Source organism: Massilia soli, assembly GCF_016809835.1.
GTDB lineage: Bacteria > Pseudomonadota > Gammaproteobacteria > Burkholderiales > Burkholderiaceae_D > Telluria_A > Telluria_A soli.
In genome coordinates this window covers 1-56,473 of sequence record NZ_JAFBIL020000008.1, presented here as the reverse complement: position 1 = coordinate 56,473, position 56,473 = coordinate 1, and the positions used below count along the sequence as shown (strand labels likewise).

General features: G+C 62.3%; 52 protein-coding genes and 2 pseudogenes (1 of these 54 cut by a window edge). 39 read left to right on the top strand and 15 right to left on the bottom strand.

Translation table 11 applies throughout. The features are described 5' to 3' along the window. The 6 genes in view from smc to I4X03_RS19075 are tightly spaced (at most 50 nt apart) and all read left to right on the top strand, a layout consistent with a single transcriptional unit that may run on beyond the window. Positions 1-3,177, top strand: partial view of a chromosome segregation protein SMC gene (gene smc / locus I4X03_RS19100; RefSeq protein WP_223469843.1) — the 3' portion only. 351 nt of this gene lie to the left of the window's left edge; 3,177 of the gene's 3,528 nt are visible here — the last part of the coding sequence; its start codon lies beyond the left edge, outside the window; the stop codon is at positions 3,175-3,177. Beyond that, positions 3,174-4,292 (top strand): cell division protein ZipA C-terminal FtsZ-binding domain-containing protein, encoded by a 1,119-nt coding sequence (locus I4X03_RS19095; protein ID WP_223469842.1) that lies wholly within the window; start codon positions 3,174-3,176, stop codon positions 4,290-4,292. The genes smc and I4X03_RS19095 overlap by 4 nt, the downstream gene beginning before the upstream one ends. A gap of 50 nt (positions 4,293-4,342) precedes the next feature. Further along, positions 4,343-6,364, top strand: a complete 2,022-nt coding sequence (gene ligA / locus I4X03_RS19090; protein ID WP_223470071.1) for an NAD-dependent DNA ligase LigA — start codon at positions 4,343-4,345, stop codon at positions 6,362-6,364. A 20-nt stretch (positions 6,365-6,384) separates the two neighbouring features. Next, the gene (galU, locus tag I4X03_RS19085) at positions 6,385-7,278 is read left to right on the top strand and encodes a UTP--glucose-1-phosphate uridylyltransferase GalU (RefSeq protein WP_223469841.1); all 894 of its coding nucleotides are present in this window, start codon (positions 6,385-6,387) and stop codon (positions 7,276-7,278) included. Beyond that, positions 7,275-7,811, top strand: a complete 537-nt coding sequence (gene def / locus I4X03_RS19080) for a peptide deformylase (RefSeq protein WP_223469840.1) — start codon at positions 7,275-7,277, stop codon at positions 7,809-7,811. Before galU ends, def begins: the two co-directional genes overlap by 4 nt. 8 nt (positions 7,812-7,819) lie before the next feature. After that, positions 7,820-8,302 carry a hypothetical protein gene (locus I4X03_RS19075; RefSeq protein WP_223469839.1) on the top strand — a complete coding sequence of 161 codons (483 nt, stop codon included), beginning with the start codon at positions 7,820-7,822 and terminating at the stop codon, positions 8,300-8,302. Between the two features lie 84 nt (positions 8,303-8,386). On the opposite strand, the gene I4X03_RS19070 is transcribed toward I4X03_RS19075, so the two are convergent. Next, positions 8,387-9,082 carry a dienelactone hydrolase family protein gene (locus tag I4X03_RS19070; protein ID WP_223469838.1) on the bottom strand — a complete coding sequence of 232 codons (696 nt, stop codon included), beginning with the start codon at positions 9,080-9,082 and terminating at the stop codon, positions 8,387-8,389. A gap of 170 nt (positions 9,083-9,252) precedes the next feature. Between I4X03_RS19070 and I4X03_RS19065 the strand changes: the two genes are divergently transcribed. Further along, the gene (locus tag I4X03_RS19065) at positions 9,253-9,702 is read left to right on the top strand and encodes an STY0301 family protein (protein ID WP_223469837.1); all 450 of its coding nucleotides are present in this window, start codon (positions 9,253-9,255) and stop codon (positions 9,700-9,702) included. A gap of 7 nt (positions 9,703-9,709) precedes the next feature. Here I4X03_RS19065 and I4X03_RS19060 read toward each other — a convergent pair whose 3' ends face one another. Genes I4X03_RS19060 through map form a run of 4 tightly spaced genes read right to left on the bottom strand, consistent with a single transcriptional unit; the run spans position 9,710 to position 15,535 of the window. After that, positions 9,710-11,323 carry a M28 family peptidase gene (locus tag I4X03_RS19060; RefSeq protein WP_223469836.1) on the bottom strand — a complete coding sequence of 538 codons (1,614 nt, stop codon included), beginning with the start codon at positions 11,321-11,323 and terminating at the stop codon, positions 9,710-9,712. 24 nt (positions 11,324-11,347) lie between these two features. Beyond that, complete coding sequence (locus tag I4X03_RS19055) at positions 11,348-12,094, bottom strand: pseudouridine synthase (RefSeq protein ID WP_131421353.1); 747 nt, start codon at positions 12,092-12,094, stop codon at positions 11,348-11,350. A gap of 26 nt (positions 12,095-12,120) precedes the next feature. Then, positions 12,121-14,703: a [protein-PII] uridylyltransferase gene (locus I4X03_RS19050; protein ID WP_223469835.1), complete on the bottom strand. Its 2,583-nt coding sequence runs from the start codon at positions 14,701-14,703 to the stop codon at positions 12,121-12,123. Between the two features lie 4 nt (positions 14,704-14,707). After that, positions 14,708-15,535, bottom strand: a complete 828-nt coding sequence (map, locus tag I4X03_RS19045) for a type I methionyl aminopeptidase (protein WP_223469834.1) — start codon at positions 15,533-15,535, stop codon at positions 14,708-14,710. A 339-nt stretch (positions 15,536-15,874) separates the two neighbouring features. On the opposite strand from map, the gene rpsB reads away from it, so the two are divergent. The 17 genes from rpsB (at position 15,875) to I4X03_RS18960 (ending at position 32,492) form a co-directional block, all read left to right on the top strand. Continuing rightward, on the top strand, positions 15,875-16,621 hold the full coding sequence (gene rpsB / locus I4X03_RS19040; RefSeq protein WP_223469833.1) for a 30S ribosomal protein S2: 747 nt from the start codon (positions 15,875-15,877) through the stop codon (positions 16,619-16,621). A 98-nt stretch (positions 16,622-16,719) separates the two neighbouring features. Then, positions 16,720-17,628, top strand: a complete 909-nt coding sequence (gene tsf, locus I4X03_RS19035) for a translation elongation factor Ts (protein WP_223469832.1) — start codon at positions 16,720-16,722, stop codon at positions 17,626-17,628. Positions 17,629-17,764: 136 nt separating this feature from the next. Next, positions 17,765-18,481 (top strand): UMP kinase, encoded by a 717-nt coding sequence (gene pyrH / locus I4X03_RS19030; RefSeq protein ID WP_223469831.1) that lies wholly within the window; start codon positions 17,765-17,767, stop codon positions 18,479-18,481. Between the two features lie 39 nt (positions 18,482-18,520). Then, positions 18,521-19,081 (top strand): ribosome recycling factor, encoded by a 561-nt coding sequence (gene frr, locus I4X03_RS19025; RefSeq protein ID WP_223469830.1) that lies wholly within the window; start codon positions 18,521-18,523, stop codon positions 19,079-19,081. Between the two features lie 122 nt (positions 19,082-19,203). After that, entirely contained in the window at positions 19,204-19,956 is a 753-nt protein-coding gene (gene uppS, locus I4X03_RS19020) for a polyprenyl diphosphate synthase (protein ID WP_223469829.1), read from the top strand. Further along, positions 19,956-20,786: a phosphatidate cytidylyltransferase gene (locus I4X03_RS19015; protein ID WP_223469828.1), complete on the top strand. Its 831-nt coding sequence runs from the start codon at positions 19,956-19,958 to the stop codon at positions 20,784-20,786. The genes uppS and I4X03_RS19015 overlap by 1 nt, the downstream gene beginning before the upstream one ends. Positions 20,787-20,797: 11 nt before the next feature. Next, on the top strand, positions 20,798-21,979 hold the full coding sequence (gene ispC, locus I4X03_RS19010; RefSeq protein WP_223469827.1) for a 1-deoxy-D-xylulose-5-phosphate reductoisomerase: 1,182 nt from the start codon (positions 20,798-20,800) through the stop codon (positions 21,977-21,979). Beyond that, positions 21,976-23,316, top strand: coding sequence for an RIP metalloprotease RseP (gene rseP / locus I4X03_RS19005; protein WP_223469826.1), 1,341 nt, complete (start codon positions 21,976-21,978; stop codon positions 23,314-23,316). The genes ispC and rseP overlap by 4 nt, the downstream gene beginning before the upstream one ends. 62 nt (positions 23,317-23,378) lie before the next feature. After that, positions 23,379-25,715: an outer membrane protein assembly factor BamA gene (bamA, locus tag I4X03_RS19000; protein WP_223469825.1), complete on the top strand. Its 2,337-nt coding sequence runs from the start codon at positions 23,379-23,381 to the stop codon at positions 25,713-25,715. A gap of 54 nt (positions 25,716-25,769) precedes the next feature. Then, positions 25,770-26,288, top strand: coding sequence for an OmpH/Skp family outer membrane protein (locus I4X03_RS18995; protein WP_223469824.1), 519 nt, complete (start codon positions 25,770-25,772; stop codon positions 26,286-26,288). Positions 26,289-26,307: 19 nt separating this feature from the next. After that, a complete protein-coding gene (gene lpxD / locus I4X03_RS18990) occupies positions 26,308-27,357 on the top strand; it encodes a UDP-3-O-(3-hydroxymyristoyl)glucosamine N-acyltransferase (RefSeq protein ID WP_223469823.1) in 1,050 nt (349 codons plus the stop codon). Further along, on the top strand, positions 27,354-27,842 hold the full coding sequence (fabZ, locus tag I4X03_RS18985) for a 3-hydroxyacyl-ACP dehydratase FabZ (protein WP_223469822.1): 489 nt from the start codon (positions 27,354-27,356) through the stop codon (positions 27,840-27,842). The genes lpxD and fabZ overlap by 4 nt, the downstream gene beginning before the upstream one ends. Continuing rightward, positions 27,842-28,630 carry an acyl-ACP--UDP-N-acetylglucosamine O-acyltransferase gene (gene lpxA / locus I4X03_RS18980; RefSeq protein ID WP_223469821.1) on the top strand — a complete coding sequence of 263 codons (789 nt, stop codon included), beginning with the start codon at positions 27,842-27,844 and terminating at the stop codon, positions 28,628-28,630. The genes fabZ and lpxA overlap by 1 nt, the downstream gene beginning before the upstream one ends. After that, positions 28,614-29,780 carry a lipid-A-disaccharide synthase gene (gene lpxB, locus I4X03_RS18975; protein WP_223469820.1) on the top strand — a complete coding sequence of 389 codons (1,167 nt, stop codon included), beginning with the start codon at positions 28,614-28,616 and terminating at the stop codon, positions 29,778-29,780. The genes lpxA and lpxB overlap by 17 nt, the downstream gene beginning before the upstream one ends. Continuing rightward, a complete protein-coding gene (rnhB, locus tag I4X03_RS18970; RefSeq protein ID WP_223469819.1) occupies positions 29,777-30,451 on the top strand; it encodes a ribonuclease HII in 675 nt (224 codons plus the stop codon). The genes lpxB and rnhB overlap by 4 nt, the downstream gene beginning before the upstream one ends. A 3-nt stretch (positions 30,452-30,454) precedes the next feature. Next, on the top strand, positions 30,455-31,240 hold the full coding sequence (locus tag I4X03_RS18965; protein ID WP_223469818.1) for a TrmH family RNA methyltransferase: 786 nt from the start codon (positions 30,455-30,457) through the stop codon (positions 31,238-31,240). Between the two features lie 55 nt (positions 31,241-31,295). Then, positions 31,296-32,492, top strand: a complete 1,197-nt coding sequence (locus tag I4X03_RS18960) for an EAL domain-containing response regulator (protein WP_223469817.1) — start codon at positions 31,296-31,298, stop codon at positions 32,490-32,492. Between the two features lie 88 nt (positions 32,493-32,580). On the opposite strand, the pseudogene I4X03_RS18955 reads toward I4X03_RS18960, so the two are convergent. The 3 genes and pseudogenes from I4X03_RS18955 to ppsR form a co-directional block, all read right to left on the bottom strand. Next, positions 32,581-32,754, bottom strand: a pseudogene (locus I4X03_RS18955) (kinase/pyrophosphorylase); the annotation flags it as partial. Between the two features lie 252 nt (positions 32,755-33,006). Further along, a pseudogene (locus I4X03_RS18950) lies at positions 33,007-33,126 on the bottom strand (kinase/pyrophosphorylase); the annotation flags it as partial. A gap of 198 nt (positions 33,127-33,324) precedes the next feature. Next, positions 33,325-34,173, bottom strand: coding sequence for a posphoenolpyruvate synthetase regulatory kinase/phosphorylase PpsR (gene ppsR / locus I4X03_RS18945; RefSeq protein WP_223469816.1), 849 nt, complete (start codon positions 34,171-34,173; stop codon positions 33,325-33,327). A 192-nt stretch (positions 34,174-34,365) separates the two neighbouring features. On the opposite strand from ppsR, the gene ppsA reads away from it, so the two are divergent. Then, a complete protein-coding gene (ppsA, locus tag I4X03_RS18940) occupies positions 34,366-36,804 on the top strand; it encodes a phosphoenolpyruvate synthase (RefSeq protein ID WP_223469815.1) in 2,439 nt (812 codons plus the stop codon). Between the two features lie 57 nt (positions 36,805-36,861). Here ppsA and I4X03_RS18935 read toward each other — a convergent pair whose 3' ends face one another. Further along, complete coding sequence (locus tag I4X03_RS18935) at positions 36,862-37,881, bottom strand: alpha/beta hydrolase family protein (protein WP_223469814.1); 1,020 nt, start codon at positions 37,879-37,881, stop codon at positions 36,862-36,864. 200 nt (positions 37,882-38,081) lie between these two features. Between I4X03_RS18935 and I4X03_RS18930 the strand changes: the two genes are divergently transcribed. The 4 genes from I4X03_RS18930 to I4X03_RS18915 are packed head-to-tail and all read left to right on the top strand — an operon-like array spanning position 38,082 to position 40,634. Beyond that, positions 38,082-38,504 (top strand): NfeD family protein, encoded by a 423-nt coding sequence (locus tag I4X03_RS18930; protein ID WP_223469813.1) that lies wholly within the window; start codon positions 38,082-38,084, stop codon positions 38,502-38,504. 21 nt (positions 38,505-38,525) lie between these two features. Then, a complete protein-coding gene (locus I4X03_RS18925) occupies positions 38,526-39,443 on the top strand; it encodes an SPFH domain-containing protein (RefSeq protein ID WP_223469812.1) in 918 nt (305 codons plus the stop codon). Positions 39,444-39,445: 2 nt separating this feature from the next. Beyond that, entirely contained in the window at positions 39,446-39,808 is a 363-nt protein-coding gene (locus I4X03_RS18920; protein ID WP_223469811.1) for a hypothetical protein, read from the top strand. Between the two features lie 19 nt (positions 39,809-39,827). Then, entirely contained in the window at positions 39,828-40,634 is an 807-nt protein-coding gene (locus tag I4X03_RS18915; RefSeq protein WP_223469810.1) for an SDR family oxidoreductase, read from the top strand. A gap of 717 nt (positions 40,635-41,351) precedes the next feature. Here I4X03_RS18915 and I4X03_RS18910 read toward each other — a convergent pair. Next, entirely contained in the window at positions 41,352-43,532 is a 2,181-nt protein-coding gene (locus I4X03_RS18910) for a TonB-dependent receptor (RefSeq protein WP_223469809.1), read from the bottom strand. 112 nt (positions 43,533-43,644) lie between these two features. Between I4X03_RS18910 and I4X03_RS18905 the strand changes: the two genes are divergently transcribed. The 3 genes from I4X03_RS18905 to lepB all read left to right on the top strand — a co-directional run bounded on the left by I4X03_RS18905 (position 43,645) and on the right by lepB (position 45,716). After that, a complete protein-coding gene (locus tag I4X03_RS18905; protein ID WP_223469808.1) occupies positions 43,645-44,805 on the top strand; it encodes a PepSY-associated TM helix domain-containing protein in 1,161 nt (386 codons plus the stop codon). Continuing rightward, the gene (locus I4X03_RS18900; protein WP_223469807.1) at positions 44,802-44,969 is read left to right on the top strand and encodes a hypothetical protein; all 168 of its coding nucleotides are present in this window, start codon (positions 44,802-44,804) and stop codon (positions 44,967-44,969) included. The genes I4X03_RS18905 and I4X03_RS18900 overlap by 4 nt, the downstream gene beginning before the upstream one ends. A gap of 75 nt (positions 44,970-45,044) precedes the next feature. After that, positions 45,045-45,716, top strand: coding sequence for a signal peptidase I (gene lepB, locus I4X03_RS18895; protein WP_223469806.1), 672 nt, complete (start codon positions 45,045-45,047; stop codon positions 45,714-45,716). On the opposite strand, the gene I4X03_RS18890 is transcribed toward lepB, so the two are convergent. Then, the gene (locus I4X03_RS18890; protein ID WP_223469805.1) at positions 45,717-46,829 is read right to left on the bottom strand and encodes a TIGR03118 family protein; all 1,113 of its coding nucleotides are present in this window, start codon (positions 46,827-46,829) and stop codon (positions 45,717-45,719) included. A gap of 204 nt (positions 46,830-47,033) precedes the next feature. Here I4X03_RS18890 and I4X03_RS18885 point away from each other — a divergent pair, with 204 nt between their 5' ends. Continuing rightward, positions 47,034-48,221, top strand: a complete 1,188-nt coding sequence (locus I4X03_RS18885) for a multidrug effflux MFS transporter (RefSeq protein WP_223469804.1) — start codon at positions 47,034-47,036, stop codon at positions 48,219-48,221. A 71-nt stretch (positions 48,222-48,292) separates the two neighbouring features. Here the strand turns inward: I4X03_RS18885 and smpB are convergent, their stop codons facing one another. After that, positions 48,293-48,742, bottom strand: coding sequence for an SsrA-binding protein SmpB (smpB, locus tag I4X03_RS18880; protein ID WP_223469803.1), 450 nt, complete (start codon positions 48,740-48,742; stop codon positions 48,293-48,295). 73 nt (positions 48,743-48,815) lie between these two features. Between smpB and I4X03_RS18875 the strand changes: the two genes are divergently transcribed. Further along, positions 48,816-49,247, top strand: a complete 432-nt coding sequence (locus tag I4X03_RS18875) for a type II toxin-antitoxin system RatA family toxin (protein ID WP_223469802.1) — start codon at positions 48,816-48,818, stop codon at positions 49,245-49,247. Further along, complete coding sequence (locus tag I4X03_RS18870; protein ID WP_223469801.1) at positions 49,240-49,533, top strand: RnfH family protein; 294 nt, start codon at positions 49,240-49,242, stop codon at positions 49,531-49,533. Before I4X03_RS18875 ends, I4X03_RS18870 begins: the two co-directional genes overlap by 8 nt. 116 nt (positions 49,534-49,649) lie before the next feature. Here I4X03_RS18870 and I4X03_RS18865 read toward each other — a convergent pair whose 3' ends face one another. Continuing rightward, entirely contained in the window at positions 49,650-50,165 is a 516-nt protein-coding gene (locus I4X03_RS18865; protein WP_223469800.1) for a DUF4124 domain-containing protein, read from the bottom strand. A 154-nt stretch (positions 50,166-50,319) separates the two neighbouring features. Here I4X03_RS18865 and guaB point away from each other — a divergent pair, with 154 nt between their 5' ends. From guaB to I4X03_RS18850, 3 genes are all read left to right on the top strand, one after another. Continuing rightward, positions 50,320-51,780: an IMP dehydrogenase gene (gene guaB / locus I4X03_RS18860; RefSeq protein ID WP_223469799.1), complete on the top strand. Its 1,461-nt coding sequence runs from the start codon at positions 50,320-50,322 to the stop codon at positions 51,778-51,780. 93 nt (positions 51,781-51,873) lie between these two features. Next, positions 51,874-53,484, top strand: coding sequence for a glutamine-hydrolyzing GMP synthase (guaA, locus tag I4X03_RS18855; protein WP_223469798.1), 1,611 nt, complete (start codon positions 51,874-51,876; stop codon positions 53,482-53,484). A gap of 293 nt (positions 53,485-53,777) precedes the next feature. Further along, positions 53,778-54,980, top strand: a complete 1,203-nt coding sequence (locus tag I4X03_RS18850; RefSeq protein ID WP_223469797.1) for a tyrosine-type recombinase/integrase — start codon at positions 53,778-53,780, stop codon at positions 54,978-54,980. A gap of 11 nt (positions 54,981-54,991) precedes the next feature. Here the strand turns inward: I4X03_RS18850 and I4X03_RS18845 are convergent, their stop codons facing one another. Both I4X03_RS18845 and I4X03_RS18840 read right to left on the bottom strand, forming a co-directional pair. Beyond that, positions 54,992-55,249, bottom strand: a complete 258-nt coding sequence (locus I4X03_RS18845; RefSeq protein WP_223469796.1) for a helix-turn-helix transcriptional regulator — start codon at positions 55,247-55,249, stop codon at positions 54,992-54,994. A 194-nt stretch (positions 55,250-55,443) separates the two neighbouring features. Next, complete coding sequence (locus tag I4X03_RS18840; protein WP_223469795.1) at positions 55,444-55,677, bottom strand: helix-turn-helix domain-containing protein; 234 nt, start codon at positions 55,675-55,677, stop codon at positions 55,444-55,446. Positions 55,678-56,122: 445 nt separating this feature from the next. Between I4X03_RS18840 and I4X03_RS18835 the strand changes: the two genes are divergently transcribed. Continuing rightward, positions 56,123-56,395 (top strand): DUF5710 domain-containing protein, encoded by a 273-nt coding sequence (locus I4X03_RS18835; protein WP_370660532.1) that lies wholly within the window; start codon positions 56,123-56,125, stop codon positions 56,393-56,395. Positions 56,396-56,473: the final 78 nt, after the last annotated feature.

Genomic DNA, 56,473 nt, shown 5'->3' with positions numbered 1-56,473 from the left:
AACAGCCAGCCGGTACGCCGGCGCGACATCCAGGACATTTTCCTCGGCACCGGCCTCGGTCCGCGCGCCTACGCCATCATCGGCCAGGGCATGATCTCGCGAATCATCGAGTCGCGCCCTGAAGAACTGCGCGTGTTCCTGGAAGAGGCGGCGGGTGTATCGAAGTACAAGGAGCGCCGCCGCGAAACCGAAAACCGCCTGAACGACACGCGCGAGAACCTGCTGCGCGTCGAAGACATCCTGCGCGAGCTGAACGCCAACCTCGAGAAGCTCGAAGCGCAGGCGGTCGTCGCCAACAAGTTCCACTCGCTGCAGGCCGACCAGGAAGAAAAGCAAAAGCTGCTTTGGCTGCTGCGTAAGAACGAAGCGAAGGCCGAGCAGACCAGGTACTTCCGCGAGATGGAGCAGGCCCAGACCGACCTCGAAGAACAGACCGCCAAGCTGCGCCACGTTGAACTGGACCTCGAACGCATGCGCCAGGCCCACTTCGCCGTCGGCGACCGCCTGCACACGGCGCAGGGCCACCTGTACCAGACCAATTCGGAAATCGGCAGCCTTGAAGCGCAGATCAAGTTCGTCATCGAATCGCGTTCGCGCCTGCAGAACCAGATCGGCACCCTGACCGCGCAGCGCAACCAGTGGCAAACGCAGGCGCAGGAGTACCAGGAGCAGATCGAAGAAGCCGAGTACCTGCTTGAAGAGCTGGGTGGGCGTGTCGAGCAGTCGCAGATGTCGGCCGAAGCGCAGAGCGAACGCATTCCATCGCTGGAAACGGCATGGCGCGAAGCGCAGGAAAAGACCACGCAGTCGCGTCAGAAGATCATGCAGGCGCAGCAGCAGATCGAGCTGTCCTCGGCGCACCAGCGCAACGCATCGAACATCCTGCAAGGCCTGGCCACGCGGCGCGAGCGCCTGCAGCTGGAAAAGAACGGCTTGAACCTGCCCGACAGCAGCCACCTCGCCAACCTCAAGATGCAGCTCGAGGAAAAGCAGCAGGCGCTGGAAGAGCAGACCATGATGCTCGAAGAGGCGTCCGAACAGCAGCAGCGCGTGGAAGAAGAGCGCTCCGCCGCACAGTCGCAGGTGAATGCGGAAAGCGCCGCCAACGCGCAGCTTGAAGCGCGCCTGTCTGCGCTGAAGCAGCTGCAGGAACGCGTGCAAACCCAGGGCAAGGTACAACCCTGGCTGCAGAAGCATGAGCTCGACGGCTTGCCGCGCTTGTGGCAGAAGCTGCACATCGAGCAGGGCTGGGAAACCGCCATGGAAGCGGTGCTGCGCGAGCGCACCGGCGCGCTGGAGATGTCGAACATCGACTGGGCCAAGGCCTTCTTCAGCGATGCCCCGCCGGCCAAGCTGGCGTTGTACGCTCCGACCTTGCAGAACACGGAGGCGCCGCTGGAAGTCAATGGGCTCAAGCCCTTCGCCAACCTGCTCAAGCTGAACGAAACGGGCCTGCGCGGCCTGCTGCACGACTGGCTGCACAATGTGTTCGCCGCCGATGACACGGCAACCGCATTCGCAGAACGGGGCAAGCTGCCAACGGGCGGATCATTCATCACGCGCCAGGGCCACGTTGTCACCCAGTCGAGCGTGCGCTTTTACGCCGCCGATTCGGAGCAGGACGGCATGCTCGGGCGCCAGCAGGAAATCGAAAACATCACCCGCCAGCTGCGCGCACAAGCACTGCTGGCCGACGAAGCGCGCGCCCGCTCGGTGCGCGCCGACGCTGCCGCAACCGACCTGTCGCGCCGCCTGCAGGACGCGCGCCAGCGCATCGCAGGTTTGACGCAGCACGTGCACGGCCTGCAGATCGACGTCGTCAAGCAGTCCGAAGTCGAAGCGCGCTTCAACCAGCGCAGCACCCAGATCGCCACCGACCTGGCCGAGATCGCAGCGCAGGAAGCCGAGCAGCAGCAGATCCAGGCCGAGGCTGAAGAGAAGTTTGAACAGCTCGACATGGAGCTGGCCGAACTGCAAGGCGCGCATGAAGACGGGCAGACCGTGTTCCTCGAAAAAGAGCAGGCGCTGGCCGACGCGCGCCAACAGCTGCGCGAGATGGAACGCGCGGCGCAGGAAGCGCAGTTCGCCGAGAAATCACAGCGCAGCAAGATCGAGGAACTGCGCCGCAATATCGCCACCGCCACGCAGCAGGCTTCGCAGGTCGGCGAGAGCATTGAGCTCGGACAGCAGGAACTCGAATCGCTGGAAGCCGGCGCCGCCAACGACGGCCTGCAGGACCTGCTTGAACGGCGCACCGGCCAGGAACGCGCGCTGTCCGATGCGCGCCATGAGCTTGACCAGATCACGCAGCAGCTGCGCAGCGCCGAGGAATCGCGCATGCAGGCCGAACGTAGCCTTCAGCCGCAGCGCGACAAGATCACCGAGATGCAGCTCAAGGAGCAGGCCGCGCGCCTGAACCAGGAGCAGTTCAACGACGCGCTGAAAGCCGTGGAGGCCGACGAGGCGGCGCTGAACGAGAAGCTCCACCCGGACATGAAGGCTTCGTACCTGCAGGGCGAGGTCACGCGCCTGACCAACGCCATCACGGCGCTCGGCGCGGTCAACCTGGCCGCGCTCGACGAGCTGGCGCAGGCTTCCGAGCGCAAGAACTTCCTCGACTCGCAGAATGCCGACCTGACCGAGGCGATCAACACGCTGCAAGACGCCATCCAGAAAATCGACAAGGAGACGCGTGACCTGCTGCAGGACACCTTCGACCGCGTCAATCATCACTTCTCGGAGCTGTTCCCGATCCTGTTTGGCGGCGGTAACGCCAGGCTGGTCATGACCGGCGACGAAATCCTCGACTCCGGCGTGCAAGTCATGGCGCAGCCGCCGGGTAAAAAGAACGCGACCATCCACCTGCTGTCGGGCGGCGAAAAGGCCCTGACCGCGACAGCGCTGGTGTTTTCCATGTTCCGGCTCAACCCCGCGCCATTCTGCCTGCTCGACGAAGTGGACGCGCCGCTCGACGATGCCAACACCGAGCGCTTCTGCCGGATGGTCAAGCGGATGTCCGAACATACTCAATTCCTTTTCATCTCGCATAATAAAATTGCGATGGAAATGGCCAATCAACTGATCGGTGTGACGATGCAGGAACAAGGTGTATCGCGCATTGTGGCGGTGGACATGGAGTCCGCCGCAAATTTTGCTACTGAGGCCCAAGCAGCATGACAGATCTTCAAGTAAGCCTTCTTGCAGCCGGCGGCGTGTTTATCGCCGGCGTATATACCTATAACAAATGGCAGGAATACAAAGCCAAGAAAACCGTGGAGCGGGCCTTCGCCACCGACCATGACGATGTGCTGATGCGCGCTGGCGAGTCGCGCCAGGAGCCGTCGTTCGACCTTGGCCTGAACCCGATCCCCGGCGCCGCTCCAGGCGCCGGAACTGGCTTCGACGGCGAGCCTTCGGGCGCCGCGGCCACCGACGACTTCGCACCGATCGCCGCGGCCCCGGTCGGCCCGGACGGGCTCACGCCCGCCGCCGAACTGGCCAACACGCTGGTCGACCCGCTGATCGACTGCCTGATCCCGCTGGCGCTGGAAATCGCGGTCCGCGGCGACAAGATCCTGCCAGCGTTGCAGACGCTGCGCCACGTCGGCAACAAACCGGTCCACTTCATCGGCCTGCACGTCAACGGCGACTGGGAGCCGATCACCCACGGCGGCGTCTACACCAAGCTGCAGGCAGGCGTGCAGATGGCCAGCCGCACCACCGCGCTGAACGAACTTGAATACTCCGAACTGGTGACGCGCCTGCGCGCGCTGGCCGACGACATCGGCGCAGAACCGGAAATTCCGGACATGATCGAAGTGATGGGCGAATCGCGCACCTTGCATCGCTTCGTCGCCGCGCACGACGCCCAGCTGGGCGTGAACCTGATGTCGAACGGCGCGGCCTGGTCGATGACCACCCTGATCGGCGCATTGGAAAAGCAGGGCTTCGACGTGCGTCCGGATGGCCGCTTCGCGATGCCGGACGGCGAGGGCGGCATCCTGTTCACGCTGTCGACCAATGTCACGCTGGGCGCCGATACCACGTCGCGCCTGACGCTGCTGCTGGACGTGCCGTGCGTGGCGCCGGCGCGCGACGGCTTCGGCGCCATGGTCACCTGCGCCAAGCAGCTGGTCGAGCGCCTTGACTGCACCATCGTCGACGACTTCGACCAGCCGCTGACCGACGCCGCCCTTGGCGAGATCAACGGCCAGGTGCTGGAGTTCTACCAGGAGATGGAAGCGGCCGACATTCCTGCCGGCTCGACACGCGCGATGCGCCTGTTCAGCTAAGTTCGGGGAGTATCGTGACCACCGCAGCAAACAGCGCACACCTGGACCGGATGCAGTGGCTGACTACTGAGCTGAATCGCCACATCTTCGCCTACCACGTACAAGACGCGCCGACGATTCCCGACGCGGAGTACGACAAGCTTTTCCACGAACTGCAGCAGCTGGAAGCCGCGCATCCGGAAGCGGTATCGGTCGATTCGCCGACCTATCGGGTGGGTGCGGCGCCAATCCCTGAGTTCAAGCAGGTCACGCATATCGTGCCGATGCTGTCGTTGAATAACGGCTTCACCGACGAGGATGTCGAGAACTTCGACCGCCGCGTGCGCGAAGGCCTCGGCGCGGTGCAGGCCGAATACGCCAGTGAGCTCAAGTTCGACGGCCTGGCGATCAGCCTGCGCTACGAAGACGGCGTGTTCGTGCAGGCCGCCACGCGCGGCGATGGCGCCACCGGTGAAGACGTCACGACCAACATCCGTACCATCCGCGCTATCCCGCTGCGCCTGCACGGTAGCGCCGTGCCGAAGGTGCTGGAAGTGCGCGGCGAAGTGTTGATGTACAAAGCCGATTTCGCCAAGCTCAATGCGCGCCAGCGCGAAGCAGGGCAGAAGGAATTCGCCAACCCGCGCAACGCGGCGGCGGGCAGCCTGCGCCAGCTCGACTCGCGTATCACCGCGCAGCGCAGCCTGCGCTTCTTCGCCTATGGAATCGGCGCGCTTGAAGGCGTGTCGATGCCCGATTCGCATTCAAAAATGCTCGACTGGTACCACGCGCTGGGCCTGCCGGTGTGCGCCGAGCGCGCCGTGGTGCCGGGCTTCGAGGGCATGCTCGCGTTCTATCGCGACATCGGAAAGCGCCGCGCCAGCCTGCCGTATGAAATCGACGGTGTCGTCTATAAGGTCAATCGCGTTGAAGACCAGCAGCAGCTTGGTTTTGTTTCGCGCGCGCCGCGCTTTGCGCTGGCCCACAAGTTCCCGGCCGAGGAGGCGCTGACGCAGGTTCAGGATATTGAAGTGCAGGTCGGGCGCACCGGGGCGATCACGCCTGTGGCGCGCCTGGTGCCGGTGTTCGTCGGCGGCGTGAATGTGATGAATGCGACGCTGCACAACGAAGATGAGGTGCGCCGCAAGGACATCCGCATCGGCGACACCGTGATTGTGCGGCGCGCGGGCGACGTGATTCCGGAAGTCGTCGCGCACGTGCCGGAACGGCGTCCTGCGGACGCGCGCGAGTTCGTCATGCCGGCCAGCTGCCCGGTGTGCGGCTCGCCAATCGTCAAGCCCGAGGATGAAGCAATCGCCCGCTGCTCCGGCGGCTGGACGCACTGCAGCGCCCAGCGCAAAGGTGGCCTGATGCATTTCGTGTCGCGCCGCGCGATCGACGTTGAAGGCATGGGCGACCAGCTGATCGAACAGCTGGTGGACAAGGGCGCGGTCAAGACCGCCGCTGACCTGTACCGCCTCGACATGGACCGCTTGTGCGCGCTGGACCGCATGGCGGCCAAGTCGGCGCAGAACGTACTTGACGCGCTTGAGAAATCGAAGAAGACCACGCTTGCGCGCTTTATCTACGCGCTCGGCATCCGTCACGTTGGCGAATCGACCGCCAAGGCGCTGGCCCAGCACTTCGGCAGCATCGACGCGCTGCTTCATGCGGCAACGTGGGAGAATGGCATTCAGCTGCTCGACGTGGCAGATGTTGGCCCAGTCGTGGCGCGTTCGATTGCAGAGTTCCTGTCGGACGACGACAACCGCGCCCTGGTAGCCCAGCTGCGCGAGGCCGGCATGACCTGGACCGAGGGAGCGCATTCGATGACGAAATCGGACAGCGCGCTGGCCGGCAAGACGTTTGTGCTCACAGGTACGCTGCCGACGCTGAGCCGCGACGACGCCGCGGCGCTGATCGAAGCGGCAGGCGGCAAGGTGTCGGGATCCGTATCGAAGAAGACTTCATATGTGGTCGCCGGCGCCGACGCAGGCAGCAAGCTGGCCAAGGCGCAGGAGCTGGGCATCACGCTGCTCGACGAGTCCGCGTTGTTGGCGCTGCTGGAGACCGTCAACGGCGCGGCCGCATAAACGAACAAACAGGGGGCAGGATGCAGCGCATCAGAAAAGCAGTATTCCCGGTGGCCGGTTTAGGCAGCCGCTTCCTCCCGGCTACCAAGGCGCAGCCGAAGGAAATGCTCCCGATCGTCGACAAGCCACTGATCCAGTACGCGGTCGAGGAGGCTGTGGCCGCCGGCATCACCGAGATGATCTTCATCACCGGCCGCAACAAGCGCGCGATCGAGGACCACTTCGACAAGGCCTACGAGCTTGAAGCCGAGCTGGAAGCGGCCGGCAAGGCGCAACTGCTGGAAGTGATCCGCGGCGTCATCCCCAAGAACATCACCTGCATCTACATCCGCCAGTCGGAACCGCTGGGCCTCGGCCACGCGGTTCTGTGCGCGCGCCCGGTTGTCGGTAATGAACCGTTTGCGGTGCTGCTGGCCGACGACTTCATGGACACCAGCCCGGATTACAAGCCTGTATTGCAGCAGATGACCGAGGTGTACGATTACGAAAACTGCAGCGTGCTGGCGGTGCAGGACGTACCGCGAGAGAACACCAAACAGTACGGCATTGTCAGCGCTGCGCCTTACCGTCCGGGCATCGAACTGGTGTCGGGCATCGTCGAAAAGCCGCAGCCGGAGGTGGCGCCATCGACGCTTGCCGTGGTCGGTCGCTACGTGCTCACCGGGCGCATTTTCGACTACCTGGAAAATCTCGGCACTGGCGCTGGCGGCGAGATCCAGCTTACCGACGGCATCGCGGCCTTGATGGCTGCCGAACGGGTGCTGGCGTATCGATACGCCGGCCAGCGCTACGACTGCGGCTCCAAACTTGGCTACCTGAAGGCGATGACTGCGATGGGCCTGAAACACCCGGAGACCGGCCCAGGGCTGCGCCAGTTCCTTAACGACGTTTGTGAAAGACTCGACCCGAAATGACAGTCCGTGAAATTCTCAAAATGGGCGACCCGCGCTTGCTGCGCGTCGCCGAACCGGTGCTTGAATTCGACACGCCCGAGCTGCATGCGCTCATCGCAGACATGTTCGACACCATGCATGATGCGAACGGCGCCGGCCTGGCGGCGCCGCAAATCGGCGTCAACCTGCAGCTGGTGATCTACGGCTTCAAGCAGAACGCGCGCTACCCGGACGCACCGCAGGTGCCCGAGACGGTCTTGATCAATCCGGTGCTGACGCCACTGTCCGAAGCAACGGACGACGCCTTCGAGGGCTGCCTGTCGGTGCCTGGACTGCGCGGCCTGGTCCCGCGCTTCAGCGAGCTGCGTTACGAGGGCTTCGACCAGTTCGGAAACAAGATCAGCCGCGACGTTGACGGCTTCCACGCGCGCGTGGTGCAGCACGAAGTCGATCACCTGCTCGGGATCCTGTATCCGATGCGGATCCGTGATTTCTCCCAGTTCGGCTACACCGAAGTGATGTTCCCGGATCTCGATCCAAACGACGACGACTAAGACAATCCATGATCAAGACATCCGCCCTCGCGCTGGCATTGCTGCTGTGCGCCCAGGCCCAGGCACAAGAGCAGGCGCCAGCGCCGGACAGCGGCAAACGCAGCGAGCTGTGGCTCTCGACCGGCTTTGCGACGTACCACTTCCAGAGCGACAAGGACCTCAATGGCCGTAACCCCGGCGTCGGGATCGAGTACCGGTTTTCGGATGAAGCATCGGTGACGGCGGGGCGGTTTTATAACAGCGACCGCGAACACTCGAAGTATGTGGGTTTGTATTACCAGCCGTGGACGTACAAGGGCGTAAAGCTCGGCGCGGTGATTGGGGCGTTCGACGGCTATCCGGAGATGCGCGATGGTGGCTGGTTTCCAGCCCTGATTCCCGCGGCGACGTACGAGTACAAGCGGGTGGGTGTCAACCTGGCGGTGATCCCGACATACAAGAACCGATTGCACGGCGGGATATCGCTGCAGTTGAAGTTTAAGCTGTTCTAAAAGTACGCGCTCTTCCGCCCTACGTTGACGGTAGTACTGGTAGGGCGGAAGAGCGCGCAGCGCGTCATCCGCCGAATCCCAAGATCAGCCCAACCGCTTCTTAAAGAGCTCATACGTGCGCTGATTCGCCAGCTTCGCCGACGCCGCATCGTAATGCGACCCGTTATGCCGCGCAAACGCATGGTTCTGCCCCGCATACGTGTACACCGTCACATTCGCATGTCCCTCTGCCGCCTTGGTAATCTGCTCGCGCGCTGGCGGTGGAATATACTCGTCGGCTTCGCCCAGGTGCATGATCATCGGGCATGACACCGACTGCATCTCGGCCACAAACTCGTTCGTCCTGCCGCCGTAGTATGCCGCCGCCGCATCCGGGGCGTTGCGCGCCGCCGTGAGGAACGTCAGCAACCCACCCATGCAAAAGCCCATTACCCCTACTTTGCCGTTGGCGCCGTCATAGTCGCGCGCGGCCTGCAACGTCGCGCCAACATCCTCCACGCCCTTATCGAGATCGAAGGCCTGGTACAGCGCCATCGCCTGCTTCCACTCTTCCTGGCTCTGGTCGGTCAGGTCGACACCCGGTTGCAAGCGCCAGAACAGGTCAGGGCAGATCGCAATGAAACCCTGCGCCGCCAATTCGTCGCAGGTCGCCCGCAGGTCGGCGTTAATGCCGAAAATTTCCTGGATGACGACAATGGCGGGAGCTGGGAGCGTCGCGGGCTTTGCTACGTAAGCGCCGAAACTGCCGTCAGGCGTGCTAATCGTGATGCGTTCATTCATTGCGGTCTCCAATGGGTAAATGTCAGTAGACATTTTGTCACACTTGACCACGCCGGACGGTTCCCGATGGAAGAAAGAGGTCTTCCCCGCAGGACGCTATTTGCTGCAACTCAACGGCAGGCAGCGTGATCTGACTCAAAATGCCCCTTTGCACTAGCAACGAGGGCACTGTGCACCTCAACAATGTGGGATTCCTTGTGATTGCACTGACCGTAATCGGATTGCCTGCCAAAGCCGAAGCGTGTCCACTTCGCCTGTCGAAAGACGTACTCCAGTTGAACGCAGTACCGAAAGGTTGGACGCCATTGCTGCGTAAGCAAGAACTTACCCTGTCGGCAGTGGGAATGCTCCATGGAGCATATGACGGCTCGGGATATTTAAAGCCAACGGTAACTAAAGTCCGCAAGGCTGGCGGCCAGGAGGAGTTCACCTCGATATGGGATTTTGCTCCGCCGCCGCACTATGAACGATGGTACTTCTGCGAGTACGGTGAAGCCATCGAACTACTCAGGCAAGTCGATGTGAGTGCCCGCAGCTGCACCATTGTGAGCACGCGCGAGGGAAATGCAATAACGGCGATGCGGATAGCGTGTACGCCAGCTGATCCGCGTCGCCGTTAGCCGATTCCTACCGCTTCACAGCCCCAAACGCCTCACCCTTCCTCCAGGTCGGCATCGTCGGCGCGTTCGCCACTTCGTAGCCGAGGTTCAGCGTGAACTGGGCCTGCTGCACCATGCCCGACAGGTTCCACGCCGGGTTGTACTCGTCGCTGACCTGGTGATAGTGCTTGGTGAAGCCAACCATCTTCTGGCTCGACGCCGAGTGGTCATGTTCGAAGTCGAACGAGCCGTCGCCCGAGAATACCGCAGAACCGACATTGAACGCCGGGATGCCGGCTTTGGCGAACGCGAAGTGGTCGGCGCGGAAAAAGGCGCCGCCAAGGTCGGGTACCGTCGGAGCGAGGCGCAGGCCCATCGCCTTTGCCACCTTGGCGGCGCTGGCGTGCAGGCTGCTGCGCTCGGAACCCGCCACGCCGATGTCGCGCGTGCGGCCAACGAAGTTCAGGCTGTCGAGGTTCAGGTCAGCCGCGGTTTTCGCCAGCGGCCAGAGCGGATTGCGAGTGTAGCCGGTGGCGCCGATCAGCCCTTGTTCTTCGGCTGCCGTCCACAGGAAGATCTGCGTGCGCCTGGCCGGCTTGGCCACTGCCGCCTGGGCCATCGCCAGCAGCGCGGCGCTGCCCGATGCGTTGTCGATCGCGCCGTTCCAGATGTGGTCCGGCTGGCCCGGAACTTCGAGCTTGCCGAGGTGGTCCCAGTGCGATGAGTAGATCACCGCTTCTTCCTTCAGCTTCGGATCGGTGCCTGGCACGATCCCCGCGACATTGGTCTCTTCAATGTTGCGGTGCTGGCTGTCGATGGCGACCGTCGCCCTGGCGTTCAGGTCGACCGGCTTGAAACCGCGTACTTCGGCTTTCGCCCGCAGCGCATCGAGGTCATGTCCGCCGGCGGCGAACAGGCTGCGCGCGGTGTCCTCATGAATCCAGCCCTGCATCGCATTGCCCTTGCCGGCAAGGCGGAACTGCTCGCGCGCGAAGCCGTTGGCCGGCACGCTCCACGGGTACGAGGCCGATTCGGCGGTGTGAATCAGCAGCACGCCAGCAGCGCCCTGGCGCACGGCTTCTTCAAACTTGTAAATCCAGCGGCCGTACCAGGTCAGCGATTTGCCCGCGAAGCGGTTCGGTTCCTGGGCGGTCGGCTTCGGGTCGTTGACCATCATGACGACGACCTTGCCCTTGACGTCGAGGCCCGCGTAGTCATTCCAGTTTTCGTCCGCCGCGTCAATGCCGTAACCGACAAAGATCATCGGCGCTTCGAACCGCGTTTGCGGGGCATCGTTCGCGTTCCCGAACACGATGTCGTTGCCGAGTACCGGAGCGAAAGCTTTGCCACCCGCTTCAAATTTCACCGAGCTCGTTGGCAGCGTTTTGCTACCGACGATCTTGACCGGCTGGCGGTAGCTGTTGCCAACCGCTGGCTTGAGGCCGATGATGGCCGCCTGCGTTTCGATGTACTTGACGGCGAGTTCGCCGCCGCGCTGGCCGGTGCCGCGACCTTCGAGCAGGTCGTCCGCCAGGAAGGCGAGGTGCGCGCGCAGCGGTACCTCGGCGACGGATTGGGCCGCAGCGATAGCGGTGTGGCTGGCCAGGATCAAGCCGGCAGCAAGTACAGGGAATTGGCGCATCAGGTCTCCGTTATAAAACTGTCGTTAGAATTGTTCGTCAGGGCGCAGGTAGCGCCATTTGCCGACCGGCAGGTCGCCCAGCTTGACCTTGCCGATGCGGACGCGCTTCAGCCCAACCACCTTCAGGCCGACCATGTCGCACATGCGGCGGATCTGGCGCTTCTTGCCTTCCTTGAGGGTGAAGCTGAGCTGGTCGTCGTTTTGCCAGCGTACCTTGGCCGGCAGCAGCGGTTTGCCGTCCATCCAGAGGCCGAAGCACAGCTTCTTCAGGTCCGATTCCGGCAGCTTGCCTTCCTTGGTGTATTCGACGCGCACCAGGTATTCTTTTTCGACGGTGGTGGTTTCGCCGATCAGCGTCTTTGCCACGCGGCCGTCCTGCGTCAGGATCAACAGGCCGACCGAGTCGATGTCCAGGCGCCCGGCCGGCACCAGGCTGCGCAGCTGGGTCGGGTGGAAGGTCTCGGGCGACGGGTCTTCTTCCCAGCGGTTCTCCGGCTTGATCAACGCGACCGCCGGCGTGTAGCCGTCTTCGGCCTGGCCGCTGACATAACCCATCGGCTTGTTGATCAGGATCGTCACGCGCTTGGACTGCTCGGCGGCGGCCTGGCGTTCGACCGTGATCTTCTGGTGCGGCAGGACCTTGCTGCCAAGTTCGGACACAACCTGCCCATCAACCCGCACCCAGCCGCGGGCGATCCATTCATCTGCTTCGCGGCGCGAAGATAGCCCGAGTTCGGACATGCGTTTCGAAAGGCGTACTAATTCAGTCATCGTGTTCTTTACTATTGGAGTGCTGTTTAAACTTTGAGGGCATCGAGCAGGTCGGTCTCGAGCTGGATCTGGTTGCGCGCGTTATTGAGCGCCGCGCCGTCGATCAGGAACACGTCTTCGACCCGCTCGCCAAGCGTCATGATCTTGGCGGTGTGGACGTTGATGCGGTAGCGCGTGAGGACGTTGGCGATCGAATAGAGCAGGCCGGTGCGGTCATTGGCGGCGATCGACAGCAGGTAGTACTGGCCGCGCTCGTCCGGCCGCAGGTCGACCGTCGGGGCGATCGGGAAGGTGCGCGACAGGCGCGACAGGCGCCCGCGCGTGGGCACCGGCAGCGGCGACTGCGATACCAGCAGTTCGCAGATCTCGTGCTCGATCAGGTTGATGATGTCGCGGTAGCTCTTGGCGAAGTTCTGCTCGGTGACGAGGAAGGTGTCGAGCGCATAGCCGTGCCGCGTGGTGTGGATCTTGGCGTCGAGGATGCTGAAGTTCTTGCGGTCGAAGTAGCTGCAGATGCGCGCGAACAGGTCGGGCTGGTCCTTCGTGTAGACCGTCACCTGCAAGCCTTCGCCAATCGGCGCCAGCCGGCACTTGACGACCGGGCGCTCGCTGTCGATGCGGTCGTACAGCGAACGGGTTTGCCATGCGATGTCGGAGGCGTCGTGGCGCAGGAAGTAGGCCATGTCGAGCCTGGACCACAGCGCTTCATGCGCGTCCGGCGCCAGGCCAAACAGGCGCAGCGTGGCCATCGCCTCGACCTGGCGGTTTTTCAGTTCGCGGTCGGCCGAGGGCGGCTCGCCGCCAAGCACGCGCAGGGTGATGCGATACAGGTCTTCGAGCAGCTTGGCTTTCCACGCGTTCCACACCTTCGGGCTGGTGCCGCGGATATCGGCAACCGTCAGCAGGTACAGCGCGGTAAGGTGGCGTTCGTCCTTGACCAGGTTGGCGAACGACTGGATGACGTCGGGGTCCGACATGTCCTGCTTTTGCGCGACGGTCGACATCATCAGGTGCTCGCGCACCAGGAAGGCCACCAGCTCCGTGTCTTCGGCGCTGATGAGGTGTTCTTCGCAGAACTGCGTCACGTCGGCCACGCCGAGGAGCGAGTGGTCGCCGCCACGGCCTTTGGCGATGTCGTGGAACAGCGCCGCCACATACAGCAGCCATGAGCGCGGGAAGTTGGCAATCAGCTGGCTGCAGAACGGGTATTCATGCGCGTGTTCCGTCATCGTGAAGCGGCGCATGTTCCGTACCACCATCATGATGTGCTGGTCCACCGTGTAGACGTGGAACAGGTCGTGCTGCATCTGCCCGATAATCGGGCGGAAGCTCGGCAGGTAGCGACCCAGCACGCCGGTATCGTTGAGGCGGCGCAGCGCGTGCACCAGGCCGACCGGTGCCTGCAGAATGCGCAAGAAGTACGCACGGTTGACCGGGTCGGCGCGGAACTCCGCGTCGATCAGCGAGCGGGCGTGCCACAGCGCGCGCATGGTTCGCGCCGTCATGCCTTTCAGGTGCGGGCGCTCCGTCATCAGCACGAACATTTCGAGGATGGAGGAGGGCGTGGTCTCAAAGACGTTGTCGTCGGCGATATCGATAAAGCCGCCGACATCGTCGAAACGCTCGTTGATCGCCTCCGGCACCGAGTCTTGCGGGAACAGCTGCGCTTCGATGTTTTGCAGCAGGATGGTGTTTAGCTGGGTTACCGTCTTGGCGGCCCAGTAGTAGCGCTGCATCAGGTATTCGCTGGCGCGGCGCAGGTGGGCGCCTTCGCCGGTGGTCTTCAGGCCGAAGGTTTCAGCGATTGGCGTTTGCAGGTCGAACAGCAGGCGGTCTTCGCGCCGGTTTGCCTGCAGGTGCAGGCGGATGCGGATGTCCTTGAACGCGCTTTCCTTTTCCATCAGCTGGCGCGCTTCGGTTTGCGTGATCAGGCCGCGCAGGGCCAGCTGGCCCCAGGAGTTGGCCAGGCCCGCCGCTTTGGCGACCCACAGGATGGCCTGCAGGTCGCGCAGGCCACCGGGGCTTTCCTTGCAGTTCGGCTCGAGGCTGAACGCGGTGTCTTCGTACTTGGCGTGGCGCAGGCGCATCTCGGCCATTTTGGCCTGGAAGAAGGCCTGCGGGTCCATCGCATCGCTGTAGCGCTGCTCGAGCTCTTCAAACACCGGTGCGGCGCCGGTGATCAGGCGCGCTTCCAGCAGGCTGGTTTGCACAGTGATGTCGGCGGCCGATTCGACCAGGCATTCGTCGACGGTGCGGATGCTGTGGCCAATCTCCAGGCCCAGGTCCCACAGCAGCTGCACCAGTCCTTCCAGGCGCGCCTGGGTCAGCGCGTTGGCCGGTTCGGCCAGCAGGATCAGCAGGTCAACGTCGGAGAATGGAAACAGCTCGCCGCGGCCGTAGCCGCCCACACCCACCAGCGCCGCGTCGGGCGGCATGCTGGAGGCGTCCCAGGCATCGGTGAGTATCGCGTCGACGCTCTGGCGCAGCGAGCGCAGCAGCTTTTCAGGTTTGCTGTCCTCGCTGAATGCGGCGATGAGCTGCGCACGGTCCGCCTTCAGCCTTTGCTTGAGAAGGTCGCGCGTTTTGCTCCTGTGCGCCGCCGCTGGCATGGCGTTACGCCGCTACGGCTTGAGCCGGGGCGCCAATGATGGCAGGCGGAGGCGGGCTGCCGGCCGACAGGGTCAGCACTTCATAGCCGGTTTCGGTCACCAGGATGGTGTGCTCCCACTGCGCCGACAGGCTGCGGTCCTTGGTTTTGATGGTCCAGCCGTCACCCATTTCACGGATGTCGCGGCGGCCGGCGTTGATCATCGGCTCGATGGTGAAGATCATGCCCGCTTCGAGCTTTTCCAGCGTGCCCGGACGGCCATAGTGCAGTACCTGCGGCTCTTCGTGGAAGACCTTGCCGATGCCGTGGCCGCAGAATTCGCGCACCACGCTGTAGCCGCTCTTTTCGGCGTGCTGCTGGATCACGTGGCCGATGTCGCCCAGGTGCGCGCCAGGGCGGACCTTGGCGATGCCGAGCCACATGCACTCGTACGTCACTTCCGACAGGCGGCGCGCCAGGATCGACGGTTCGCCGGCGAAGAACATGCGGCTGTTGTCGCCGTGGTAGCCATCCTTGATGACGGTGATGTCGAGGTTGACCACGTCGCCGTTCTTGAGGACCTTGTCGCCCGGGATGCCGTGGCAGATCACGTCGTTGACCGAGGTGCAGATGGCCTTCGGATACGGGGTGTAGCCCGGCGGGCAGTAGTTCAGCGGCGCCGGGATCGTACCCTGGACGTTGACCATGTATTCATGGCACAGGCGATCGATCTCGCCGGTGGTGACGCCGACCTTGACGAACGGCGTGATGTAATCGAGGACTTCCGAAGCGAGGCGGCCAGCGACGCGCATGCCTTCGATGTCTTCTGCGGTTTTGATGGAAATGGTGGACATAGTGGTCACAATCGACAAAAAGCGTTTATAGCGGGAATGGCCTCATTATAAGTGATCGCAGGCCAATAGGTTTCGCGTCGTTCCCGCGCAGGCGGGAACCCATAGCGCGCCGGCCCCAAGGGGCATGGGTTCCCGCATGCGCGGGAACGACGGGCCGCGACTGCATGCATTCCAGTGCACGCAACACTTGAAAACATGGCCAAAACCGGCTAGAATCTCGGGTTGCTTGAATTCAGTTCCAAGCAATGTTGTCAAATTACTTGTTAAATCGCGAATCCGGCCTCAAAGGGTGCCCTCGAGGTGACTGGCCGGATTCCAGACCCAACCCTGGAGAATCACATGTCCGTAACAATGCGCGAAATGCTGGAAGCCGGTGTCCACTTCGGTCACCAAACCCGTTTCTGGAACCCAAAGATGGCTCCTTTCATCTTCGGTCACCGCAACAAGATCCATATCATCAACTTGGAAAAGACGATGGGTATGTATCAAGAAGCAATGAAGACCATCAAGCAGATCTCCGCTAACCGCGGCACGATCCTGATGGTTGGCACCAAGCGCCAGGCACGCGACATCATCGCTGCTGAAGCTGCTCGTGCTGGCGTACCTTTCGTCGACCAGCGCTGGCTGGGCGGCATGCTGACCAACTTCAAGACGATCAAGACCTCGATCAAGCGCCTGAAGGACATGGAAGCGGCCATCGAAGACGGTTCGGCTGAGAAGCTGTCGAAGAAAGAAAACCTGATGTTCCAGCGCGAGATGATCAAGCTGCAGAAGGCCATCGGCGGTATCAAGGACATGGGCGGCGTTCCTGACGCAATCTTCGTCGTTGACGTCGGCTACCACAAGGGTGCGATCACCGAAGCTGGCAAGCTGGGCATCCCAGTCATCGGCGTGGTTGATACCAACCACTCGCCAGAAGGCGTGACCCACGTCATCCCAGGTAACGATGACTCGTCGAAAGCAATCACCCTGTACGCTCGCGGCGTCGCCGATGCGATCCTCGAAGGCCGCGCTAACGCGACCAACGAAGTGGTCCAGATGGCCAAGTCGTCGGACGAGTTCGTAGAAGTTTCCGAGCAAGCATAACTGGCGGCAGGGCAACCTGCTGATCAAGTAGAAAAAGGGGTGGCATCTGCTCCCCCTTTTTTTTAAACAGAATACGAAACACACTTAGGAGAATTCTTATGGCAGCGATTACTGCAGCAATGGTTGGCGAACTGCGCGCCAAGACCGATGCGCCGATGATGGAATGCAAAAAAGCACTGACCGAAGCCGAAGGCGACATGGGCCGTGCGGAAGAGATCCTGCGCGTCAAGCTGGGCGGCAAGGCATCGAAAGCATCGTCCCGTATCACCGCTGAAGGCGTGGTAGCATCGTTCATCGCCGGCGGCGTTGGCGCCCTGGTAGAAGTGAACAGCGAGACCGACTTCGTGGCAAAGAACGACGACTTCCTGGCGCTGGCAGCGAATGCAGCCAAGCTGGTCGCCGAGCACAACCCTGCTGACGTCGCAGCCCTGCTGGCACTGCCGCTGGACGGCAAGACCCTGGACGAAGTGCGTTCGGCACTGATCGGTAAAATCGGCGAAAACATGTCGATCCGCCGCTTCCAGCGTTTCGAGACCACCGGCAAGCTGGCTGCGTACCTGCACGGCGCCCGTATCGGCGTCATGGTAGAGTTCGAAGGCGCGGACGAGCAGGTTGGCAAGGACGTGGCGATGCACATCGCTGCAATGAAGCCAGTAGCACTGTCGTCGAACGAAGTGCCAGCTGAACTGATCGAAAAAGAGCGTTCGGTTGCCGCTCTGAAAGCTCAGGAAGATGCTGACGCTGCTGCTGCTGCAGGCAAGCCAGCGCAGTCGCCGGAAATCCTGGCCAAGCGCCTCGAAGGTTCGGTTCAGAAGTACCTGAAAGAAGTGTCGCTGCTGAACCAGGCGTTCGTAAAGAACGACAAGCAGTCGATCGAGCAGATGCTGAAAGAAAAGAACACCACCGTGAAATCGTTCACGATGTATGTTGTTGGCGAAGGCATTGAAAAGAAGCAAGACGATTTCGCGGCAGAAGTTGCTGCGCAAATGGCTGCTTCGAAGCAGTAAGTTGGAAAGCGGGCCGGAAGGCCCGTTTTTTTAACTCGTGCCACCTATCCTCATGGACAGGTGAGGGCGGAGGTGGCGGCCACAAGCCGCTTGCCGCCCGGACCCGAATACAACCGTCATTTTTAGGAGCCCACCCATGTCGAAACCAGCTTACAAACGCGTCCTCCTGAAACTGTCCGGCGAAGCTCTGATGGGCGATGACGCCTACGGTATCAACCGCGCGACCATCGAGCGCATGGTCGCCGATGTGGCGGAAGTGGCAAAAGCGGGCGTGGAACTGGCAGTGGTCATCGGCGGCGGCAATATCTTCCGCGGCGTTGCGCCTGGTGCGCAGGGCATGGACCGCGCCACCGCCGACTACATGGGCATGCTGGCCACGGTGATGAACGCGCTGGCCCTGGCCGACGCGATGCGCCATGTCGGCATCGTCGCGCGCGTGATGTCGGCGATCGGCATCGAGCAGGTCGTCGAGCCGTACGTCCGCCCGAAGGCGCTGCAGTACCTGGAAGAAGGCAAGGTCGTGATCTTCGCCGCCGGTACCGGCAACCCGTTCTTTACCACCGACACCGCCGCTGCGCTGCGCGGCTCCGAGATCGGCGCCGAGATCGTGCTCAAGGCAACCAAGGTCGATGGCGTATATACTGCCGATCCGAAGAAGGACCCAAGCGCCACCCGCTACGAGTCGATCAACTTCGACGAAGCCATCGCCAAGCACCTGCAGGTGATGGACGCCACCGCGTTCGCACTGTGCCGCGACCAGAAGCTGCCGATCAAGGTGTTCTCGATCGTCAAGCCAGGCGCGCTGATGCGCGTCGTCATGGGCGAAGACGAAGGCACCCTGGTACACGTTTAAGCATCAACCAACAATAATCATCGAACACAGGAGAGCAGCATGACTATCGCTGACGTTAAGAAAAGCGCGCAAGACCGCATGAACAAGTCGATCGACACCCTCAAGGCCGATCTGGCCAAGGTTCGTACCGGCCGCGCCCACACCGGTATCCTCGACAGCATCACGGTCGAATACTATGGTTCGCCAACCGCGCTGACCCAGGTCGCCAACGTAACCCTGGTCGACGCGCGTACCATCGGCGTGCAGCCATTCGAGAAAAAAATGGCCGCCACCATCGAAAAGGCGATCCGCGACTCCGACCTGGGCTTGAACCCATCGTCGCAGGGCGACATGATCCGCGTGCCGACCCCGGCGCTGACCGAAGAACGCCGCAAGGAAATGGTCAAGCTGTGCAAGGGCGAAGCGGAAGATGCGAAAATCGCCGTGCGCAACATCCGCCGCGATGCGAACGAGTCGCTGAAGAAACTGGTGAAAGACAAGGCCATTTCGGAAGACGAAGAGCGCCGCGCATCGGACGAGATCCAGAAGCTGACCGACAAGTTCGTGCTCGACATCGAGAAGGTCGTCGCTGAAAAAGAGAAAGAAGTCCTGACCGTGTAATAATTGCAGGTTGGCGGCCCGCCGAACGGACGTGCCGCCATCCACGCACGCATGCTCGGCAGGTGCGCGGCCTCGGCGGCAGGCACGCTTACCCGCCCTACGTTTTTTCTGGCCCAGGATCTATGATTTTCAAGAGTTCGACGACAGCAGTCCCTGAAGTGGCAAACATGCCGCGCCACGTTGCCATCATCATGGACGGCAACGGCCGCTGGGCGACCAAACGGTTCATGCCGCGCGTGGCTGGCCACGTCAAGGGCGTCGAAGCCGTACGCGGCGTGGTGGAAGCCTGCGCGCTGCGCGGCATCGAGTACCTGACCCTGTTTGCGTTCTCGTCCGAGAACTGGCGCCGTCCGGAAGAAGAAGTGTCGCTGCTGATGCGCCTGTTCGTGACCGCCCTCGAGCGCGAAGTGTCCAAAATGCACGCGAACAACATCCGCCTGAAGGTGGTCGGCGACCTGTCGCGCTTCGATGCCAAGCTGCAAGAAATGATCGCCGCGGCAGAGCGCCGCACCGCCAACAATACCCGCCTGACCGTCACCATCTGCGCCAACTATGGCGGCCGCTGGGACATCATGCAGGCAACCAACAAAATGGTCGCCGCCAACCCTGGCGTGGCCGATTTCGCCGAAGAGCAGCTGGCCGAGCACCTGGCGATGGCTTACGCGCCCGAGCCCGACCTGTTCATCCGCACCGGCGGCGAAGAGCGCATCTCCAACTTCCTGCTGTGGCAACTGGCGTACTCGGAGCTGTACTTCACCGATACCTACTGGCCCGATTTCGACGTCGACGCCCTCGACGCCGCCATTTCGTCGTACCAGTCGCGCGAGCGCCGCTTCGGCCGCACCGGCGACCAGCTGGCCGGAGAGACCGCATAATGCTCAAGACCCGCGTCATCACCGCCATCATCCTGCTCGTCGCGCTGCTCGGCATCCTGTTCGGCGGCTATTACCCGTTGTTCGCCGCCGCGATCGTGCTGTTCCTGGTCGCCGCAGTATGGGAAACCTTCCAGCTGTTCGGCTCGTCCAAGAAGCAGGCGTTCGCAATCGCGCTGTTCTGGGGCGCCGCGTTCGCCTACACTTTCCTGTTCCAGACCAACCAGTCGACCCAGTTCTGGTTCGCGCTGTGCGCCGCCATCTGGCTGGTGCGCTTCGTGCCGGCGCTTGGCCATGGCCTGCCGCCGCCGCAAGGCCTCGGCAACACGCTGCTGGGCACCGTATACGGTCTGTCGCTGGTCGGCTGCTTCGCCGCGATCGTGGTGTTCTACCAGCACTCGCCGATGTATCTGCTGTCGGTGATGGCGCTGGTGTGGGTGGCCGATATCGGCGCCTACTTCTCGGGCAAGGCCTTCGGCAAGCGCAAGCTGGCGCCGTCGATCTCGCCCGGAAAATCGTGGGAAGGCGCGATCGGCGGCGGCATCGCCGTGCTGCTGTTCTCCGCCGCGCTCATTTTGTCCGACAACCCGATGGTGGCTGACACCTTCGTCGTCAAACTTCAATCGTCGCGTGGCTGGCTTGCCGCCATGGCGATCCTGGTCGTGATCGTCGCCGCCAGCGTGGTCGGCGACCTGTTCGAATCGATGCTCAAACGCCGCGCCGGCGTCAAGGACAGCAGCAACCTGCTGCCTGGCCACGGCGGCGTGCTTGACCGGATCGACGCACTGGTCCCGGTCCTGCCGTTCGCTGCGCTGATCGACGCCTGGCTCTGAAAAGGCGCACTATGCAAAGCATCACTATCCTTGGCGCGACCGGCTCGATCGGCGTGTCGACGCTGGACGTGCTCGCGCGTCACCCTGACAAATACAAAGTCTTCGCGCTGACCGCGCATGCCAAGGTCGACGAACTGGCCGCCCAGTGCGCGCAGTTCCTGCCGGCGCACGCCGTGGTGGGCACGGCTGAAGCGGCGCAGAAACTGTCCGCGCTGCTGCGCGAAAAGGGCCTGCGCACTGAGGTGGCATATGGCGAGGAAGCGCTGTGCGCCGTCGCCTCCAGCCCCAACACCGACACCGTGATGGCCGCGATCGTCGGCGCCGCCGGCCTCGCGCCGACGCTCGCCGCGGCCCGCGCCGGCAAGAAGATCCTGCTGGCGAACAAGGAAGCGCTGGTCATGTCCGGCCAGCTGTTCATGGACGCGGTCGAAGAGAACGGCGCGACCCTGCTGCCGATCGACAGCGAACACAATGCGATCTTCCAGTCGTTGCCGCAGTCGTATGCACGTTCGCCGCGCGGCGCCGGCGTCGCCAAGATCCTGCTGACCGCATCGGGCGGCCCGTTCCTGGCGCGCGCCGTCGAGACGCTGGAAGCGGTCACGCCGGACCAGGCCTGCAAGCACCCGAACTGGGTGATGGGCCGTAAAATCTCGGTCGATTCGGCCACCATGATGAACAAGGGCCTCGAAGTGATCGAGGCGCACTGGCTGTTCGGCGCGCCGGCGAACCTGATCGAGGTCGTGATCCATCCGCAAAGCGTGATCCATTCGATGGTGTCCTATGTCGACGGTTCGGTGATCGCCGAGCTGGGCAACCCTGACATGCGCACCCCGATCGCCAACGCGCTGGCGTTCCCGGAACGGATCGAGTCCGGCGTCGCGCAGCTGGACCTGACCGCCATCGGCACGCTGCAGTTCGAAAAGCCCGACTTCCAGCGCTTCCCGTGCCTGGCGCTCGCCTTCGAAGCGCTCGAGGCTGGCGGCACCGCGCCGGCGCTGCTCAATGCCGCCAACGAAGTGGCGGTGCAGGCCTTCCTTGAACACCGCATCGGCTTTCGCGACATCGACCGCGTGATCGCGCGCGTCATGCACGAAAACGACCATGGCGCCGCCAGCAGCATCGAGGCCGTCATGGCGCAGGATGCCAGGGCGCGCAGCGCCGCCGAAACCATCATCTCAGGCATACAACGATGAACTTCATCACGACAGTGCTCGCGTTCCTGCTGGCACTGGGGCCGCTGATCATCTTCCATGAACTCGGCCACTACGCGGTCGCGCGGCTGTGCGGCGTGAAGGTTCTGCGCTTCTCGGTCGGCATGGGCAAAGTGGTTTGGTCGCGCCGCTTCGGCAAGGACCAGACCGAATGGGCTGTGTCGATGCTGCCGCTGGGCGGCTACGTCAAGATGCTCGACAGCCGCGATCCGGACGCAGCGCCGCTGTCGCCGGACGACGAAGAGCGCGAATTCACTCGCAAGAGCGTGTGGCGCCGCATCGCCATCGTGGCCGCCGGTCCGATCGCCAACTTCATTCTCGCCATCGTGGTGTTCGCCGGCCTGTTCATGCACGGCATCGCCGAACCTGGCACGCGCGTTCGCGCGATGGGTGAAACCACGGCTGCCTGGCAGGCCGGCCTGCGCGGCGGCGACCAGATCGTCGCTGTCAACGGCGAGCCAATCGGCGCCTGGTCCGAGCTCAATTGGGAAGTCATTTCGTCGGCGCTGGACAAGCAGGACGTGCGCCTGGAAGTCGAGCGCCCGTCGCAAGGCCGTGTAGGCTTCGAGCTGCCTGCCGCGTCGTTCGACGGACTCGATCCGGATGCCGACCTGCTGGGCGCCGTCGGCATTTCGGTCGCGCGTCCGGCGCCCGTGCTGGGCAAGATCCTGCCGGGCGGCGCTGCCGAAAGCGCAGGCCTGGAAAGCGGCGACCTGGTGGTGTCGGTCGACGGCAAGCCGATCCTTGATGGCATCGCCTTCATCGAGGCGCTGCGCCCCGCCGGCGGACGCACGGTGCAGGTCGACGTCAATCGCGGCGGGCGCCTGTTTACGATTCCGGTCACTCCCGAGCGCGATCCCCAGAGCGGTTTCGGCCGCATCAAGGCGGAAGTGGCGCTGGCGCCGGAGTTGGTGACGGTCAGTTCCGGCCCGCTGGAAGCGGTGGGCAGGGCGGTTCGCAAGACCTGGGACACCAGCGCGATGACTGTCAAGATGATCGGCAAGATGATCATGGGCGATGTCTCGCTCAAGAATGTCACCGGACCGATCACGATTGCCGACTACGCGGGCCAGACCGCGCGCATGGGCGTGGTGACCTTCCTGATCTTCATTGCCTCTATCAGCATCAGTCTTGGCGTGATGAATCTGTTACCAATTCCGGTTCTGGATGGTGGCCTTTTGCTGTATTATTCGCTGGAAGTTTTGACCGGCCGCCCCTTGCCGGAGCGGATCGCCGAATTTGCGCAGCGCGCTGGTGTCGCCATGCTGGTGATGCTGATGGCGCTAGCCGTCTTCAACGACGTGGCACGGCTGCTGTAAAGCCCCTGCCTGCAGTCCCGAATAACGTATTGTGCCTATTGATCGACCCTTTGATTTAGCCGATGAAATTACAATCTGATCGTTCCGCATTGCCTTTCTTTCGCCGCAGCCTGATCGGCGCCGCCGTTGTGGTGCTGTGCGCCGGACCTGCGTTTGCAGTTGCACCGTTCGTGGTCAAGGACATTCGCGTCGAAGGTATCCAGCGCACCGAAGCCGGCACCGTCTTCAGCTACCTGCCGGTTCGCGTCGGCGAAACCTTCAACGATGACAAGAGCATCGCAGCGATCAAGGCGCTGTACGCCACCGGCTTCTTCAAGGACGTGCGCCTCGAAGAAGAAAACGGCGTGCTGGTCGTGCTGGTGGAAGAGCGTCCGGCGATCGCCAACGTCGACTTCACCGGCGCCAAGGAATTCGAGAAGGACATCCTGATCAAGGCGCTGAAGGAAATCGGCGTCGGCGATGCGAAAATTTTCGACAAGGCTTCGGTCGACCGCGCCGAGCAGGAGCTCAAGCGCCAGTACCTGTCGCACGGCCTGTACGGCGTCAAGATCACCACCACCGTTACGCCGATCGAGCGTAACCGCGTCACCGTCATGTTCAACATCGACGAAGGCGACGTCGCGCGCATCCGCCAGATCAACATCGTCGGTAACAAGACCTTCTCGGACAAGGAGCTGCGCCAGCTGCTGCAACTGGACACGAGCGGCTGGTTCACCTGGTACAGCAAGGCAGACCAGTATTCGAAGACCAAGCTGACCGGCGACATCGAAGCGATCAAGTCGTTCTACCTGAACCGCGGCTACCTCGAAGCGAACGTCGAATCGACCCAGGTGTCGATCACTCCGGACAAGAAGGACATCTACCTGACCATCAACATCACCGAAGGCGAGAAGTACACCGTCTCCGATGTGAAGGTTGAAGGGGAGATGTTCGGCCGTGAAGAGGAAATCAAGTCGCTGGTCCTGCTCAAGCCGGGCAAGCCTTACTCGGGCGAGCTGCTCACCCTCAGCAACAAGCTGATCGCCGACCGCATGGGCACCTTCGGCTACGCGTTCGCCAACGTGAACGCGAATCCGGAACTGAACCGCGAGAAGCGCGAAGTGGCGTTTACCTTCTTCGTCGATCCGGGCAAGCGCGCTTACGTGCGCCACATGAACATCGCCGGTAACACCGTTACCCGCGATGAAGTCATCCGCCGCGAGTTCCGCCAGTTCGAAGGTTCGTGGTACGACGCGAACAAGATCAAGATGTCGCGCGACCGCGTCGACCGCCTTGGCTACTTCAAGGACGTGACGATCGACACGCCGGAAGCGCAGGGCACGTCGGACCAGGTCGACGTCAACCTGACCGTGGTCGAAAAGCCGACCGGTAACTTCATGATCGGCGGCGCGTTCTCGCAGGCCGAGAAGTTCACCTTTACCGCGTCGATCCAGCAGGCCAACTTCGCCGGCAGCGGCAACACCGTCGGCCTTGAGCTGAACACCAGCCGCTACCTGCGTACGATCGCGTTCTCGCACACCAATCCGTACTTCACGGACGATGGCGTGTCGCGCTCGTTCGAACTGTACCTGCGCACCATGCGCCCGCCTGCACTGAACATCGGCAGCTACACCGTCAAGCAGACCGGCGGACGCCTGTCGTTCGGCGTGCCGTTCTCCGAATACGATACCGTGTACTTCGGCGCAGGCCTGGAGCGTACCCAGATCGAAACCGACGTGACCAGCCCGACCCGCTTCAAGGAATACGTCGCGCAGTTCGGTAATTCGCGCGACGGCATCGGTACCGCCACCACCAACGCCTTGCCTCTGACGGCAGCGTGGGGCCGCGACAGCCGCGACAGCGCGATCACCCCGACCTATGGCCGCTATCAGCGCGCCAACCTCGAGGTCGACCTGGTCGGCGATGCCAAGTACTACCGCGCCGTCTACGAGCAGCAGTGGTACAAGCCGCTGACCAACAAGATCACGCTGGCGTTGAAGGGCGAGTTCGACTACGGCCATGGCCTGCGCGGTAACAAGTACCCGGTCTTCAAGAACTTCTACGGCGGCGGTATCGGTTCGGTACGCGGCTACGTCAGCTCCTCGCTCGGTATCGTCGACCCGAACACCAACGACGCCCTGGGCGGCGCGGTGCGCGTGATCGGTAACGCCGAATTGCAGATGCCATTCCCTGGCGGCGGTCCTGACCGCAGCCTGCGCTGGTTCGGCTTCCTCGACGCAGGCCAGGTCTACCAGGAAGGCCAGACCATCCGCGCCAACGAGCTGCGTTTCTCGACTGGCCTGGGTATCAGCTGGATTTCGCCGGTGGGCCCGCTCAAGTTGAGTTATGCTAAGCCTTTGAACGCAAAGCCGGGCGATCGCCTGGAGCGCTTCCAGTTCCAGATGGGTACCGGGTTCTGACGCAGTGCTCACGCTTTGCGACAGCGACGTTTCAATCAGATTGCGGAGAATAAGTTGAAAACTGCCTTTACCTCAATGTCGAAACAGCTGCTGCTGTTTGCGCTGTGCGCCGTTCCGCTGGCCCAGGCGCATGCGCAGGCGGCCGGAAGCCGCATCGCCTACGTCGCGACCGAACGCCTGATGACCGAATCGAAGCTGGCGAAAAAGGCGGACGAACGCATCGAAGCCGAGTTCTCCAAGCGCGACAAGTCGATCAACGAACAAATCGACAACGTGCGTTCGCTGGCCGAAAAGTTCGAGCGCGAAGCGCCGAAGATGACGGAGATCGACCGTACCCGGCGCACCCGCGAGCTGATCGACATGGAAAAAGACGTGCAGCGCAAGCAGCGCGAGTATCGTGAAGACCTGATGCAGCGCAAGAACGAAGAACGCGCCAACATCGCGACCAAGGCATACAAGATCATCGAACAGATCGCCGCGCAGGACCAGCTTGACGTCGTCATCTACGAGGCCGGCTGGTTCAATCCACGCATCGACATCACCGACAAGATCTTGAAGCAACTCGACAAATAACAGAAACAGGAACTACCAGATGGGCACTCGACTGGGTGAATTGGTCGAACGCTTGGGAGGTGAGCTGGCGGGTGACCCGAATATCGACGTCACGGGCATCGCGCCGCTGGCCGATGCAGGCGCTTCGCACATCAGCTTCCTAAGCAATAGCAAACTGCGCGCGCAAGCCGCGCAAAGCGGGGCCGCGGCCCTGATCCTGTCGCCGGCCGACAGCGAGACCGTTGGCGCGACCTACCCGGGTGCGCGCATCGTCACCAAAAATCCGTACGCCTATTTTGCCCGCGCCGCGCAGTACTTCGAGTCGCTGACGGCGTTCGTGCCCGCGCCCGGCGTGCATGCGAGCGCGTATGTCGCCGACGGCGCCACGGTCGATCCTTCGGCCCATGTGGGGCCGCATGCGACGGTGGAAGAGGGCGCGCGGATCGGCGCCGGCGCGGTCATCGGCGCGGGCTGCTTCGTCGGCCGGAACGCCGTCATCGGCGCCGATACACAGCTGTTCGCCAACGTGACCTTCCATGCCGGCTGCCAGATCGGCGCGCGCGGCATCGTCCACTCGGGCGCGGTGATCGGCACCGACGGCTTCGGCTTCGCCAATGAAGGCGGCGTGTACATCAAGATTCCGCAAACCGGGCGCGTGGTCATCGGCGACGATGTCGATATCGGGGCCAACACGACCATCGACCGCGGCGCGCTGGCCGACACCATCATCGAAGACGGCGTCAAGCTGGACAACCAGATCCAGATCGGCCACAACTGCCACATCGGCGCGCATACCGCGATGGCCGGCTGCGTCGGCGTGGCCGGCAGCGCAAAGATCGGCAAGTACTGCACCTTCGGCGGCGCCGCGATGGTGCTGGGCCACCTGACGATCGCAGACCACGTGCATATCTCGTCGGGCAGCATGGTGTCGCGCTCGATCGCCGAGCCGGGACAGTACACCGGCTTCTACCCGCTGGCGAAAAACGCCGACTGGGAAAAAACCGCGGCGATTGTTCGCAACCTGGACACGATGCGCGATAAAATCCGCGCGCTGGAAAAAACAATTAAAACCCTGACAGAACAAAAATGACCACTACCGAAAACAAGACCCTCGACATTTGCCAGATCAAGGCGCTGCTGCCGCACCGTTATCCGCTGCTGCTGGTGGACCGCGTGCTGACCTGGGAAGCGAACAAGTCGATCACCGCGATCAAGAACGTCACCGTCAACGAAGAGTTTTTCAACGGCCACTTCCCGCACAAGCCGGTCATGCCGGGCGTGTTGATGATCGAAGCGCTGGCGCAGACCGCCGCGCTGCTGTCGTTCCTGACCATGGGCGTCAAGCCGGATGAGAATTCGGTGGTGTATTTCGTCGGCATCGACAACGCGCGTTTCAAGCGTCCGGTCGGTCCTGGCGACCAGCTCAAGATGGACGTCGAGATCCTGCGGGTCTCGCGCGGCATCTGGAAATACAAGGCAGTCGGCACAGTGGACGGCGCCGTGGCGCTGGAAGCTGAACTGATGTGCACAATTCGCGCCACCGACGACGCGAGCAAGCCAGCAGCGGGGCAGTAATGAGTACGATCCACCCAACCGCGATTGTCGATCCGAAGGCGCAGCTCGACAGCACCGTCGAGATCGGCGCGTATTCGATCATCGGACCGAACGTGCAGATCGGCGCGCGTACCGTCGTTGGCCCGCACGTGGTCGTCGAAGGCCACACGACGATCGGCGAAGACAACAAGTTTTTCCAGTTCTCGTCGATCGGCGCCGCGCCGCAGGACAAGAAGTGGGCGGGCGAACCGACCCGGCTGGAAGTGGGCGACCGCAACACCGTGCGCGAGTTTTGCACCTTCAACCTGGGCACCACCCAGGACCAGGGCGTCACCCGCCTGGGCAACGATAACTGGATCTCGGCCTACGTCCACCTGGCGCATGACTGCCAGGTCGGCAGCAACACGATCTTCTCGAACAATGCGCAGCTGGCCGGCCACGTCGAAGTGGGCGACTGGGCGATCCTGTCTGGCTACGCCGGCGTGCACCAGTTCTGCAAAATCGGCGCGCATGCGTTTGTCGGCATGTACACCAGCCTGACGCAGGATGTGCCGCCGTTTGTGCTTGTCTCGGGCAACCCGGCCGGTGCGCGCGGCGTCAACATCGAAGGCCTGAAGCGGCGCGGCTTTACGCGCGCCCAGATCGACGGCATCCGCGCGGCCTACAAGCTTATCTACCGTAACAACCTGACGCTGGACGAAGCCAAGGCGGAGCTGGCGAAGCTGCAGGCCGACATGCCGGAAGCGGCCACGCAGGTCGGCGCGATGCTGGACTTCCTGGGTAGCGCTACCCGTGGCATCGTCCGCTGACATAGCGGTCGCCGTCGTCGCCGGCGAGGTGTCCGGCGACATGCTCGCAGGGCGCCTCCTGGCAGGCCTGCGGCCGCATCTTCCCGACGCACGCTTTTACGGCATTGGCGGTCCGCGCATGGCCGAACAGGGTTTCGTGTCCGACGTACCGATGGATACGCTGACCGTGCGCGGCCTGTTCGAGATCATCCCGCGCTACCGCGAGATCAAGGCCATCCAGAACACGCTGCGCGACCGCCTGATTGCGGACAAGCCGGATGTATTCATCGGCGCCGATTATCCCGGCTTTAACCTCGGGCTGGAGATGCAGCTGCGCGAAGCGGGCATCCCGACCATGCACTTCGTCAGTCCGCAGATCTGGGCCTGGCGCGGCGGGCGCATCAAGAAGATCCAGAAGGCCGTGTCGCACATGCTGGTGATCTTCCCGTTCGAGGAAGAGATCTACCGGAAGGCTGGCGTGCCGGTGACGTACATCGGCCATCCGCTGGCCGAGATGATCCCGATGGAGCCGGACGAGCTGGCGGCGCGCCGCCAGCTTGGCATCCCCGAAGATGCGCGGGTGGTCACGGTGATGCCGGGCAGCCGCATGGGCGAGCTCAAATACCTGGCGGCGCCGTTCGTGGCCGCTGTCAGCCTGCTGGCCAAGCGCGATCCAAGCCTGCGCTTTGTGGTGCCGATGGCCGGCGAGCGCCAGCGCCAGTACTTCATGCAGCTGGTGCGCGAGGCGGGCCTGTCGGACGTGCAGATCGACCTGGTCGACGGCCAGTCGCATACCGCGATCGCGGCGGCCGATGCGGTGCTGGTCGCATCCGGCACCGCGACGCTGGAAGTGGCGCTGTTCAAGAAGCCGATGGTGATCGCCTACAAGGTGATGCGCGCCTCATGGGAGATCATGCGCCACATGGGCTACCAGCCGTGGATCGGGCTGCCGAACATCCTGGCGCGCGAATTCCTGGTACCCGAATTTTTGCAGCACGCCGCCACGCCGCAGGCGCTGGCCGAGGCGGTATGGCAGCAGCTGGAAGACGTGCCGGGCCGGCTGAAGCTGGTCCAGCGCTTTACCGAGATGCACCACAGCCTGCTGCGCAACAGCGCGGAAGAAAGCGCCGCCGCCGTCATGCGCGTCATACAATCGTCCAAGGCATCATGAGAACCAAGAAAGTCAATTTTTACCCTGGGCTGAAGAAGAACGCGTTGCCGTTCACGGCCGACGATATCGTCTGCGGCGTCGACGAGGCCGGCCGCGGCCCGCTGGCCGGCCCGGTGTTCGCCGCAGCGGTGATCCTGCACCCTGACCGTCCGATCCTCGGCCTGCGCGACTCCAAGAAGCTGACCGCCGAGCGGCGCGACGAGCTGGCCCCGCTGATCAAGGCCAATGCGATCGCCTGGGCGATCGCCGAGTGCTCGCACGAGGAAATCGACACGATCAACATCCTGCAGGCCACCATGCTGGCGATGCGCCGCGCGGTGGAAGCCTTGTCGACGCTGCCGACGATCGCCCTCATCGACGGCAACCGCAGCCCGGTGATGACGATCCGCTGCCATCCGATCATCGAAGGCGACGACAAGGTGCACGCGATTTCGGCCGCATCCATCCTCGCCAAAACCGCGCGCGACGCCGCGCTGGTGGCGCTGCACGCGCAGTACCCGCAGTACGGCTTCGACCAGCACAAGGGATACAGCACCGCGATGCACATGGAGCGCCTGCGCGAACATGGCCCATGCCCGGTGCACCGCCGCTCGTTCGCACCGGTGCGCGCGGCCATGGCTGGCACGCTGACGGGCGAAACCATCCCGTTCGACTTCGCAGTGGAAGGCTGACGCATGAAAACCATTACGTCGCGCGAGAACCCGCTGTACAAGGAACTCAAGCACCTGGCCACGAGCTCGCAGGCGCGCCGCAAGGCCGGCCGCACGCTGCTCGACGGCGTCCACCTGAGCCAGGCCTGGCTCGACATGCGCGGCGCGCCGCTGCAATGCATCGTCAGCGAAAGCGCGCTGGCCAACCCCGAGGTAGCCGACATCGTCATGCGCTGCGAGACCCAGCATGCGCACGTCACCGCGCTGCCGGACGCGCTGTACAACGCCGTCAGCCAGGTCGAGCATGGCGTCGGCCTGATGTTCCTGATCGAGACACCGGCCAGCGAGATGCCGGCCAGCCTGACCGTCAATGCGGTCTTGCTCGACAACGTGCAGGACCCGGGCAATGTCGGCTCGATCCTGCGCAGCGCGGCCGCCGCCGGCATCAAGCAGGTGTTCTGCAGCAGCGGCACCGCGTTCTGCTGGTCGCCCAAGGTGCTGCGCGCGGCGATGGGCGCGCACTTCGTGGTGGATATCCATGAAAACGTCGATCTCGCGTCCTTGATCGCGCCATCGACAATTGCCGTTCTGGCTACCAGCGGCTATGCCACCACGCGCGTCTACGACGCCGACTTGCGCCAGCCGGTGGCCTGGATTTTCGGGCACGAAGGGCAGGGCGTCGCCGACGACCTGCTGTCGATGGCCACCCAGCAGGTCGTTATCCCGCATTTGGGCCAGATTGAATCGCTAAATGTTGCGGCTTGCGCAGCAGTTTGCTTCTTTGAGCAGGTCAGGCAGATTCAGGCATAGACGACGGCCTGATCTGAGGGTAACCTCTTGGGATAGAGCAACAGTGGAGTAAAGAGTGGACATCGCCCATTTGCATTTTTTGGTAGCCGAGGCGGATCAGGCCCAGCGTCTCGCGGTCGTGGACATGCTCGGCAAGCTGGGCGCAAGCCAGGTTTCCGAGGTTCCCGACGGACATTCAACCCTGCGGTTTTTGAATGAATCGTTCGCGCCGGCGGTGGATATCGCCGTCGTCGACCTGTCGCTGCCGGGCATGGACGGGCTGGAACTGATCCGCACGCTGGCGGGAATGAACTGCCGCACCCGTGTGATTGTGGTCGGCGCGCAGCCAACGAACCTGCTGTTCTCGGTCGAGACGATGGCGCAGGCGTACGGGCTTGACCTGCTGGGAACCATTGCCAAGCCGGTGACTGTCGCTCGCTTGCAGGCGCTGATCGAAAATTACGTGCCGCCCAAGCAGCGCAGCGAGCGTCCGCGCGGTCCGACCTTCTCCTTCTCCGATATCGGTATTGGCTTGCAGGCGCGCCAGTTCGAGCCGTTTTTCCAGCCGAAGATCGAGCTGGCCACCGGCCAGGTCAAGGGCCTGGAAGCGTTCGCGCGCTGGGAGCATCCGGAGCACGGCGTACTGGGGCCGCTGGCGTTCATCGACGCGCTCGAGCAGCACAACCGCATCGACTTCCTCGACTGGACCATGATCGAAAAGTCGGTCGAACGCTGCCGCGAGTTTCAGGACAAGGGCACGCCGATTCCGATTTCGATCAACCTCGCTTACGAGACGCTGGCGCATGCAGGATTCATCCAGCAGATCACCGCGTGCATCCAGCGCCACCGCGTGCTGCCGGACTATATAACCTTCGAGATGCCCGAGTCGTCGGTGCTGACCACTGACCCAACCTTCCTGGAGCGGCTGGTGCGCTTGCGGATGATGGGCTTCGGACTGGCGATTGACGATTACGGCACCGGCAGGTCGAATTTGCAGCTGTTGGCGCGAGTGCCGTTCTCCGAGCTGAAGATCGACCGCAGCTTTGTCGACGGCGCCTCGAAAAAGCGGGCGCTGGGGACGGTGCTGAGTTCATGCCTCGGGCTGGCGCGCAGCCTGGACCGGATGTCGGTGGCCGTCGGCGTCGAGACCAAGCAGGATTGGGACTTTTTGCAGGGGCTGGGGTGCACCTACGCGCAGGGGTATCACATCGCCAAGCCGATGAAGGCGGACGCCTTCCCGGGCTGGCTGGAGGATTGGCGGCATTTCTTCTGACGCGTCACTCCCGTGAAAACGGGAGCCCATGCCGCATGCGAGTATTGGGCGAAGTAGGGGTTCCCGCCTTCGCGGGAACGACGGAGCGTCAGTAGTCGCGGCGATCCGGCTTGATTTCCTGCAGGATCGTCGTAGCGATCTCCTCGATCGACTTGGTGGTCGACGACAGCCACCTGATTCCTTCGCGTTTCATCATCAGCCACACTTCGTTCACCTCATAGCGGCAGTTCTCAATCGACGCGTACTTGCGGCTGGTGCGCTTGCGGATGATGGGCTTCGGGCTGGCGAGTGCCGTTCTCCGAGCTGAAGATCGACCGCAGCTTTGTCGACGGCGCCTCGGGCTGGCTAGAGGATTGGCGGCATTTCTTCTAACGCGTCGCTCCCGTGAAAACGGGAGCCCATGCAGCATGCGAGTATTCGGCGAAGTAGGGGTTCCCGCCTTCGCGGGAACGACGGAGCGTCAGTAGTCGCGGCGATCCGGCTTGATCTCCTGCAGGATCGTCGTCGCGACCTCCTAGACCGACTTGGTGGTCGACGACAGCCACCTGATTCCCTCGCGTTTCATCATCAGCTCCGCTTCGTTAACCTCATAGTGGCAGTTCTCAATCGACGCGTACTTGCGGCTGGTGCGCTTGCGGATGATGGGCTTCGGACTGGCGAGTGCCGTTCTCCGAGCTGAAGATCGACCGCAGCTTTGTCGACGGCGCCTCGGGCTGGCTGGAGGATTGGCGGCATTTCTTCTGACGCGTCGCTCCCCTGAAAACGGGAGCCCATGCAGCATGCGAGTATTCGGCGAAGTAGGGGTTCCCGCCTTCGCGGGAACGACGGAGCGTCAGTAGTCGCGGCGATCCGGCTTGATCTCCTGCAGGATCGTCGTAGCGATCTCCTCGATCGACTTGGTGGTCGACGACAGCCACCTGATTCCTTCGCGTTTCATCATCAGCTCCGCTTCGTTCACCTCGTAGCGGCAGTTTTCAATCGACGCGTACTTGCTGCCCGCGCGGCGCTCGTGCCGGATCTCCGACAAACGCTCCGGCGTGATGCTCAACCCGAAAATCTTGTGCCTGAAGGGCGGCAGCGACGACGGCAGCTTGCCGCGCTCGAAGTCGTCCGGGATCAGCGGGTAGTTGGCCGCCTTGATCCCGTACTGCATCGCCAGGTACAGGCTGGTCGGCGTCTTGCCCGAGCGTGACACGCCGACCAGAATCACATCGGCGTCCGACAGGTTCTTGTGCGACTGCCCGTCATCGTGCGCGAGCGAGAAGTTGATCGCCTCGATGCGGTTCTTGTATTCCTCGCTGTCGACGATGTTGTGCGAGCGGCCGACCGTGTGGGTCGACTTGAGCCCGAGCTCCTGCTCCAGCGGCGCCACGAAGGTCTGGATCAGGTCCATATGCATGCCGTCGGCCTGGCGGATCACCTGCGACAGGTCGTGCTTGACCAGGGTCGAAAAGACGATCGGGCGCTGACCATCAAGATTGACCGCTTCGTTGATCTTGCGCTTGGCGTCGTAGGCCTTGTCCAGGGTGTCGATGAACGGCAGGCGGACCTGGCGGAACTTCATTTCGAACTGCGTCAATACGGCGTGCCCGAAGGTTTCGGCCGTGATGCCGGTGCCGTCCGAGACGAAAAAGACGGTGCGCGCCGACGTCGGCAGAGGGGGGCGGGTTTCTGTGGTCATTGTGTGATCTGCATCCGATGCTGCCAATGTTTCAAGGTTGTGCGCTGTAAATTACCCGCACAGGCTGTAAAATGCTTTGCAACGGATTCAATTGTGCTGCACGACGCCAAGAATAACAAGAATACCGGGCGGCCCGGAGTTGGGTAGCACTGCTTTACGCGAAGATTTCTATCATCAGTAAGGGTATTTACCATGACCAACTTGTCTAACGCTGCATTGAAGGAGCCCGGTCAGGCCGATTCAAGCGTATATGTCGCTTCATTTGAAGAATTGCGCATGACGGATGTCGAATCCGTCGGCGGCAAGAACGCTTCCCTCGGGGAGATGATCAGCCAGCTGGCGCACGCCGGCGTGCGGGTGCCGGGCGGCTTTGCCACCACGGCGCAGGCGTTCCGCGACTTCCTCCATTACAGCATCGACGGCGGCGCATCGCTGGGCGAGCGCATCGCCACCCGCCTTGAAGGCCTCGACATCGACGACGTGCGCTCGCTGGCCGTGGCCGGCGCCGAGATCCGCAAGTGGATCGTCGAAACGCCGTTCCAGCCGCGCCTCATGAAAGAGATCCAGGAATTCTACGACCGCCTGGTCGCCGATTCCAGCACCGAGATGTCGTTCGCCGTGCGTTCCTCCGCGACCGCGGAAGACCTCCCGGACGCATCGTTCGCGGGCCAGCAGGAGACCTTCCTGAACGTGGTCGGCATCGACAACATCCTCGAAGCGATGAAGCACGTGTTCGCGTCGCTGTACAACGACCGCGCGATCTCGTACCGCGTGCACAAGGGCTTCACCCACGCCGAAGTGGCGCTGTCGGCTGGCGTGCAGCGCATGGTCCGCTCGGACCTCGGCGCCGCCGGCGTGATGTTCACCATCGATACCGAGTCCGGCTTCAAGGACGTGGTATTCGTCACCTCCAGCTATGGCCTGGGCGAGACGGTGGTGCAGGGCGCGGTCAACCCGGACGAATTCTACGTTCACAAGCCAATGCTCGAACTGGGCAAGCTGCCGGTCATCCGCCGCAATATCGGCTCGAAGCTGATCAAGATGGAATTTACCAACGAAGCAAAGGCTGGCCGTTCGGTAAAAACCGTCGACGTGCCGATCGAGATGCGCAACCGCTATTCGCTGAACGACGCTGAAGTCGTCGAGCTGGCGAAGTATGCCGTCATCATCGAGAACCACTACGGCCGCGCGATGGACATCGAGTGGGGCAAGGATGGCCGCGACGGCAAGCTGTACATCCTGCAGGCGCGCCCGGAGACGGTCAAGTCGCAGCAGAAGGCGACCGACGCGCAGCAGCGCTTCAAGCTCAAAGGCACCGGCACCGTGCTGACCTCCGGCCGCGCGATCGGCCAGAAGATCGGCGCCGGGCCAGTGCGCGTGATCACCGACCCGTCGGAGATGGAACGCGTCCAGCCGGGCGACGTGCTGGTGGCCGACATGACCGATCCGAACTGGGAGCCGGTCATGAAGCGCGCATCGGCGATCGTGACGAACCGCGGCGGCCGTACCTGCCACGCGGCGATCATCGCGCGCGAACTGGGTGTGCCTGCCGTTGTGGGCTGCGGCGACGCGACCGAACTGCTCAAGGACGGCACGTTTGTTACGGTATCGTGCGCCGAGGGCGACGAAGGCCGGGTCTACGACGGCTTGCTGGAGACCGAAGTGTCGGAAGTGGCGCGCGGCGAGCTGCCACCGCTGAAGACCAAGATCATGCTCAACGTCGGCAACCCGCAGCTGGCATTCGACTTCCAGTCGGTGCCGAATGCGGGCGTTGGCCTGGCGCGCCTTGAGTTCATCATCAACAACAACATCGGCGTGCACCCGAAGGCCATTCTCGAGTACCCGAACATCGATGCGGACCTGAAGAAGGCAGTGGAGTCGGTCGCGCGCGGCCATGCTTCGCCAAAGGCGTTCTACGTCGACAAGCTGGCCGAAGGCATCGCCACCATCGCGGCGGCGTTCTGGCCGAAGCCGGTCATCGTACGCCTGTCCGACTTCAAGTCGAACGAGTACAAGAAGCTGATCGGCGGTTCGCGCTACGAGCCGGACGAAGAAAACCCGATGCTCGGCTTCCGCGGCGCGGCGCGTTACCTGGCCGCCGACTTCGCCGGCGCATTCGAAATGGAATGCGCGGCGATGAAGCGCGTGCGTAACGACATGGGCCTGACCAACGTCGAGATCATGGTGCCGTTCGTGCGTACCGTTGGCCAGGCAGAAAAGGTTGTCGACCTGCTGGGCAAAAATGGCCTGAAGCGCGGCGAGAACGGCCTGCGCCTGATCATGATGTGCGAAGTGCCGTCGAACGCCATCCTGGCTGACGAATTCCTCAAGCACTTCGACGGCTTCTCGATCGGTTCCAACGACCTGACCCAGTTGACGCTGGGCCTGGACCGCGACTCGGGGATGGCGTTGCTGGCAGCCGACTTCGACGAGCGCGACCCGGCCGTCAAGGCGATGCTGTCGATGGCGATCAAGGCCTGCCGCGCGCAGGGCAAGTACATCGGCATCTGCGGCCAGGGCCCATCGGACCATCCGGACTTCGCCGCATGGCTGATGGACGAAGGGATCGAGTCGATGTCGCTCAATCCTGACTCGGTGGTGGAGACCTGGCAGAAGCTCGCGGCGATGTAAGCATTCCGCGTGTCTGCCAAGAGCCCCGCTGCCGGTAACGGTCGCGGGGCTTTTTAATTATTTGGCTTGGACGAACCAGTCCAGGGCTGTACGCTGAACCGCATCGAGCGTATCGAGGGTGCTCGCGCCGCCCGGGCGCAAGCTGTGGTCCCCGTCCGCTACCCGCTTGACCGTTAGATCGCGGCCCGCGCCGAGCAGTTTGGCGACTGCGACCTCTTGGGACAGCGCCGGTACCGCGCTATCGCTCGTGCCCAGCGCGAGATAGATCCGAGCCCTGCTCCTTAGCAGCTGCTCGCCAGGATCGACGCGAAAGAACGACGTCCACCGCTTGTGCGGATGTCCCCACGCGAACCTGGTTGAACTGTGCGGATCCGCACTGATGTCGCGCGCCGTGCTCTCCAGCGCCGCAAGGCAGCGCGACACATCGAAACAGGTGCGGTACGCCTGGGCGAAAAAGTCATACAGCTGGGTGGTGCCCGAGCCGCTGATCGCAATCACATCGGTAACGCGCTTATCGCTGGCGGCCAGCATCGTGGCCATGACAGCCCCTTCGGACATGCCCAGCACCAGCGTGCGCTGCTGATCCGCCCACGGCGACCGGCGCGCATCCGCCAGGCCTGCCTGCAATGCCTTCAGCCAGCCCTCGGCGGTGAAATCCTCATTGAACTGGCGACTGCAGGCGGTGGCTGTTCCAGAGGAATCTGTGGTTTCCTCCCCGGAGAATGGCTTTTCTACGGCGACAACCGTAAATCGTCCGTCGCTTGCAAAAGGGACGAGGTTGAAAATGGTGCTGTAGGCAGCCCCGGCTTGCTTGTTGAGAACGCGAGCGCAGCCGGAACCCTGGACCATCAGAAGTATTGGCGCGGTGCCTGCCCGCGGACGGCTGATGTAATAGGTGATGCTGCGCCCGGAATCATCCTGGATCGTCTTGCGGGCGAAAGGGGTGCCGGGGACCGCTCCATCTTGCATGTCGCCGCGGGCAACCGCAGTCTGGATAGCGCCGGTTCCAAATGCCATGACAAAGAGTGCCTGGACGAGCAGCCGATTCCGCATTCCGTTTCCTTTTAACTTATCCATTGAATGGCGCCACTTTAGAACAATCTCTTGGTCAAAAGCCGGGATATTGACTCTTCGCCGAAATTCGATACACTACAGACATCAATCCAGCGAATCCAATATTATAAAAAACTTATACCATCGCTTCATGAGCCCTCGTTGCCTTTACTGGTTTCGGGGGCTTTTGTGTTTTGAAATAGCCGAAATCGAGGGAGGCTGTAATGACTGACTGGGTGTGGTGGCTGATCATAGCCGGTGTATTGGTGGTGTTTGAAATGTTCACCGGTACTTTCTATTTGCTGATGATCGCGGTTGGGCTGGCGTTTGGCGCGCTGGCGGCGCTGGCCGGCGTGTCGCTGCCAATGCAGATCATCATCGCGGCGGTCGTCGGCCTGATCGCAACCGCCGTGCTGCACCGCAGCCGCTTTGGCAGTCCTGCCAAGCGCGATCCCGCGCGCGACCATAACGTGAACATCGATATTGGCCAACGCCTCGACGTCGACCAATGGCAGGGCGGCCGGGCCCGCGTGATGTATCGCGGGGCGCTGTGGGATGTCGAACTGGGGCAGGGCGCGATCGCCGAAGCCGGCAATTTCAAGATCGTCGAAGTGCGGGGCAGCCGGCTCATCGTCGCAAATTCATAATCATCACTGAAAGAGGTCACCATGGAAGTCTTTGGAAGCGTAGCGACCGTGCTGTTCGTCGTCGCACTGGTATTTGTTTTTAAGACGATCAACGTGGTGCCGCAGCAGCACGCATGGGTGGTCGAACGACTCGGCAAGTACCATGCGACGCTGTCACCTGGTTTGAACATCGTGATCCCGTTTATCGACCGCATCGCCTACAAGCACTCGCTCAAGGAGATTCCGCTCGATGTTCCGCCGCAGGTCTGCATCACGCGCGATAACACGCAACTGCACGTCGACGGCATCTTGTACTTCCAGGTGACCGATGCGATGCGCGCGTCGTACGGCTCGTCCAACTATCTGCAGGCGATCACCCAGCTGGCGCAGACCACGCTGCGTTCGGTCATCGGCAAGATGGAGCTGGACAAGACGTTTGAAGAGCGTGACCACATCAACGTCACGATCGTCAATGCGATCGATGAATCGGCCGCGAACTGGGGCGTGAAGGTGCTGCGCTACGAGATCAAGGACCTGACGCCGCCGCAGGAGATCCTGCACGCGATGCAGGCGCAGATCACGGCGGAGCGCGGCAAGCGTGCGCTGATCGCTGCGTCGGAAGGGCGCCAGCAGGAGCAGGTCAATATCGCCACCGGCGAACGCCAGGCGGCAATCGCCCGCTCGGAGGGCGAGAAGCAGGCATCGATCAATCGCGCCGAAGGCCAGGCCAAGGCCATCGTGGCGCTGGCTGAGGCTAATGCCGACGCGCTGCGCCAGATCGGCGCGGCGATCCGCGAACCGGGCGGTGCCGAGGCGGTCAACCTGAAGGTGGCGGAGCAGTACGTGCACGCCTTCGAGAACCTCGCCAAGACCAACAATTCGATCATCGTGCCGGCGAACCTCTCGGATATGAGCGGATTGATCGCAAGTGCCATGCAGATCGCGAAAGCCCAGAAGTAGGCATGGCCGCGGCGAAGGCATGGCCGATACTGTCACTCCTGCTGTTCATCACGGTAGCCGAGAGCTTTGTCGCCACAGTGGCAAAAGACCGGCCGAACATGGCCGTGATGGTATTGCTAGGCCTGGTTTTCAACTTTGTCTCGTTCGTCTGGTATTGCCGCGACAGCGACGCCGCAGGTTACCGGCGCTCGCTCGGGCTGAATATCGCCGTGATTCTGCTGGGCCCCTTTGCGGTCGCATATTATCTGCTGCGCAGCCGTCCTAAGGGATTCAGGGTGCGAGCGATCTTTGGCCTGCTTGGCTTCATTGTCCTGGTAGCGCTCGCGTCGGCGCTTGGCACGATCGCTGGCGCGGCCGTTGCATAGTCATTCAAAGGGAACGTCAATGAAAGTGATCGTCATTACCGGCGCGTCGGACGGAATTGGCGCCGAAATGGCTCGCCAGCTGGCCCATACGCATGGCAGCGGCGTGGCGCTCGTACTGGCGGCACGTAGCGAGTCGATGCTGGCGCAAGTGTCCGGCCAATGCGAGGCGCTCGGCGCGCAGTCGCTTGTCGTGCAAACTGACGTCACCGTGCAAGAGCAGTGCAATCGCCTGGTGGCCGCGGCAATCGAGCGCTTTGGACGCATCGACGCATTGATCAATAACGCTGGCCGATCCGCACACGCGCTGTTCGAGGAGGTGGCGGACCTGGGCTGGTATGAGGAGCTTATGCGCATCAACCTGTGGGGCAGCGTATGGTGCACGCACGCCGCGTTGGCGCACCTGAAGGCGTCGAAAGGTTCGATTGTGGCCGTGTCGTCGATTGTCGGGCTGGTCGGCGTTCCTGGCAGGACCGCATATGCGGCGACCAAATTTGCGATGACGGGGTTTTTCGAGACGCTGCGCATGGAGCTCAAGGGCGCTGGAGTGAGTGTGACGACCGCCTATCCAGGCGTGGTGGCGACCAAGGTACGGGTGCGGGGATTTAATGCGGAAGGCAAGCCCGCAGGCGTGAGCAAGCTGAAAGAAGATGACGCGATGAGCGTGGAAGAATGCGCGCGCCTGATCATCGACGGGATGAATCGGCGCGAGCGCGAGGTGGTGATGACCGCCAAGGCGAAGCTTGGGCGGTTCCTGAAGCTGGTCGCGCCGGGTGTGGTCGAAGATATGGCGCTTGCGGCCGTGAAGGACGACGCCAAGCCTCGCTAACGTCGTTCCCGCGCAGGCGGGAACCCATAGTTCGCGTTATTAGCGCATTCAGTGTAGGTTCCCGCTTTCGCGGGAACGACGTCGAGAGTTCTACGGATGAGGAGTGCGCCTCGCACGAGGTAGCCCGCGCCGGGTGTGGTCGAAGACATGGCGCTAAACCTCGCTAACGTCGTTCCCGCGCAGGCGGGAACCCATAGTTCGCGTTTTTAGCGCACTCAGTATAGGTTCCCGCTTTCGCGGGAACGACGTCAAGAGTTCTACGGATGAGGAGCGCGCCCTGCACGAGGTAGCCCGCGCCGGGTGTGGCTAAACCTCGCTAACGTCGTTCCCGCGCAGGCGGGAACCCATAGTTCGCGTTCTTAGCGCACTCAGTATAGGTTCCCGCTTTCGCGGGAACGACGTCAAGAGTTCTACGGATGAGGAGCGCGCCTCGCACGAGGTAACCCGCGCCGGGTGTGGTCGAAGACATGGCGCTAAACCTCGCTAACGTCGTTCCCGCGCAGGCGGGAACCCATAGTTCGCGTTCTTAGCGCACTTAGTATAGGTTCCCGCTTTCGCGGGAACGACGGTAAGAGTTCTACGGATGAGCCGTGCGCCTCGCAGGAGGTAGACCGCGCCGGGTGTGGTCGAAGACATGACGCCAAACCTCGCTAACGCAGTTCCCGCGCAGGCGGGAACCCATAGGTCGCGTTCCATGCCCACTCGCGGGAACCACGTTTAGAAGTCTACGGATGCGGAGACGACGACCGTGCGCGGTGCGCCTTGCACAAGGTAGCCCGAACCCGGGAAACCGCCGGCCGATGCCCAGTAGTCCTTGCCGGTAGCGTTATCGACGCGGGCGCGCAGGGTCACTGCGCGGTCTGCAATGCGCATCGCGTAGCTGGCGCCCAGGTCAAGGCGCGCCCATGACGGCAATTCCTGCGTGTTGGCGCCGTCAGCGTACTGGCTGGCGGTGTACAGCGTGCGCGCCGTCAGCGTCAGGCCGTCGATGCCCGTCACATCCCATTCCGCGCCCAGGTTCAGCTGCGTTTCCGGCACGCCAATGGCATCCTTGCCCTGGTTGACGGCGCCCGCCGTCACGCGCTGCTCGGCGTCGAGCAGGGTCAGGCCGCCAAGCAGGCGCACGCCGCGTGCCGGGGTGCCGAACACCGACAGCTCGAAGCCGCGGTTACGCTGTTCGCCATACACGCCAAAGCGGCGGTCGATCACGTACGCCGATGGCTGCGACGTGGTGAACAGCGCGGCGCTCATTCCCAGTTTGCCCGAGTCATACTTGACGCCGACTTCCTTCTGCTTCGAGGTGAACGGTGCAAATGCTTCGCCCACATTGTCGATGTTGGTGCCGGATGCGACCGGACCTTGCTGCAGGCCCTCGATGTAATTTGCATAAACCGAGACGCCCGGCCACGGCTTGTAGACGATGCCGGCGACCGGCGTGACCTCGCTCTGGTCGTACGCGGCGTTCTCGGCGCCGGTGTTGTAGTCGTAGCTGTAGGCCCTGATCGTCTGATGGCGTGCGCCAACCGTGACCAGCAGTTTGCCGCCCGCCAGTTCCATGGTGTCGGCCACGGCATAGCTGGACAGAACAGACTTCTGCGTCAGCAGCGGGTTGTTCATGTCGCCGCCCGTGAAGAAGTTGGCTGCCGGCGCTGCAACATCGACTGGACGATTCAGGTTGGTGGCGAAGCCGGTGAAGAAGTCGCTCATCGCATAAGCGTTGCGCGATTTTTGCGAGAAGCCCGACGCAGTTGCGCTGAGCGTGTGGCCAATCGCGCCGGTGCGCAGCCTGCCGCGGATGCCGACTTCGGCGGTGCGCACATGATCGACCCGCGCATTGTCGAAGCGGTACATGATCGCGCTGCCGTCGGCGCGGCCGACCGTCGGCGCGGCCAGAATATTGAACTCGTCGCCTGAACGCACGCCGAACGCGCCCCACGCCACGGTGTCGGTGCCGACGTCGATTTCACCGCGCAGGGTGCCGAAGGTGTCGCGCTCGGTCGATGTGGTCCACGGCTGCGCCCAGTTGCTGGTGCCTTTGGGCGCCGCCGGCACCGGAATGCCTGCGGCGAGCGTCACGCTTGGCCGCGCGTTGTCGAGCGTGTGGTCCTGATAGCCGGCGTCGGCGGATACGCGCACGTTGGTGCCGCGGTAGTCCAGGCCAACCGAGAACAGGCTCAGTTCACGCTGTTCGCGGTCGACCGCGGTGTCGCCTTTGCGCTTGGCCGCGTTGACGCGGATGCCGGCGCGGTCTTGCGGGCCGAAGCGGCGTCCGATGTCGGCTGCCGCGTACGCCTGGCCGCCGCTTTCGACGCCCGCCGTGAACTGGGTCAGCGGCGTGTTGGCAGCGCGCTTCGGCAGCAGATTGATCGAGCCGCCGATGCCGCCGCCGCCAGGTGCGGCGCCGTTGACGAAGCTGTTCGCGCCGCGGAATACCTCGACGCGTTCGAGCAGCTCGGAGGCGACGAACTGGCGTGGCAGCAGGCCGTACAAACCGTTGTAGGCCAGGTCGTCCGAGTTGACCGCAAAGCCGCGGATCACATACAGCTCCTGGTAATTGCCGAAGCCGCGCGCCACGCGGACCGACGGATCGTTCTGCAGCACGTCGGCGACACTGCGCGCCTGCTGGTCCTGGATCAGGGCCTGCGTGTAGTTAGTCGTGTTGAACGGGCTGTCCATCACATCCACGTTGCCCAGCAAGCCAAGGCGCCCGCCGCGCGCTACCTGGCCACCCGCGTAGGAGGACGGCAGCCCTTGCGCCGACGCGTCGGCCGACGCACTGATCACGACCGTTGGCATGACGGCCGGCTCGCCAGGTGCGCTTTGGGCGTGGGCAATGGTGCTGGTGGCGATCAGGGCGGCAATGGCGACAGGCGAGAGCTTGAAGGGCAGGGTGTGCATGAACGTGTCTTTACAGTGATGAGAATGATTCTCATTGTAATCCGGAAAAGCTAGCTTGTAAATGAGAACGATTTGCATTAACATCTGCTGATCTATTCTTGCGATATCCCTGATGACTCCTGTTACCGTCCGCCGCTGGGCATGGATCCACAAATGGAGCAGCCTGGTCTGCACCGTTTTCATGCTGCTGCTTTGCCTGACCGGGCTTCCGCTGATCTACCACCATGAGATCGGCCACCTGCTGGGTAACGATGTCGAAGCCCCGGCGATGCCGCCCGGCACTGCCATGGCTGACCTCGATGACGTCATCGCCGCCGGCAAGGCGATGTATCCCGGGAAGATCATGATGTATATGTCGCAGGAGATGGGCGAGCCAGAAATCTGGAACGTGACCCTTGGCGACCATCCGAACGACGAGAACTACAAGCCGATCGCGGTCGACGCGCGCACAGCGAAAGTGATCACCGAGCCGGCATTCGAGGGCGGGCCGTTCATGTCGACGATGTTCCGCCTGCATGTCGACCTGTTCGCTGGCCTCTACGGCAAACTGTTCCTGGGGTTGATGGGATTGCTGCTGCTGGTGGCGCTGGTATCTGGCACGGTGCTGTACTCGCCGTTCATGCGCAAGCTCGAATTCGGCACGGTGCGGCGCGAACGTTCGGCGCGCACCAAGTGGCTCGACCTGCATAACATGCTTGGCATCGTCACGCTGGTGTGGGCGCTGGTGGTGGGCGCCACCGGCATGATCAATACCTGGGCTGACGTGCTCCTGAAGTACTGGCAGGCGACCGAGCTGGCCGAGATGGTCAAGCCTTACCAGGGCATGGGCGCGCCGGCAAGGCTGGCGTCGATGGAGCGCGCGGTCAAGCTGGCGCTGGCCTCCGAGCCGGGCATGGAAGTCGGCTTCGTCGCGTTCCCTGGCACGCCGTTCGCCACGCCGCATCACTACGGCGTCTTCATGCGCGGGAATGAAGCGTTTTCATCTCGCCTGTACAGGCCCGTGCTGATCGACGCGCAGACCGGCGAGTTGACCGATCGCCGCACGCTGCCGTGGTACCTGACCGCGCTGCTGGTGTCGCAGCCGCTGCACTTCGGCGACTACGGCGGGCTGTGGATGAAGTTCCTGTGGGCGATGCTCGATATCGCCACCATCATTGTCCTGGGCAGCGGCTTGTACCTGTGGGTGAAGCGTTCGCGGACCGCGAAGGCCAATGCCGCGGCGCCATCCGGGCCCGCGCCGCAAGTGGCCTACGCACGCAAGGAGGCGCGATGAAGCAGCCGGCGCAAAGGATCTGGGGCGCACCTATCCTATTCGGTGTGCTGACCACGGTGGGGCTGATCTCCGCACTGCTCGGCGACGGCATATGGGATGCGCTGTCGGCGCTGGCGCTTGGCATTCCGGTCGCCGCGTGCGCCTGGTATGGCTTGAAGCGCTGACCGGCGCGGGTCTTAAGCTTGGTTAAAGATTAACTGCGTATAACTGCGGCATACCAACAACAGATGGGGCCTGAAATGAAAAGCTGGATCACCGCAAACAAGGGATTCCTGATGTTCCTCGTCCTCTTCGGTGTGTTTCGCACCGCGGTGGCGGACTGGAATCCGATCCCGTCGGGTTCAATGCGGCCCAATCTGCTGGAGGGCGACGTGGTCTTCGTCAACCGGCTCGCGTACAACCTCAAAGTCCCGCTGACGGACGTGGTGCTGGTGCGGCTTGGGGACCCGGCGCGCGGCGACGTGGTGACGTTCAGCTCTCCGAAAGACGGCACGCGCATGATCAAGCGGCTTGTCGCGGTGCCCGGCGACGTGGTCGAGATGCGCAATGAACGCCTGGTGATCAATGGACGCGAGGCCGGATACGACATGGTAGGAACGGTGTCCGAGCAGGTCGGGTCGACCACGACCCGCACCACCGCGTTCCAGCTGACCGAAACCACCGACGGCGAGCAGCGTGCGATCCTGGTCATGCCGGAGATTAGCGCAGCGCGCACGTTTGGCCCGGTGACCGTGCCCGAAGGCCAGTACATGATGTTGGGCGATAACCGCGATAACAGTTCGGACTCGCGCTTCATCGGCTTTGTGCCGCGCGAACTGCTGATTGGACGGGCCGAGCGCGTGCTGGTCTCGGCCGACATCAAGGGCGACTGGATGCCGCGCGGGTCGCGCTTCCTGATGGCGCTGGACTAACTACTCGATGTCCTGGACGTCGGCCTGGGTGTCATCCCGGGCCACGTCGATGCGGCCGTACAGGCCGTGCGCCTGGTTGCCTGGTCCGGCGGTGAAGAACAGCGTGTTGAGTGGCTGGTGATTGACGCCGTTGCCGAACGCGAGGCCCCACAAGCCATCGATGCGCAGCGGCTCGCGGTCGGTGCCGCGCAGGCGGCCGGCGAAGCGGCCATTGGCGATGTCGTAGGCATTGATGGCGCCGTCGCCGAAGTTTGCCACCAGCAGCCGGTTGCCGAATTTACCGAAGCTGGCCGGCGCCAGCGCCAATCCCCATGGCGCATTGAGTGCGCCGCGCGTGATCAGGCGGCGCACGAATTCGCCGGTGGGACTGAACACCGACACCAGCCCGAGGCCGCGGCCGGCCAGTTCGCGGCCGTGATCGGCATCCTGCTTCGCGTAGGTCACGTAGATGTCGCCGCCGATGGCTTGGATGCCGAAGGGTGCGAAGCCGTGCGGCAGGTGCGGGTCATGGAAGGCGCGCGCGGGCAGCACGACCGGCTGGAACGCGGCGTCGAAGACGTCGATGCGGGCGTTGTGGAAGTCGGTCGCGTAGAGCAGGGCGCCCTGGCCGTTGGCGCCGAGGGCCAGCCCCTTGTAGACCGTGCCCAGTGGCGTGTTGTCGATCACCCGGATGGCGTTGGTGAAGTCGACGTTGGGCGCCCAGCCGGAAATCACCCCGTCTTCGCCGGCGAAGATAAACCGGCTCGGGCCCGACGAACTGCCGTTGCTGACCACGAAACCGCCGCCGCCATAGAACACGATGCCGGTCGGCTGGCCGCGCGCGGTGGACCCGGCCGGCGGCGGGATCGCCACCACCAGCGACTGAGGATGGCCGTCGCCATCGTACAGGGTCGACAGGCCGCTGCCCTCGCCGGAAACCCACACGAAGCCGAATGGATTGAAGGCGATGCCCCAGGCGTTGACCAGGTTCGGGTCGAGGTTCCCGGCACCCAAAGCGGCAACGTCCGCCACCAGCTTGCGCACCTCGTAATAGTAGGGAACATGCACGATTGGCAACTCGACTCGGACTGGCAAGGGCTGCGTCCCGGTCAGGTGGCGGAGGAAGGCGTTCATTTTGGCTACTCCTGCTTGATCAAGTCAGACGGACACATCCGTGATGATCGTCCCCGATTCGCCAAGCCGCGTTGAGATCGCATAAGAATCGACTCCGGTTTGCCGATAGAAATAGCTTGGCGGTCAGTAATATTTCCCAATTCCCGGTAAAATCCTGCCCTCGAATGGCGCGCGGATGCGATGCCGAATACCAAAAGGCGTGGCATGCAGCGACTGTTTACCGTAATTCTGGCTCTCCTCGGCATGGTGGGGGCGTTGGCGATCGACACCTACCTGCCAACATTCCCCGCCATTGGCCGCGAGTTCGGCGTTGGATCGCTGGCCGTGCAGCAGACGCTCAGCGTGTTCCTGTTCACCTTCGCGTTCATGATGCTGTTCTACGGCACGCTGTCCGACTCGTTCGGACGCCGCCCGGTGATTCTGGTGGCGCTGACTGTGTACACCCTGTCGTCGCTGGGCGCGGCGTTTGCGCCGACCTTCGGGTGGCTGATGGTCTGCCGCGCGCTGCAAGGGCTTGCGGCGGGCGCCGGGTCGGTGATTGGCCAGGCCATCGTGCAGGACCGGTTCTCGCATGACCAGTCGCAAGCGCAGCGGATCATGTCGCACATCATGATGGTATTCGGGCTGGCGCCGGCGATTGCACCCATCCTCGGCGGCTGGCTGCACGTGACGTTTGGCTGGCGTTCGACGTTCATCTTCCTGGCCGTGTTCGGCGCGCTGCTGATTGCGCTGGTGTATCGCATGCTGCCTGAAAGCCTGCCGAAAGCCCAGCGCCATGCCTTCCATGGCGTGGCCATCGCCAGGAACTATCTCAAGGTCTTGAAGAATCCGCAGTTTTTGCTGCTATCGCTGGCGGTGGGGCTGTCGTTCGGCGGGCTGTCGCTCTACATTGGCTCGGCGGCGAACTTCGTGCTGGAGATTTTGCGTTTGCCCGAGACCGCGTTCGGCTGGCTGTTCGTGCCGCTGATCAGCGGGATGATAATTGGCTCGGCGTGGGGCGGCAAGAAGGCCGACAAGATCAAGCCGGCGCACATGGTCTGGATTGGTTTTGGCGTGATGGCGCTGGCCAGCGTGATCAACGTCGGCTACAACTCGCTGTTCGCCGCGGACATTCCGTGGGCCGTATTGCCGCTGATCGTGTACACGTTTGGCCTGGCGGTCGCGATGCCGGCGATCCAGGTTGGTGCGCTGGCGCTGTTCCCGGACAACCGCGGGCTGGCCTCATCGATGCTGTCGTTCATCCAGATGATGGCGTTCGCGCTGGTATCTGGATTGCTGGCGCCGGTGCTATTCGAAAGCGCGCTCAAGCTGGCGTGGGGCGTGCTGGCCTTGCTCGTAGCCAGCTTCGCCTGCTGGCGCCTCAGCCTGCGGGTACAAGCCGCGCCGAAATAGTTCCAAAATGGTGGTCTGTCCCCGATTTTGGAATGTTTTGAATACTGCGCGCGTCGGGGAGCTGCTTGCGCTTAGCGGGTGTTTTGCTTCATCGCGCTGGAGACTTCACGCTTGGCGTCGCGGTCTTTCTCGGTGGCGCGCTTGTCGTGCTGCTTCTTGCCCTTGGCGAGGCCAATCTCGCATTTGACCCGTCCGCCCTTGAAGTGCAGATTGAGCGGCACCAAGGTGTAGCCCGAGCGCTCGACCTTGCCGATCAGCTTGTCGATCTCGCTGCGATGCAGCAGCAACTTGCGCGTGCGGATGGCTTCCGGGTGGCTGAAGGCCGACGCGGTGTTGAGGGCGCTGACGTGTGCGCCGAACAGGTACAGTTCGTCGCCACGTACAACGACGTAGGCTTCCTTGATCTGGACTCGCGACTCGCGGATGGCTTTGACTTCCCATCCTTCCAGCACAATGCCGGCCTCGTAGCGGTCTTCGATGAAGTAGTCGTGGAATGCTTTTCTGTTGTCTGCAATGCTCATGGAATAGCGAAATGGCGCGGTTCGGTTAAACTACTAATGCAACTTATCCAACATCATAACAAACGGCTGACTCATGGCAGTAGTGCACAAAACAGTTTTTCTGGGTTATAGCGCAGAACAGATGTTCGACCTCGTGGCGAACGTCGATGATTATCCGAAATTCCTGCCCTGGTGCGGCGGGGTGAAAGTCCTTGAACGGACCGAGGATACCCTGGTCGCCTGCGTGGCGATCCATTTCCACGGCGTGCGCCAGAGCTTTACTACCCGCAACCACAATATGCGTCCGACCCAGATGAAAATGAAGCTGGTCGATGGCCCTTTCAAAGTCATGGACGGCACCTGGACCTTCAAGGCGCTGCGCCCCGATGCCTGCAAAGTCGAATTCGACCTGCATTATGAGTTTTCGAGCATTATCCTCGAGCAACTCATCGGGCCGGTGTTCGGCATGATCGCCAATAGTATGGTCGATTCCTTCTGCAAGCGCGCCGAAACCGTGTATGGCTGATCTCATCAACGTGCAGCTGTGCTACGCAGCGCCGTTGCGGGAGTACTTTCGCGCGCTTTCCGTCGCCCGCGGCACCACGATCGAGCAGGCGATACGCCAGAGCGGTGTGCTGCAGGATCTCCCTGGCGTCGACCTGGCAGCCCAGCCAGTGGGTATTTTCGGCAAGAAGCGGCCGCTCGATACCGTTTTGCGCGAACATGACCGCATCGAGATTTACCGGCCGCTGGTGGCCGATCCAAAAGAGTCGCGCCGCAGGCGCAGCGAGAAAAAGGCCGCCGCTGCCTGAGCTGTAGAGCTACCTGGCCATCGGTTTCGTGCGGGCTGTCTGTGGATGGCAGGGGTGCCCGCATGGCCGCGGACTGGCCTGGACTTTAACGCTGTCGCCGCCGTAGCGCTGCATGATCACCGGCAGGCGCTCAGCACCTTGTTCGTTTTGGCGCTGGCGGTCGCCCGCTCGGCATCGCTCATGAATGCGCGCTCGCCGGTTTTACCTACCGTGCCGATGCGCTCGCCCGATTCGAGCTGCGCCTTGTATTCGCGCGCCGCGGCGCACTGGTCGGCCATCGCGGCTTTCGCCTGTGCCTCGGCTGCCGCCTTTTTGTCGGCCGCGGCCTTGTCGCTGGCGCGCTTGTTGAACTCGACATTGCGGTCAGCCACCGTCGGCGGCGCTGCCTTGGCACTTTCAGCAGCCGGTGCTGCGGGCGCTGCCGGCAGCAGGTCGCCCGGGGCAACCGCCACCATCGGCCGCCCTGGCGCCTTCAGGATGTTTCTGTCAGGGATGGATGAGGGCGGGGAGCGGTCGGAATACTGCTTGATCCCTTTCGCGTCGACCCATACATATTGCGCTTGTGCCAAGCCGGCGACGCAGGTAAGTGCAACGGTTGCCAGCAGGAGCGAGAAAGCGGTGGTGCGTTTCATCTGAAGTATTTCCTTAAAGAAGCTTTGTACTGATTTCCTCATGCCTGAGCCTGCCTGTCAACGAAGCTCTGCGCTTTTCGGTGGAAATGTTGGCTGCTGCAGACGGTCGCCTCGAACTTCTGTATAATTCGCTTTTGCGCCTATAGGAAATACTATGCGTCTACTTCAGAAAGCACTCACATTCGATGACGTGCTGCTCGTTCCGGCTTACTCGAACATCTTGCCAGCCGAAACATCCCTCAAAACACGTCTGACCCGTAATATTGCGCTCAACATTCCCTTGTTGTCGGCGGCGATGGACACGGTCACCGAAGCCCGCCTGGCAATTGCTATGGCGCAAGAAGGCGGCATCGGCATCATTCACAAAAATCTGGCCCCAAAAGACCAGGCTCGTGAAGTAGCGCGCGTCAAGCGTTTCGAGGCCGGCGTGCTGCGCGACCCGATCACGATTCCGCCAACCATGAAAATCCGCGACGTGATCGCGCTGACCGTTCAGTACGGCATCAGCGGTTTCCCTGTCGTTGAAGGCAACACCGTGGTCGGCATCATTACCAACCGCGACCTGCGTTTCGAAGAAGAACTCGACGCCGAAGTGCGCGCCAAGATGACTCCGCGCGAAAAGCTGGTGTTCGTCAAGGAAGGCGCCGATACCGCCGAAGCCAAGCGATTGATGAACAAGCACCGCCTTGAGCGCGTGCTGGTCGTCAATGACGAGTTCGAGCTGCGCGGCCTGATTACCGTCAAGGATATCCAGAAGTCGCACGAGCACCCGTTCGCATCGAAAGACGCGCTCGGCAAGTTGCTGGTCGGCGCGGCGGTTGGCGTGAGCCAGCGCGACGAAGAGCGCATCGAGCTGCTGGTCGCCGCTGGCGTGGACGTGCTGGTGGTTGACACCGCCCACGGCCACTCGCAGGGCATTCTCGACCGCGTGAAGTGGATCAAAACCAAATTCCCGCACGTTGACGTCATCGGCGGCAACATCGCCACGGCGGCAGCGGCGCTGGCGCTGGTTGAGAGCGGCGCCGACGCGGTCAAGGTCGGCATCGGCCCAGGCTCGATCTGCACCACCCGTATCGTCGCAGGCGTGGGCGTGCCGCAGATTACCGCGATTGCCAACGTGGCAGCGGCGCTGGAAGGCACCGGCGTGCCATGTATCGCCGACGGCGGCGTGCGTTTCTCGGGCGATGTATCGAAGGCGCTGGCGGCTGGCGCATCGACCGTCATGATGGGTTCGATGTTTGCCGGTACCGAAGAAGCACCGGGCGAAGTGATCCTGTACCAGGGCCGCAGCTACAAGTCGTACCGCGGCATGGGTTCGCTGGGCGCGATGGCCGATGGTTCGGCCGACCGCTACTTCCAGGATGCCGGTTCGCGCGTCGACAAGTTTGTGCCGGAAGGTATTGAAGGCCGCGTTGCCTACAAGGGCAGTGTGGTTGCGATCATCTACCAGCTGGTTGGCGGCGTGCGCCAGTCGATGGGCTACTGCGGTTGCGCCACCATCGACGAGCTGCGCGAGAAAGCGGAGTTCGTGGAAATCACCTCGGCGGGCATGCGCGAATCGCATGTCCACGACGTGCAGATCACCAAGGAAGCGCCGAACTACCGTTCGGAATAATAGTAGAAGCGTGGGCAGGATTCCTGCCCACGTTTGCATTCGCCCCATCGTTTCATGCGCCGCCCCGCGCGGCCATTTATTTAATCGGTCTCCATGCATTCTAAAATCCTCATCCTCGATTTCGGCTCCCAGGTAACCCAGCTGATCGCGCGCCGCGTTCGCGACGCCGGCGTGTTTTCAGAAGTTTTCCCGTACGACGTCAGCGACGAATTCGTGCGCAACTACGGCGCCGCCGGCGTAATTTTGTCGGGCAGCCACAATTCGACGCTCGAAGGCGACTCGCCGCGCGCGCCGCAGGCAGTATTCGAACTGGGCGTGCCAGTGCTGGGCATTTGCTACGGCATGCAGACCATGGCGGCCCAGCTGGGCGGCAAGGTTGAATCCGGCCTGGTGCGCGAATTCGGCTACGCCGAGGTGCGCGCGCGCAGCCACACCGCGCTGCTGAAGGGCATCAACGACTTCGTCACGGACGAAGGCCACGGCATGCTGAAGGTGTGGATGAGCCACGGCGACAAGGTGCTGGAAATGCCGCCGGGCTTCAAGCTCATGGGTAACACCGAAAGCTGCCCGATCGCCGCGATGGCCGACGAAGAGCGCCGTTTCTACGCGCTGCAGTTCCACCCGGAAGTAACGCACACCTCGCAGGGCAAGGCCATTCTCGGCCGCTTCGTGCACGAGATCTGCGGCTGCAAGTCGGACTGGAACATGCCGGACTACATTTCGGAAGCGGTGCAGAAGATTCGCGACCAGGTCGGCACGGATGAAGTCATCCTGGGCCTATCGGGCGGGGTCGATTCGAGCGTGGCTGCCGCGCTGATCCACCGCGCCATTGGCGACCAACTGACCTGCGTGTTTGTCGACCACGGCCTGCTGCGCCTGGACGAGGGCAAGATGGTGATGGATATGTTCGCCAAGAACCTCGGGGTAAAAGTGCTGCGCATCGATGCCGAAGACCAGTTCCTCGGCCACCTGGCTGGCGTTGCCGACCCGGAAGCCAAGCGCAAGATCATTGGCCGCGAATTCGTCGAAGTGTTCCAGGTCGAAGCGGGCAAGCTGAAGAACGCGAAGTGGTTGGCGCAGGGCACCATCTACCCGGATGTGATCGAAAGCGCGGGCAAGGGCAAGAAGGGCCAGACCATCAAGAGCCACCACAACGTGGGCGGCCTGCCGGAAACGCTGAACCTGAAGCTGCTCGAGCCGCTGCGCGAACTGTTCAAGGACGAAGTGCGCAAGCTGGGCGTGGCGCTCGGCCTGCCGCATGACATGGTTTACCGCCACCCGTTCCCTGGCCCGGGCCTGGGCGTGCGTATTCTCGGCGAAGTGAAGAAGGACTTTGCCGACCTGCTGCGCCGCGCCGATGCGATCTTCATCGAGGAGCTGCGCAAGACGCCGTGCGATATTCCTGCGCTGGAAAGCATCGACGCGGGCGAGGCGCCGAAGAATTGGTACGAAGCGACCAGCCAGGCGTTTGCTGTGTTCCTGCCGGTGAAGTCGGTGGGGGTGATGGGCGATGGCCGCACGTATGAGTACGTTGTTGCGCTGCGTGCAGTTCAGACGCTGGACTTCATGACGGCGCAATGGGCGCATTTGCCGCATAGCTTGCTGGGCAAAGTGTCGAACCGGATTATTAATGAAGTGCGCGGGATTAATCGCGTCGTTTATGATATTTCGGGTAAGCCGCCTGCGACGATTGAGTGGGAATAATTCCTGATTTGGCAAGAGCTGGCAAGCTCAGGCATTTGAAGTGACCGAAGCCCCTGATTTTCAGGGGCTTTTTCTTATTTGGCTCGGCAATATCAGGCAATGCCTGGCAAGGACAAGCAACAAAGTTTGATGGTATCGGACATGGTATCGATATTTGGCGGGTACTATCGCGCCATCAGTACCATGATGCCAAGGAGTCACCAATCATGGTATCGAATTCAAGTAAGTCTTTGAATTTAAAGAGGAAATGACTGTCAAAACAGGACTTCCCAATCATGGTATCGAGGTGCCCCATGCTGACCGATGCAGCGCTCAGAAATCTCAAGCCGAAGGACAAGGCATACAAGGTGGCAGACCGCGATGGCCTTTACGTCTGCGTGCTCAAGTCCGGCACGGTTTCGTTCCGCTACAACTACGCGATCAATGGACGCCAGGAGACGCTCGTCTTGGGCCGCTATGGCGGACCAGATGGGATCGTCCTTCGCGAGGCACGCGAACTTCTCTCAGATGCCAAGAAGATGCTGGCGGCACGGCGATCCCCAGCGCGCCAGAAATCGCTGACGCGGACTCGCAGGGAAGAGCAGGGCAACTTCGGCGCTTGGGCTGAGGAATGGCTGGCGAAATATACGATGGCCGAATCGACCAGGGACATGCGCCGGTCCGTCTACCGGCGTGACCTTGAGCGCCCGTTCGGCAGGCTTAAGCTTGAAGAAATCAGCGCCGACGAACTACGGCAGTTGTGCGACCAGATCCTGGCCCGCGGCGCTCCGGCGACTGCGGTTCATGTGCGAGAGATCGTCATGCTCGTGTTCCGATATGCCTGCGAACACGGGCATAAAGTGAGTAATCCGGCGTTGGAGGTAAGGCCGTCTTCGATTGCCCAGTTCAGGCCGCGCGAACGATCTCTTAGTCCCGAAGAGGTTGGTGTGATGTTTCGCTACCTGGAGAAGGTGCCAACGCTTCCGACGATTCGGCTGGCGATTAAGCTTCTTCTGCTAACCATGCTTAGGAAGACTGAAATGACCGAGGGCGAGTGGGGTGAGGTAAATTTCACCTCGGCAGTGTGGACAATTCCAGCAACGCGGATGAAGCGGCGTAACCCGCATAACGTTTATCTGTCGCAGCAGGCGCTTGATATTTTGGTGGCGCTCAAGACTTGCGCGGGCTCGTCAAGGTATCTATTTCCCTCCCGGTATGACAGCGATAAACCGATGAGCAAGGCGACTCTGAATCGCGTTACGGCAGCAATCGAGCAAGAGGCTGCAGCAGATGGTGTACCGCTCGCGCCATTCACGCCGCACGACTTCCGGCGCACGGCTTCCACCACCCTTCACGAAGGGGGATGGCAGTCGGACTGGATCGAGAAATGCCTGGCACATGAGCAGCGAGGGGTGAGGGCGGTGTACAACAAGGCAGAGTACGCTGACCAACGGCGCAGCATGATGCAAGCGTGGGCCGATATGATTGATACCTTGACTGCTGTTTCACCTGGCTAGTACTTGGAACTTCAGTCCGCAGCACCACTTCCCGGAGAAGCAAGCTGCATGGCGGTGGCCTTCTGCTTCGCTATCCATTCATCCACCTCGTCCAAATCCCAGCCAACGAGGCGCGGCGTGATGGCGAAGCGGCGGGGGAATTCGCCCCTTTTTTCCATGTCGAGAATGGTTCGCTCACACATCGGCACCTTTTGCAGCAGTTGGCGCCTGGAGATGATGACCTTTCCAGGGATGACCGATGCGATTGCTGCCGTCGTCGTATTCTTCATGTCGCGTGCCTTGTTAGGTTGCCGTTTTTTGATCTTGCGGCAATTCACTGCTAATGACACACGCGATTGGAGGTCGTTTCGGGCGGATAGCGCGAACAGTACTTATTACGCAAGTGGTATCAGGTCAGCTTGAGGCGAATGACCGTGACGACGCTGGCGCCATCGAAGATCGAGCGGCAAATGGCGTATCGCTGCTAGAGCGTGTCGGCAGCTTCGCGTTCGGTCTGTTCGATGAGTGTGCTGGGCAACACGTCAAGTGCTTGAGCGAGCTTGAATAGAACCCTAACTGTCGGCTGATTGATTCCTCGCTCGATCAGGCTGACAAAATTTCGCTCGACCCCAGCTTTGAGTGCTAATTGCTCCTGCGTTAATTGAGCAGATTTACGCGCGGCCTTCAGAACACGACCGAATGCGACAGCAGGATCCAATTTTTTCTCCCAATATATTGGGAGAATCGTCGCCTTAGGGTAGTATTATGTCTTCATCATATATTGGTAATTTGTCCGCGGTGCGCATGCCTGTGGCGCAAACACGCCGCTGCAAAAAAAAGTGAAAGAGTTCTTTACCGCACAAGAGGCAGCTGTTTTGTTCAAGGAGCATGCCCACTTTGAATTTCCCCCAACCGTCCCTGGGCAGCTGCTAGCGAAGCGAGGGGTGGAAAAGCGAAGCGGCAAGTCCACTCCGGCGCAATACCCAGTTGCTTATTGGGCGCTGTTGTGGTCCGACATGTTCGAGCGAGCCGTCGATCGGTGTAGATTCGAAGCTGATCTTCGGCCTCCCAAGCGAACAAGCGCGCCGAGCTTCCCAATTGGAGTTCCAGTAGCCCGAGCATCGAAAGTCCCAACCAGATCTAGATCTGTTCGATATATCGAGGTGAAGTACGCGGAGAAAGACGAGGCGAAAGCTGCGGGCGCCAGATGGGACCCTGAAGAGAAGAAGTGGTACATACCCGCGAACATGGATTCCAAGCGGTTTCGTTGGCCGCAGATTGCCGGTGCTGGATCTTCGAGCGTGGATGGACGCAAAAGCAAAAAGCCGGGCGTTAAATCACACGCCAACCGAAAGAAGTCGTTAGGCTATAAGTTGGACCGCCTGCAGCGGGAATTTGACGATCGCCTCGACCACGTACTCGCGAAAGATGATTAAGTGTAGTAGTTCCGATCTGATCTGACACATCGCAGTACGAAGGGTGGGGTTACCCGGTTTGATAGAGGTGCGAATCTT

Excerpts from the sequence above, each read along its gene's own strand:
- I4X03_RS18935 (WP_223469814.1), bottom strand. The coding sequence starts at position 37,881 with ATGGATAAGTTAAAAGGAAACGGAATGCGGAATCGGCTGCTCGTCCAG.
- I4X03_RS18845 (WP_223469796.1), bottom strand. The coding sequence starts at position 55,249 with ATGAAGAATACGACGACGGCAGCAATCGCATCGGTCATCCCTGGAAAG.
- lpxA (WP_223469821.1), top strand. The coding sequence starts at position 27,842 with ATGAGTACGATCCACCCAACCGCGATTGTCGATCCGAAGGCGCAGCTC.
- def (WP_223469840.1), top strand. The coding sequence starts at position 7,275 with ATGACAGTCCGTGAAATTCTCAAAATGGGCGACCCGCGCTTGCTGCGC.
- rpsB (WP_223469833.1), top strand. The coding sequence starts at position 15,875 with ATGTCCGTAACAATGCGCGAAATGCTGGAAGCCGGTGTCCACTTCGGT.
- uppS (WP_223469829.1), top strand. The coding sequence starts at position 19,204 with ATGATTTTCAAGAGTTCGACGACAGCAGTCCCTGAAGTGGCAAACATG.
- I4X03_RS18890 (WP_223469805.1), bottom strand. The coding sequence starts at position 46,829 with ATGAACGCCTTCCTCCGCCACCTGACCGGGACGCAGCCCTTGCCAGTC.
- I4X03_RS18910 (WP_223469809.1), bottom strand. The coding sequence starts at position 43,532 with ATGCACACCCTGCCCTTCAAGCTCTCGCCTGTCGCCATTGCCGCCCTG.
- I4X03_RS19050 (WP_223469835.1), bottom strand. The coding sequence starts at position 14,703 with ATGCCAGCGGCGGCGCACAGGAGCAAAACGCGCGACCTTCTCAAGCAA.
- I4X03_RS19055 (WP_131421353.1), bottom strand. The coding sequence starts at position 12,094 with ATGACTGAATTAGTACGCCTTTCGAAACGCATGTCCGAACTCGGGCTA.
- fabZ (WP_223469822.1), top strand. The coding sequence starts at position 27,354 with ATGACCACTACCGAAAACAAGACCCTCGACATTTGCCAGATCAAGGCG.
- I4X03_RS19015 (WP_223469828.1), top strand. The coding sequence starts at position 19,956 with ATGCTCAAGACCCGCGTCATCACCGCCATCATCCTGCTCGTCGCGCTG.
- bamA (WP_223469825.1), top strand. The coding sequence starts at position 23,379 with ATGAAATTACAATCTGATCGTTCCGCATTGCCTTTCTTTCGCCGCAGC.
- rnhB (WP_223469819.1), top strand. The coding sequence starts at position 29,777 with ATGAGAACCAAGAAAGTCAATTTTTACCCTGGGCTGAAGAAGAACGCG.
- pyrH (WP_223469831.1), top strand. The coding sequence starts at position 17,765 with ATGTCGAAACCAGCTTACAAACGCGTCCTCCTGAAACTGTCCGGCGAA.
- map (WP_223469834.1), bottom strand. The coding sequence starts at position 15,535 with ATGTCCACCATTTCCATCAAAACCGCAGAAGACATCGAAGGCATGCGC.
- I4X03_RS18885 (WP_223469804.1), top strand. The coding sequence starts at position 47,034 with ATGCAGCGACTGTTTACCGTAATTCTGGCTCTCCTCGGCATGGTGGGG.
- galU (WP_223469841.1), top strand. The coding sequence starts at position 6,385 with ATGCAGCGCATCAGAAAAGCAGTATTCCCGGTGGCCGGTTTAGGCAGC.
- I4X03_RS18865 (WP_223469800.1), bottom strand. The coding sequence starts at position 50,165 with ATGAAACGCACCACCGCTTTCTCGCTCCTGCTGGCAACCGTTGCACTT.
- I4X03_RS18850 (WP_223469797.1), top strand. The coding sequence starts at position 53,778 with ATGCTGACCGATGCAGCGCTCAGAAATCTCAAGCCGAAGGACAAGGCA.
- frr (WP_223469830.1), top strand. The coding sequence starts at position 18,521 with ATGACTATCGCTGACGTTAAGAAAAGCGCGCAAGACCGCATGAACAAG.
- I4X03_RS18870 (WP_223469801.1), top strand. The coding sequence starts at position 49,240 with ATGGCTGATCTCATCAACGTGCAGCTGTGCTACGCAGCGCCGTTGCGG.
- ispC (WP_223469827.1), top strand. The coding sequence starts at position 20,798 with ATGCAAAGCATCACTATCCTTGGCGCGACCGGCTCGATCGGCGTGTCG.
- I4X03_RS19095 (WP_223469842.1), top strand. The coding sequence starts at position 3,174 with ATGACAGATCTTCAAGTAAGCCTTCTTGCAGCCGGCGGCGTGTTTATC.
- I4X03_RS18915 (WP_223469810.1), top strand. The coding sequence starts at position 39,828 with ATGAAAGTGATCGTCATTACCGGCGCGTCGGACGGAATTGGCGCCGAA.
- I4X03_RS19060 (WP_223469836.1), bottom strand. The coding sequence starts at position 11,323 with ATGCGCCAATTCCCTGTACTTGCTGCCGGCTTGATCCTGGCCAGCCAC.
- guaB (WP_223469799.1), top strand. The coding sequence starts at position 50,320 with ATGCGTCTACTTCAGAAAGCACTCACATTCGATGACGTGCTGCTCGTT.
- lepB (WP_223469806.1), top strand. The coding sequence starts at position 45,045 with ATGAAAAGCTGGATCACCGCAAACAAGGGATTCCTGATGTTCCTCGTC.
- I4X03_RS18925 (WP_223469812.1), top strand. The coding sequence starts at position 38,526 with ATGGAAGTCTTTGGAAGCGTAGCGACCGTGCTGTTCGTCGTCGCACTG.
- ppsR (WP_223469816.1), bottom strand. The coding sequence starts at position 34,173 with ATGACCACAGAAACCCGCCCCCCTCTGCCGACGTCGGCGCGCACCGTC.
- guaA (WP_223469798.1), top strand. The coding sequence starts at position 51,874 with ATGCATTCTAAAATCCTCATCCTCGATTTCGGCTCCCAGGTAACCCAG.
- rseP (WP_223469826.1), top strand. The coding sequence starts at position 21,976 with ATGAACTTCATCACGACAGTGCTCGCGTTCCTGCTGGCACTGGGGCCG.
- I4X03_RS18875 (WP_223469802.1), top strand. The coding sequence starts at position 48,816 with ATGGCAGTAGTGCACAAAACAGTTTTTCTGGGTTATAGCGCAGAACAG.
- I4X03_RS18930 (WP_223469813.1), top strand. The coding sequence starts at position 38,082 with ATGACTGACTGGGTGTGGTGGCTGATCATAGCCGGTGTATTGGTGGTG.
- ppsA (WP_223469815.1), top strand. The coding sequence starts at position 34,366 with ATGACCAACTTGTCTAACGCTGCATTGAAGGAGCCCGGTCAGGCCGAT.
- I4X03_RS18900 (WP_223469807.1), top strand. The coding sequence starts at position 44,802 with ATGAAGCAGCCGGCGCAAAGGATCTGGGGCGCACCTATCCTATTCGGT.
- I4X03_RS19070 (WP_223469838.1), bottom strand. The coding sequence starts at position 9,082 with ATGAATGAACGCATCACGATTAGCACGCCTGACGGCAGTTTCGGCGCT.
- ligA (WP_223470071.1), top strand. The coding sequence starts at position 4,343 with ATGCAGTGGCTGACTACTGAGCTGAATCGCCACATCTTCGCCTACCAC.
- I4X03_RS18905 (WP_223469808.1), top strand. The coding sequence starts at position 43,645 with ATGACTCCTGTTACCGTCCGCCGCTGGGCATGGATCCACAAATGGAGC.
- smpB (WP_223469803.1), bottom strand. The coding sequence starts at position 48,742 with ATGAGCATTGCAGACAACAGAAAAGCATTCCACGACTACTTCATCGAA.
- I4X03_RS18965 (WP_223469818.1), top strand. The coding sequence starts at position 30,455 with ATGAAAACCATTACGTCGCGCGAGAACCCGCTGTACAAGGAACTCAAG.
- tsf (WP_223469832.1), top strand. The coding sequence starts at position 16,720 with ATGGCAGCGATTACTGCAGCAATGGTTGGCGAACTGCGCGCCAAGACC.
- lpxD (WP_223469823.1), top strand. The coding sequence starts at position 26,308 with ATGGGCACTCGACTGGGTGAATTGGTCGAACGCTTGGGAGGTGAGCTG.
- I4X03_RS18920 (WP_223469811.1), top strand. The coding sequence starts at position 39,446 with ATGGCCGCGGCGAAGGCATGGCCGATACTGTCACTCCTGCTGTTCATC.
- I4X03_RS19075 (WP_223469839.1), top strand. The coding sequence starts at position 7,820 with ATGATCAAGACATCCGCCCTCGCGCTGGCATTGCTGCTGTGCGCCCAG.